The 56,184-nt window shown below is 70.5% G+C and carries 51 protein-coding genes and 1 pseudogene (2 of these 52 cut by a window edge); 27 read left to right on the top strand and 25 right to left on the bottom strand.

All coding sequences use genetic code 11. The features are described 5' to 3' along the window. From uvrB to P1Y20_RS13200, 6 genes and pseudogenes are all read left to right on the top strand, one after another. A protein-coding gene (uvrB, locus tag P1Y20_RS13225; protein WP_304449134.1) for an excinuclease ABC subunit UvrB crosses the window boundary here: on the top strand, positions 1-1,635 show its 3' portion. Its footprint begins 423 nt before the window's first position; 1,635 of the gene's 2,058 nt are visible here — the last part of the coding sequence; its start codon lies beyond the left edge, outside the window; its stop codon occupies positions 1,633-1,635. Positions 1,636-1,683: 48 nt separating this feature from the next. Beyond that, positions 1,684-2,242: pseudogene (locus P1Y20_RS13220) on the top strand (ribbon-helix-helix protein, CopG family). Between the two features lie 185 nt (positions 2,243-2,427). Beyond that, a complete protein-coding gene (locus P1Y20_RS13215) occupies positions 2,428-3,615 on the top strand; it encodes an Nramp family divalent metal transporter (RefSeq protein WP_379737817.1) in 1,188 nt (395 codons plus the stop codon). Further along, positions 3,616-5,628, top strand: a complete 2,013-nt coding sequence (locus tag P1Y20_RS13210; protein WP_304449132.1) for a hydantoinase/oxoprolinase family protein — start codon at positions 3,616-3,618, stop codon at positions 5,626-5,628. Beyond that, positions 5,625-7,265, top strand: a complete 1,641-nt coding sequence (locus tag P1Y20_RS13205; RefSeq protein WP_304449131.1) for a hydantoinase B/oxoprolinase family protein — start codon at positions 5,625-5,627, stop codon at positions 7,263-7,265. Before P1Y20_RS13210 ends, P1Y20_RS13205 begins: the two co-directional genes overlap by 4 nt. Next, positions 7,262-8,002 carry a maleate cis-trans isomerase family protein gene (locus P1Y20_RS13200; RefSeq protein ID WP_304449130.1) on the top strand — a complete coding sequence of 247 codons (741 nt, stop codon included), beginning with the start codon at positions 7,262-7,264 and terminating at the stop codon, positions 8,000-8,002. The genes P1Y20_RS13205 and P1Y20_RS13200 overlap by 4 nt, the downstream gene beginning before the upstream one ends. Positions 8,003-8,052: 50 nt before the next feature. Here the strand turns inward: P1Y20_RS13200 and P1Y20_RS13195 are convergent, their stop codons facing one another. Beyond that, complete coding sequence (locus P1Y20_RS13195) at positions 8,053-9,243, bottom strand: SPFH domain-containing protein (protein WP_304449129.1); 1,191 nt, start codon at positions 9,241-9,243, stop codon at positions 8,053-8,055. A 352-nt stretch (positions 9,244-9,595) separates the two neighbouring features. On the opposite strand from P1Y20_RS13195, the gene P1Y20_RS13190 reads away from it, so the two are divergent. Beyond that, on the top strand, positions 9,596-9,934 hold the full coding sequence (locus P1Y20_RS13190; RefSeq protein ID WP_304449128.1) for a DsrE family protein: 339 nt from the start codon (positions 9,596-9,598) through the stop codon (positions 9,932-9,934). A 33-nt stretch (positions 9,935-9,967) separates the two neighbouring features. Continuing rightward, positions 9,968-10,933: a ring-cleaving dioxygenase gene (locus P1Y20_RS13185; protein WP_304449127.1), complete on the top strand. Its 966-nt coding sequence runs from the start codon at positions 9,968-9,970 to the stop codon at positions 10,931-10,933. A 3-nt stretch (positions 10,934-10,936) separates the two neighbouring features. Here the strand turns inward: P1Y20_RS13185 and P1Y20_RS13180 are convergent, their stop codons facing one another. Then, a complete protein-coding gene (locus P1Y20_RS13180; protein WP_304449126.1) occupies positions 10,937-12,715 on the bottom strand; it encodes an excinuclease ABC subunit C in 1,779 nt (592 codons plus the stop codon). Positions 12,716-12,822: 107 nt separating this feature from the next. On the opposite strand from P1Y20_RS13180, the gene P1Y20_RS13175 reads away from it, so the two are divergent. From P1Y20_RS13175 to P1Y20_RS13165, 3 genes are all read left to right on the top strand, one after another. Then, positions 12,823-13,104, top strand: coding sequence for a DUF7967 family protein (locus tag P1Y20_RS13175; protein WP_304449125.1), 282 nt, complete (start codon positions 12,823-12,825; stop codon positions 13,102-13,104). Between the two features lie 99 nt (positions 13,105-13,203). Then, the gene (locus P1Y20_RS13170; RefSeq protein WP_304449124.1) at positions 13,204-14,169 is read left to right on the top strand and encodes an ABC transporter ATP-binding protein; all 966 of its coding nucleotides are present in this window, start codon (positions 13,204-13,206) and stop codon (positions 14,167-14,169) included. After that, positions 14,166-15,002, top strand: a complete 837-nt coding sequence (locus P1Y20_RS13165; RefSeq protein WP_304449123.1) for an ABC transporter permease — start codon at positions 14,166-14,168, stop codon at positions 15,000-15,002. Before P1Y20_RS13170 ends, P1Y20_RS13165 begins: the two co-directional genes overlap by 4 nt. Before the next feature lie 192 nt (positions 15,003-15,194). On the opposite strand, the gene ligA is transcribed toward P1Y20_RS13165, so the two are convergent. After that, complete coding sequence (gene ligA / locus P1Y20_RS13160; protein WP_304449122.1) at positions 15,195-17,327, bottom strand: NAD-dependent DNA ligase LigA; 2,133 nt, start codon at positions 17,325-17,327, stop codon at positions 15,195-15,197. 99 nt (positions 17,328-17,426) lie between these two features. On the opposite strand from ligA, the gene P1Y20_RS13155 reads away from it, so the two are divergent. Together P1Y20_RS13155 and P1Y20_RS13150 are read left to right on the top strand one after the other, a co-directional pair. Further along, the gene (locus tag P1Y20_RS13155; RefSeq protein ID WP_304449121.1) at positions 17,427-18,596 is read left to right on the top strand and encodes a pyridoxal-phosphate-dependent aminotransferase family protein; all 1,170 of its coding nucleotides are present in this window, start codon (positions 17,427-17,429) and stop codon (positions 18,594-18,596) included. A 309-nt stretch (positions 18,597-18,905) separates the two neighbouring features. Further along, positions 18,906-21,380 (top strand): right-handed parallel beta-helix repeat-containing protein, encoded by a 2,475-nt coding sequence (locus P1Y20_RS13150; protein ID WP_304449120.1) that lies wholly within the window; start codon positions 18,906-18,908, stop codon positions 21,378-21,380. Positions 21,381-21,402: 22 nt separating this feature from the next. Here the strand turns inward: P1Y20_RS13150 and P1Y20_RS13145 are convergent, their stop codons facing one another. Next, positions 21,403-22,629 (bottom strand): MFS transporter, encoded by a 1,227-nt coding sequence (locus P1Y20_RS13145; protein WP_304449119.1) that lies wholly within the window; start codon positions 22,627-22,629, stop codon positions 21,403-21,405. A gap of 149 nt (positions 22,630-22,778) precedes the next feature. On the opposite strand from P1Y20_RS13145, the gene P1Y20_RS13140 reads away from it, so the two are divergent. The 5 genes from P1Y20_RS13140 (at position 22,779) to metX (ending at position 29,805) form a co-directional block, all read left to right on the top strand. Further along, positions 22,779-23,876, top strand: a complete 1,098-nt coding sequence (locus P1Y20_RS13140) for a TAXI family TRAP transporter solute-binding subunit (RefSeq protein ID WP_304449118.1) — start codon at positions 22,779-22,781, stop codon at positions 23,874-23,876. A 55-nt stretch (positions 23,877-23,931) separates the two neighbouring features. Continuing rightward, positions 23,932-24,423, top strand: coding sequence for a DUF1850 domain-containing protein (locus tag P1Y20_RS13135; RefSeq protein WP_304449117.1), 492 nt, complete (start codon positions 23,932-23,934; stop codon positions 24,421-24,423). After that, positions 24,420-27,206, top strand: a complete 2,787-nt coding sequence (locus P1Y20_RS13130) for a TRAP transporter permease (protein ID WP_304449116.1) — start codon at positions 24,420-24,422, stop codon at positions 27,204-27,206. The genes P1Y20_RS13135 and P1Y20_RS13130 overlap by 4 nt, the downstream gene beginning before the upstream one ends. A gap of 110 nt (positions 27,207-27,316) precedes the next feature. Then, positions 27,317-28,603, top strand: coding sequence for an O-acetylhomoserine aminocarboxypropyltransferase/cysteine synthase family protein (locus P1Y20_RS13125; RefSeq protein ID WP_304449115.1), 1,287 nt, complete (start codon positions 27,317-27,319; stop codon positions 28,601-28,603). Then, entirely contained in the window at positions 28,600-29,805 is a 1,206-nt protein-coding gene (gene metX, locus P1Y20_RS13120) for a homoserine O-acetyltransferase MetX (RefSeq protein WP_304449114.1), read from the top strand. The genes P1Y20_RS13125 and metX overlap by 4 nt, the downstream gene beginning before the upstream one ends. Positions 29,806-29,810: 5 nt before the next feature. On the opposite strand, the gene P1Y20_RS13115 is transcribed toward metX, so the two are convergent. Further along, positions 29,811-30,083 carry a hypothetical protein gene (locus P1Y20_RS13115; protein WP_304449113.1) on the bottom strand — a complete coding sequence of 91 codons (273 nt, stop codon included), beginning with the start codon at positions 30,081-30,083 and terminating at the stop codon, positions 29,811-29,813. Between the two features lie 60 nt (positions 30,084-30,143). Further along, the gene (gene serB / locus P1Y20_RS13110; RefSeq protein WP_304449112.1) at positions 30,144-30,779 is read right to left on the bottom strand and encodes a phosphoserine phosphatase SerB; all 636 of its coding nucleotides are present in this window, start codon (positions 30,777-30,779) and stop codon (positions 30,144-30,146) included. 106 nt (positions 30,780-30,885) lie between these two features. On the opposite strand from serB, the gene serA reads away from it, so the two are divergent. Then, the gene (gene serA, locus P1Y20_RS13105; protein ID WP_304449111.1) at positions 30,886-32,481 is read left to right on the top strand and encodes a phosphoglycerate dehydrogenase; all 1,596 of its coding nucleotides are present in this window, start codon (positions 30,886-30,888) and stop codon (positions 32,479-32,481) included. Positions 32,482-32,490: 9 nt separating this feature from the next. On the opposite strand, the gene P1Y20_RS13100 is transcribed toward serA, so the two are convergent. Next, a complete protein-coding gene (locus P1Y20_RS13100) occupies positions 32,491-32,745 on the bottom strand; it encodes a hypothetical protein (protein WP_304449110.1) in 255 nt (84 codons plus the stop codon). A gap of 74 nt (positions 32,746-32,819) precedes the next feature. Further along, positions 32,820-34,127: a threonine synthase gene (gene thrC / locus P1Y20_RS13095; protein ID WP_304449109.1), complete on the bottom strand. Its 1,308-nt coding sequence runs from the start codon at positions 34,125-34,127 to the stop codon at positions 32,820-32,822. 172 nt (positions 34,128-34,299) lie between these two features. On the opposite strand from thrC, the gene P1Y20_RS13090 reads away from it, so the two are divergent. Further along, on the top strand, positions 34,300-35,316 hold the full coding sequence (locus tag P1Y20_RS13090) for a glycerophosphodiester phosphodiesterase (protein ID WP_304449108.1): 1,017 nt from the start codon (positions 34,300-34,302) through the stop codon (positions 35,314-35,316). A 6-nt stretch (positions 35,317-35,322) separates the two neighbouring features. Here P1Y20_RS13090 and P1Y20_RS13085 read toward each other — a convergent pair whose 3' ends face one another. Next, entirely contained in the window at positions 35,323-35,712 is a 390-nt protein-coding gene (locus P1Y20_RS13085) for a helix-turn-helix domain-containing protein (RefSeq protein ID WP_304449107.1), read from the bottom strand. A gap of 36 nt (positions 35,713-35,748) precedes the next feature. After that, positions 35,749-36,027, bottom strand: a complete 279-nt coding sequence (locus P1Y20_RS13080; RefSeq protein ID WP_368662153.1) for a DUF8001 family protein — start codon at positions 36,025-36,027, stop codon at positions 35,749-35,751. 79 nt (positions 36,028-36,106) lie between these two features. Between P1Y20_RS13080 and P1Y20_RS13075 the strand changes: the two genes are divergently transcribed. Beyond that, positions 36,107-36,571: a histidine kinase gene (locus tag P1Y20_RS13075; protein WP_304449105.1), complete on the top strand. Its 465-nt coding sequence runs from the start codon at positions 36,107-36,109 to the stop codon at positions 36,569-36,571. A gap of 4 nt (positions 36,572-36,575) precedes the next feature. Here P1Y20_RS13075 and P1Y20_RS13070 read toward each other — a convergent pair whose 3' ends face one another. From P1Y20_RS13070 to P1Y20_RS13025, 10 genes are all read right to left on the bottom strand, one after another. Further along, positions 36,576-37,652 carry a dipeptidase gene (locus P1Y20_RS13070; protein WP_304449104.1) on the bottom strand — a complete coding sequence of 359 codons (1,077 nt, stop codon included), beginning with the start codon at positions 37,650-37,652 and terminating at the stop codon, positions 36,576-36,578. A gap of 45 nt (positions 37,653-37,697) precedes the next feature. After that, positions 37,698-38,597 (bottom strand): ornithine carbamoyltransferase, encoded by a 900-nt coding sequence (gene argF / locus P1Y20_RS13065; protein WP_304449103.1) that lies wholly within the window; start codon positions 38,595-38,597, stop codon positions 37,698-37,700. Then, complete coding sequence (locus tag P1Y20_RS13060; protein ID WP_304449102.1) at positions 38,597-39,664, bottom strand: [LysW]-lysine hydrolase; 1,068 nt, start codon at positions 39,662-39,664, stop codon at positions 38,597-38,599. The genes argF and P1Y20_RS13060 overlap by 1 nt, the downstream gene beginning before the upstream one ends. Continuing rightward, positions 39,661-40,788, bottom strand: coding sequence for an aspartate aminotransferase family protein (locus tag P1Y20_RS13055; protein WP_304449101.1), 1,128 nt, complete (start codon positions 40,786-40,788; stop codon positions 39,661-39,663). The genes P1Y20_RS13060 and P1Y20_RS13055 overlap by 4 nt, the downstream gene beginning before the upstream one ends. Continuing rightward, a complete protein-coding gene (locus P1Y20_RS13050) occupies positions 40,785-41,612 on the bottom strand; it encodes an acetylglutamate/acetylaminoadipate kinase (RefSeq protein ID WP_304449100.1) in 828 nt (275 codons plus the stop codon). The genes P1Y20_RS13055 and P1Y20_RS13050 overlap by 4 nt, the downstream gene beginning before the upstream one ends. Next, entirely contained in the window at positions 41,609-42,646 is a 1,038-nt protein-coding gene (gene argC / locus P1Y20_RS13045; protein ID WP_304449099.1) for an N-acetyl-gamma-glutamyl-phosphate reductase, read from the bottom strand. The genes P1Y20_RS13050 and argC overlap by 4 nt, the downstream gene beginning before the upstream one ends. Then, positions 42,643-43,521, bottom strand: coding sequence for a lysine biosynthesis protein LysX (gene lysX / locus P1Y20_RS13040; RefSeq protein WP_304449098.1), 879 nt, complete (start codon positions 43,519-43,521; stop codon positions 42,643-42,645). Before lysX ends, argC begins: the two co-directional genes overlap by 4 nt. A gap of 52 nt (positions 43,522-43,573) precedes the next feature. Then, positions 43,574-43,738 carry a lysine biosynthesis protein LysW gene (lysW, locus tag P1Y20_RS13035; RefSeq protein ID WP_304449097.1) on the bottom strand — a complete coding sequence of 55 codons (165 nt, stop codon included), beginning with the start codon at positions 43,736-43,738 and terminating at the stop codon, positions 43,574-43,576. Between the two features lie 210 nt (positions 43,739-43,948). Next, positions 43,949-45,403, bottom strand: a complete 1,455-nt coding sequence (argH, locus tag P1Y20_RS13030; protein WP_304449096.1) for an argininosuccinate lyase — start codon at positions 45,401-45,403, stop codon at positions 43,949-43,951. Then, positions 45,403-46,653, bottom strand: a complete 1,251-nt coding sequence (locus P1Y20_RS13025; RefSeq protein WP_304449095.1) for an argininosuccinate synthase — start codon at positions 46,651-46,653, stop codon at positions 45,403-45,405. Before P1Y20_RS13025 ends, argH begins: the two co-directional genes overlap by 1 nt. A gap of 285 nt (positions 46,654-46,938) precedes the next feature. On the opposite strand from P1Y20_RS13025, the gene P1Y20_RS13020 reads away from it, so the two are divergent. Then, complete coding sequence (locus tag P1Y20_RS13020; protein ID WP_304449094.1) at positions 46,939-47,424, top strand: 2'-5' RNA ligase family protein; 486 nt, start codon at positions 46,939-46,941, stop codon at positions 47,422-47,424. On the opposite strand, the gene P1Y20_RS13015 is transcribed toward P1Y20_RS13020, so the two are convergent. Both P1Y20_RS13015 and P1Y20_RS13010 read right to left on the bottom strand, forming a co-directional pair. Continuing rightward, entirely contained in the window at positions 47,421-49,601 is a 2,181-nt protein-coding gene (locus P1Y20_RS13015; RefSeq protein ID WP_304449093.1) for an ATP-dependent DNA helicase, read from the bottom strand. The two genes, P1Y20_RS13020 and P1Y20_RS13015, sit on opposite strands and share 4 nt — an antisense overlap. Before the next feature lie 103 nt (positions 49,602-49,704). Continuing rightward, the gene (locus P1Y20_RS13010) at positions 49,705-50,652 is read right to left on the bottom strand and encodes a cation diffusion facilitator family transporter (RefSeq protein WP_304449092.1); all 948 of its coding nucleotides are present in this window, start codon (positions 50,650-50,652) and stop codon (positions 49,705-49,707) included. Positions 50,653-50,724: 72 nt separating this feature from the next. Between P1Y20_RS13010 and P1Y20_RS13005 the strand changes: the two genes are divergently transcribed. The 3 genes from P1Y20_RS13005 (at position 50,725) to P1Y20_RS12995 (ending at position 52,087) form a co-directional block, all read left to right on the top strand. After that, entirely contained in the window at positions 50,725-51,222 is a 498-nt protein-coding gene (locus tag P1Y20_RS13005) for a metallophosphoesterase (protein ID WP_304449091.1), read from the top strand. 63 nt (positions 51,223-51,285) lie between these two features. Then, positions 51,286-51,783, top strand: coding sequence for a hypothetical protein (locus P1Y20_RS13000; protein WP_304449090.1), 498 nt, complete (start codon positions 51,286-51,288; stop codon positions 51,781-51,783). Positions 51,784-51,955: 172 nt separating this feature from the next. Then, positions 51,956-52,087 (top strand): DUF7859 family protein, encoded by a 132-nt coding sequence (locus P1Y20_RS12995; protein WP_304449089.1) that lies wholly within the window; start codon positions 51,956-51,958, stop codon positions 52,085-52,087. A 25-nt stretch (positions 52,088-52,112) separates the two neighbouring features. Here the strand turns inward: P1Y20_RS12995 and P1Y20_RS12990 are convergent, their stop codons facing one another. After that, positions 52,113-53,120: a threonine aldolase family protein gene (locus P1Y20_RS12990; protein WP_304449088.1), complete on the bottom strand. Its 1,008-nt coding sequence runs from the start codon at positions 53,118-53,120 to the stop codon at positions 52,113-52,115. 62 nt (positions 53,121-53,182) lie between these two features. Then, on the bottom strand, positions 53,183-53,476 hold the full coding sequence (locus tag P1Y20_RS12985; RefSeq protein ID WP_304449087.1) for a GYD domain-containing protein: 294 nt from the start codon (positions 53,474-53,476) through the stop codon (positions 53,183-53,185). Between the two features lie 135 nt (positions 53,477-53,611). On the opposite strand from P1Y20_RS12985, the gene P1Y20_RS12980 reads away from it, so the two are divergent. Next, entirely contained in the window at positions 53,612-54,700 is a 1,089-nt protein-coding gene (locus P1Y20_RS12980) for an aminopeptidase (RefSeq protein ID WP_304449086.1), read from the top strand. A 64-nt stretch (positions 54,701-54,764) separates the two neighbouring features. Continuing rightward, the gene (locus tag P1Y20_RS12975; protein ID WP_304449085.1) at positions 54,765-55,856 is read left to right on the top strand and encodes an aminopeptidase; all 1,092 of its coding nucleotides are present in this window, start codon (positions 54,765-54,767) and stop codon (positions 55,854-55,856) included. Here P1Y20_RS12975 and P1Y20_RS12970 read toward each other — a convergent pair whose 3' ends face one another. Next, positions 55,857-56,184, bottom strand: the 3' portion of a protein-coding gene (locus P1Y20_RS12970; protein WP_304449084.1) for a hypothetical protein. It continues 77 nt past the right edge of the window; the window shows 328 of its 405 coding nt (coding positions 78-405); the start codon falls outside the window, past its right edge — the gene reads right to left on this strand; its stop codon occupies positions 55,857-55,859.

Below are 56,184 nucleotides of genomic sequence, written 5' to 3'. Positions count from 1 at the left end.
ACCCGGTCGCTGCTCACCCGCGACGACGTCATCGTCGTCGCCTCCGTCTCGGCCATCTACGGCCTCGGTGACCCCCGCGACTACGAGCGGATGGCCCTCCGACTGGAGGTCGGCCAGGAGATAGACCGCGACGAGTTGCTGAAGGGGCTGGTCGACCTGAACTACGAGCGCAACGACGTGGACTTCACGCAGGGTACCTTCCGCGTCCGGGGCGACACCGTCGAGGTGTTCCCGATGTACGGCCGCTACGCCGTCCGCGTCGAGTTCTGGGGCGACGAGATCGACCGGATGCAGAAGATAGACACCCTGGAGGGGGAGTCGAAGGGCGAACAGAAGGCGGTGCTCGTCCACCCGGCCGAACACTACTCCATCCCCGAGCAGCGCCTGGAGGGTGCCATCGAGGAGATAGAGGAGTTGATGCACGACCGCGTCCGGTACTTCGAGCGCCAGGGCGACCTGCTCGCCGCCCAGCGCATCGAGGAGCGCACCACCTTCGACATCGAGATGCTGCGCGAGACGGGCTACTGTTCCGGTATCGAGAACTACTCGGTCCACCTGAGCGACCGCGAGTCGGGCGAGGCGCCCTACACGCTCCTCGATTACTTCCCGGACGACTTCCTCACCGTCGTCGACGAGTCGCACGTCACGCTCCCGCAGGTGAAGGGGCAGTTCGCCGGCGACAAGTCGCGCAAGGACTCGCTGGTCGAGAACGGCTTCCGACTCCCGACGGCGTACGACAACCGGCCGCTCACGTTCGAGGAGTTCGAGGAGAAGACCGGCAGACTGCTGTTCGTGAGCGCGACGCCGGGCGACTACGAGCGCGAGCACAGCGAGCAGGTCGTCGAACAGATCGTCCGCCCGACGCACCTCGTCGACCCCGAGGTGACCGTCTCGCCCGCGCAGGGACAGGTCGAGGACCTGATGGAGCGCATCGACGACCGCGTCGCGAAGGACGAGCGGGTCCTCGTGACGACGCTCACCAAGCGGATGGCGGAGGACCTCACGGAGTACCTGGAGGAGGCGGGCGTCGCCGTCGAGTACATGCACGACGAGACGGACACCCTCGAACGCCACGAACTCGTCCGGGGACTCCGACTCGGCGAGTTCGACGTGCTCGTCGGCATCAACCTCCTCCGGGAGGGCCTCGACATCCCGGAGGTGAGCCTCGTGGGCATCCTCGACGCCGACCAGCAGGGGTTCCTCCGCTCGACGACGACGCTCATCCAGACGATGGGGCGGGCGGCGCGCAACGTCAACGGCGAGGTGGTGCTCTACGCCGACGAGACGACCGACGCGATGGCGGCGGCCATCGAGGAGACGAGTCGTCGCCGCGAGATCCAACGCGAGTTCAACGAGGAACACGGCTACACGCCGACGACCATCGAGAAGGCGGTCGCCGAGACGAACCTCCCGGGGAGCAAGACGGACACGAGTTCCGTCGCCGGCGTCGAACCCGACAGCCCCGAGGAGGCGGAGGCGTACGTCGCGGACCTCGACCGCCGGATGCGGGAGGCCGCGAGCAACCTGGAGTTCGAACTCGCCGCCGACATCCGCGACCGGATGCGCGAGGTGCGCGAGGCGTACGAACTGGACCACGACGAGGAGGGCGTCCCGGCGCCCGACGGCGAGTTCTGAGGCGGAGAGAGCGGTAACGCTATCCCCGCCCGTACCTCCCGTTCACGCATGCCGACCGAACGGGTGACCGTCTCCCTCGACGAGGACGCGGCGCGGGCGCTCGCCGACCTCACCGACCGGACCGACGAGGGCCAGAGCGAAGTCATCCGCCGGGCGCTGACGTTCTACGCGGCCAACTTCGACGCGGCGAGCGTCGACGCCGGCCCCAACCTCGCGGCCTACCACCGGATGCTCTCGGGGGGCGAACACGTCCTCCTCGACGTGGACTTCCTGCACTGCTTCCTGGACTACGTCGAGGACGAAGACGGGCGCGCCCGACCCGGCGTTCCTCGCGGCGGCCGACACCGTCTCCGACTACCACGCCCGCGAGTACGCCGGCCGGTTCGCCGACGCCGGCGACCTGCTGGAGTGGCTCTCGTTCTGTGGCTTCCTCTCGGTGCGCGCCACCGACGGCGACACCTACCACGTCGTCTTCCCCTCCGCCTCGCTGCGCTGGTTCATGACGCGCTTCATCGAGCGCAGCGTCCGCGACCTGCCGTTCGAACTCGACGTCGAGGAGAGCGTCTCGAAGGTGCTCGTCACGGAACGGCGACCGGACACGGAGTGACTGGACGGCGTCGAACGACGTTCGTCGTGCATACGGGTTCACATCCGTTCATACGTCTCGCAGTTTCGGTACTCACCGGTCATAACAACGTTTTTCCGTCCGATACCGGTTCGTGAGAACATGACACACGAGAGGTGGTCGCAGTGAGTCTCGTCGAACGGATACGGGCGGTCGGGCCGGGCGCGATGGTCGCGGCCGCGTTCATCGGGCCGGGGACGGTCACGACGGCCAGCGTCTCCGGTGCGCGGTTCGGCTACGCGCTCGTCTGGACCATCGTCTTCGCCATCGTGGCGACCGTCGTCCTGCAGGAGATGAGCGCGCGCCTCGGTCTCGTCTCGCGCGAGGGACTGGGCGAGGCGCTCCGGAACCGCTTCGACAACCCGGTGGCTCGCTACGCGAGCGTGGCGCTCGTCGTCAGCGCCATCGGCGTCGGGACGGCGGCCTACGAGACGGGGAACATCCTCGGCGGGGCGGCCGGTCTCGCGACCATCACCGGCATCAGTGCGTCCGTCTGGGGGCCGATAATGGGACTGTGTGGCGGGGTGCTCCTCTGGACGGGGCGGTACAAGCTCATCGAGCGGGTGCTGGTCGCCCTCGTCGCGGTCATGGGGGTCTCGTTCCTCATCGACGCGATACTCATCGGTCCCGACCTCGGGGCGCTCGCCGCCGGGTTCGTCCCGTCGGCCCCCGAGGGGTCGGTGTTCCCCATCATCGCGCTCGTCGGGACGACGGTCGTCGGCTACAACCTCTTCCTCCACGCGAGCAGCGTCCAGGAGCGGTGGGCCGGCCCCGACGAACTCGGGGAGTGCCGGACCGACACGGTCCTCTCCATCGTCGTCGGCGGCCTCATCACGCTCGCCATCCTCGTGACCGCCGCCGCCGTCTTCCCGACGGGGACCGAACTGGAGGACGTCGGCCAGATGGCCGACCAGCTCGAACCCGTCGCGGGCACCTACGCGAAACTGTTCTTCAGTATCGGGCTGTTCGCCGCGGGGTTCACCAGCGCGACCACCGCCCCCCTCGCGGGGGCGTACGCCACGGCGGGAGCGCTCGGCTGGGACGCCGACCTGAAGTCGACGCGGTTCCGGGCCGTCTGGGGGACCATCCTCGCCGTCGGCGTCGTCTTCTCGGCCGTCGGGTTCGACCCCGTCCCGGCCATCGTGTTCGCGCAGGTGGCCAACGGCATCCTCCTGCCCATCATCGCCGTCTTCCTCATCGTCGTCATGAACGACCGCACGACGCTCGGCGACTACGCCAACTCGACCGCACAGAACGTCCTCGGTGGGGTCGTCACGCTCGTCGTCGTCCTGCTCGGTCTCCGGAGCCTCTGGACGGCCATCCAGGACCTGCTCGGACTCGTGGGGGGGCTGTAGATGACCGACCGCACGGCCGTCGGCGTCGACGTCGGCGGGACGTTCACCGACGTCGTCCTCCTCCGAGGAGCCGACCTCGTCACCGCGAAGGTGCCGAGCACGGCCGACCAGAGCGTCGGCGTCATGGACGGCATCGAGAAGGCCTGCGAGCGCGCCGGCGTCGCCCCGGACGCGCTCGACGACTTCGCCCACGCGATGACCGTCTCCGTCAACGCCCTCCTCGAGGCCGACGGCGCGCGGACGGCGCTCGTCACCACCGAGGGGTTCCGCGACGTGCTCGAAATCGGGCGACAGGAGCGCCCCTCGCTGTACGACCTCGACGCGGAGAAACCCGAACCGCTGGTGCCGCGTCGGCGGCGGTTCACCGTCGACGAGCGGGCGACCGTCGACGGCGTCGAGCGACGCGTCGACCTCGAGGCGGTCCGGACCGTCGCCGAGGACGTCCGCGCGTCGGGCGCGGAGGCGGTCGCCGTCTGCCTGCTCCACGCCTACGCCCACCCGGAGAACGAGGCGGCCGTCGCCGAGGTGCTGGAGGCGGAACTCGACGTCCCCGTCTCCGTCTCCCACGAGGTACTCGCGGAGTTCCGCGAGTACGAGCGCACCTCGACGACCGTCGCGGACGCCTACGTCACGCCGGCCATCGACGCCTACGTCGGGAAACTGGTCGAGCGGGCGGCCGCGGCGGGCGTCCCCGAACCGAGCATCATGCAGGCCAACGGCGGCATCACCGACGCCGGGACGGTCCGCGAGCACGCGGTTCGGACCTGCATGTCGGGGCCGGCGGCGGGCGTCGTCGGGGCGCGCGCGAGCGTCGGCGCGCTGGCCGAGGGGCGCGACCTCGCCGGTCTCGTCACCTTCGACATGGGCGGCACGTCGAGCGACGTGAGCCTCGTGCGCGACGGCGAGGTCGAGCGCACCACCGACGCCAGCATCGGCGACCGACCCATCCGCACGCCGATGGTGGACGTCACCACCGTCGGTGCCGGCGGCGGGAGCGAGGCGTGGGTCGACGCCGGCGGCGCCCTCCGCGTCGGACCGGCCTCCGCCGGCGCCGACCCCGGCCCGGTCTGCTACGGGCGGGGCGGGACCGTCCCGACGGTCACCGACGCGAACGTCGTCCTCGGCTACATCGGGGCGTCCACGAGCCTCGGCGGCGAACTCTCCGTCGACGTCGAGGCGGCGCGCGACGCGCTGGCCGACCTCGCGGACGAGGCGGGGCTCGACGGCCCGCTCGCGGCCGCCCGGGGGACCTACCGGGTCGCCAACGCGACGATGACGCGGGCCATCCGGGCGGTCACGCTCGAACGCGGCCACGACCCGCGGAACTTCGGCCTCGTCGCCTTCGGCGGCGCGGGGCCGATGCACGCTGCGGCGCTCGCCGCCGACCTCGGCGTCGGGACCGTCGTCGTTCCCCGCGCCTGCGGGGTGCTCTCGGCGTACGGGTTGCTCGTCGCCGACGAGAAACACGACGCCGTGCGGACCCGCCGCGAGGCGCTGGCGACGGTCGACCCGGCGGCCGTCGAGTCGGCCTTCGACGACCTCGAGAGCGGCGTCCGCGGGGAGTGCAGCGACCCGGAGCGCGCCGTCGTGACCCGCCGAGCGGACCTCCGCTACGCGGGCCAGAGCTTCGAGCTGACGGTCCCCGTCGACCGGCCGTTCGACGCCGACGCCGTGGCGGAGCGCTTCCACGCAGCCCACGAGACGACCTACGGCTACCGGATGGACGAGGCCGTCGACCTCGTCAACCTCCGGGCGGAGGCGACCGTCGACCGTCCGGACGTCGAGGTGGCGTACGACGCGCCCGGCGACGCCCGCGTGGGCGAGCGCGAGGCGCACTTCGGCGGCGAGGCCCACGAGACCCCCGTCTACGACCGCGAGCGACTCGCGCCCGGGTCGGCGGTGGCGGGACCGGCCGTCCTCGAACAGGACGAGAGCACCGTCGTCGTCCCGCCGGCGTGGACCGCGAGCGTCGAACCCGACGGCACCGTCGTGCTCACGGAGGGGTCGCGATGAGCGACCACGGGCTCGACGCCGTCACGCTCGAGATACTCCGCAACCAGCTGGAGAGCGTCGCCGAGGAGATGGGACAGGTGCTCATCACGGGGTCGTACTCCCCGAACATCAAGGAGCGCCAGGACTGCTCGACGGCGCTGTTCGACGCCGACGGCCGGATGGTCGCACAGGCCGAACACATCCCCGTCCACCTCGGGGCGATGCCCGAGGCGGTGAGCGCGGTTAGGGAACGCGACCCCCGGCCGGGCGACGTCTTCGTCGTCAACGACCCGTTCGACGGCGGGACCCACCTGCCGGACGTGACGCTCGTCTCGCCGCTCGCCCCGCGCGGCGAGATACTCGGCTACGCCGTCTCGCGCGCGCACCACGCCGACGTCGGCGGGATGTCCCCCGGAAGCATGCCCGCCGGGTCGCGCGAGATATACCAGGAGGGACTGCGCCTGCCGCCGGTCAGACTCGTGGACGGGGGCGAGGTGAACGAGGACGTCCAGTCGGTGCTGCTCGCGAACGTCCGCACGCCCGACGAGCGCCGCGCGGACCTGCAGGCGCAGATAGCGGCCAACGAGCGCGCCGAGGCGCGCCTCGACGACCTGCTCTCCGAACACGGCGACCGGGTGCGGGCGGCGTTCGACGCCGTCATCGACTACTCGCGACAGCGCATCGAGGCCGAAATCGAGGCCCTGCCGGACGGGACGTACCGCGCCCGCGACGTCATGGAGGGCGACGGCGTCCTCGAACACGCCTCCGGCGTCGACCCGGCGGCCGTCGAGATACCGGTCGAGGTGGCCGTCACCGTCGACGGCCGACGGCTCACCGTCGACTTCGACGGGACCGCCGACCAGGTGCCGGGCAACGTCAACGCGCCGCTCGCCGTCGCGAAGAGCGCCGCCTACTTCGTCGTCCGCTGCGTCACCGACCCCGAGATACCCCCCAATCAGGGCTGTTACGACCCGGTCACGGTCGAGGCGCCCGAGGGGTCGCTGGTCGACCCGCGGCCGCCGGCGGCCGTCGTCGGCGGGAACGTCGAGACGAGCCAGCGCCTGACGGACGTCGTCCTCGCGGCGTTCGCCGAGGCGGTCCCCGACCGCGTCCCCGCCGGGGGGCAGGGGACGATGAACAACCTCGTCGTCGGCAGTCGGACGGGGTCGTTCACCTACTACGAGACCATCGCCGGCGGCTTCGGCGCCCGCCCGACGCGCGACGGCATGGACGGCGTGCAGGTCGGCATGACCAACACGCTCAACACGCCGGTCGAGGCTCTCGAAGTCGCGTACCCGCTGCGCGTCGAACGCTACGGCTTCCGTCCCGACAGCGGCGGCGACGGCCGCCACCGCGGCGGCCTCGGCCTCGAACGGACCGTCACCGTCGAGGCGGACGCGACCGTCTCGCTGCTCACCGAACGTCGCCGGATTCCCCCCGCGGGTCTCGCTGGCGGCGATTCGGGGGCGCGTGGCGAGAACCGCGTCGACGGCGAGTCGGTCGCCGCGAAGACGTCCCTCGACGTGACCGCCGGGACGACGGTCACCGTCCTGACGCCGGGCGGCGGCGGCCACGGCGACCCGGCCGAGCGCGACCCGGAGGCGCGAGCGCGCGACCGGGCCGACGGCAAAGTCACCGACGGGGGCGAGGGAGCGTGACCGGGCGGACGGACCCGACGGCTCGGGGGGAGCGACCCCGCCTCGGGGCGGTCGTCCCCTCCTCGAACACGACGGTCGAACCGGAGTTCGCGGCCTGGGCGCCGGCGGGCGCCTCGGTCCACGCCGCGCGGGTCCCGCTGGTGGACGTCACCGCCGAGGCGCTGGACGCGATGGCCGAGGGAACCGTCGCGGCCGGCGAGCGTCTGGGCCACGCCGGCGTGGACGCCGTCGCCTACGCCTGCACTACCGGCAGCCTCGTCCACGGCCACGGCTTCGACGTCGACCTCGAGGCCCGGTTGAGCGACGCCGCGGACGCCCCGGCGGTCGCCACGGCGCTGTCGGTCCGCCGACTCCTCTCGGCACTGGGGGCCCGGACCGTCGCCGTCGCGACCCCCTACACCGACGACCTGAACGAGCGCGAACGCGACTACCTCGCGGACGCGGGGTTCGACGTCGTGCGACTCGACGGTCGCGGCATCGAGCGCAACACCGCCATCGGCCGGCTCACCCCGGGAGACGCCCGGGAACAGGCCCGCCGCGTCCTCGACCGCGCCCCCGACGCCGACGCGCTGTTCGTCTCCTGTACGAACTACCCGACGCTCGGCGCGGTCGGCGACCTGTGGGGAACCCTCCCGACGGTGACGAGCAACCTCGCCACGCTGTGGGACCTCTGTCGCGTGGGCGGCCTCGACGCCGACGGCCTGCCGGGCGACCTCCCGGACCCGGGAGAACACTGACGCGGTCGCTCGGGCCGGTCGATTCGGTTCGCACGCGCGGCGAGGTCGACCTACCGTTCGAGCGCCTCCTCGGGTTCCTCGGGTTCCTCGGACGACTCGATTTCGATGGGGACGCCCGCGTCGGTCACCTCGGCGACGTCGAAGTCGGCCGCGAAGGTGTCGAGGCCGAGCAGGCGGCGCGTCTCGGCGTCGAACGCGCCGGGTTCGAGCGGGGGGACCGCCTCGCGCGCGTCGCTCCCCGAGAGATGCCGGCCGTAGCGTCCGAGCAGCGAGGTGAGTTCCTGCGGGAGGACGAGCGTCGTCGAGGGCGAGCGCCCGATGCTCGCGAGCGTCTCCATGCCCTTCTCGAGTATCGCGCGCTCGCCCATCGACTCGGCCGCCCGGGCGCGCAGCACCGTCGAGACGGCGTCACCCTGCGCTTCGAGGACTCGAGAGCGCTTCTCGCCCTGTGCGCGGATGATGTTGGCGCGTTTCTCGCCCTCGGCGCGCTCGACGGCGCTGACGCGCTCGCCCTGTGCTTCGAGGATCATCGCACGGCGGCGGCGCTCGGCGGCGCTCTGTTGCTCCATCGCGTCGACGACGCCCGCGCTGGGTTTCACCTCGCGCACCTCGACGGCCTCGACGCGGACGCCCCACGCGTCGGTCGGTTCGTCGAGTTGCTCGCGGATGCGCGCGTTGATGACCTCGCGCCGCGACAGCGTCTCGTCGAGGGCCATGTCGCCGAGGACGGCCCGGAGCGACGTCTGGGCGAGGTAGAGCGTCGCGCGGCGGTAGTCGTCGACGCCGAGGAACGCCTTCTCCGCGTCGACGACGCGGATGTAGAGGACGGCGTCGGCCCTGACGGGGGAGTTGTCGCGCGTGATGGCCTCCTGAGTGGGGACGTCGAGGGCCGCCGTCCGGACGTCGAAGCGGTAGGTCCGCGAGACGAACGGCGGGACGAAGTGCAGGCCCGGTTCGAGCAGGCCGCGGTTCGCGCCGAAGACGGTGAGCGCTCGCCGCTCGTACGCCTGGACGAGTTCGACGCTGCTGACGAGGGTGGCGACGAGGAGCACGAGGAACAGCGCAGCGCCGAACACGGCGAGACTGACGACGCCGGCGAGGTACGCCGCCCCCAGCGCGGCAGCGAGGACGACGCCCACGACGGGGCGCCCGGCGCCGCTGGGTCGCGGGCGCTCGACGCCCGCCGACTCCACCCGGGCGGCCGCCTTCCCGAGTTCGTAGAACACCCCACGTTCGCTCATAGTGAACAGTTCGCAGACACGAGCGTAAACGTTTCGACGGGGGCCCCGGTCCCGTCCGGGGGCACAGGACCGACTTGCCGTCGAGTTCGGGTCGAGAGTCGAACGAACGGCGAACCGACAGGTACGGGCGAGGGCTCTCGTGTCGGCCGTCACCACCGTCCGTTCGCTGACCTATCGCCCGGGCGAACGGCCACACCGTTCACACGAGGGCGTCACGGTCGGCCGGTTTTCGGCCCGCAGCCGGGCGGTCCGACCTGTCGTCCGACGGCCGACAGGTCCTCGCACGTGTCGTGTCCCCACGGCGGCGACGGAACACCTAACTTATGGGCCGTGACAGCATACCTACGCGCGGATGAACGTCGTCCTGCACTGTTCGAGTGGGTCCGAGGCCGACCAGCGGCACGCGCTGGCGAACGCCCGGAACCTCCTCGCAGACGACACCCTCGACCTGGAGTCGGTCGCGTTCGTCGCCAACGGCGACGCGGTCTGGCTGCTCGTCGACGGCTCGACGCACGCGGACGAGGTGGCGGACCTCGCCGCCGACGTCGCGTTTCAGGCGTGTCGCAACTCGCTTCGAACGCGGGAGATACCGACCGACGACTTGCTCTCGGGGGTCGACCCCGCGAGTTCCGGCGTCGGAACCGTCTCGAAGCTCCAGGACACGGGTTATCACTACGTCAAGGTCCCCTGAGGCTGGCACCCCACCGGACCGAGCACACACACGATGACGATACGCGGACTCCACCACGTGACGGCCTTCACCGAGTCGCTCGACCGGAACCTCTCGTTCTACCGGGAGCTCCTCGGGCTCAGACTCGTGAAGCGGACCGTCGCCTACGACGACCCCTACACGCACCACCTCTACTACGGCGACGCGACGGGCGCGCCCGGCACCGTCGTCACCTTCTCGCCCTGGTCCGACGACGAGGACGTCGAACAACCCGTCGGCGGCACGGTGACGACGCTCTCGTTCGCCGTCCCCCCCACGTCGCTCGGGTACTGGACCGACCGACTCGCGGCACACGGCGTCGAGACCGAGCGCACGGAGCGCTTCGACCGGTCGGTCCTCTCGTTCACCGACCCCGACGGCCTCCCGCTGGAACTCGTCGCCGCCGACGTCCCCGGCGACCCCTGGGACGGCGAGGGCGTCCCCACGAAGTACGCCGTCCGTGGGCTCTTCGGCGTCACGCTCGCCGTCCCGGACGCCGAGGAGACCGGGACCTTCCTGGAGGACTCCTTCGGCTACGTCCTCGTCGGCGAGGACGACGAGCGCCTGCGCTACCGCAGCGAGGCGCGCGTCGGCGCCGTCATCGACGTCCTGCGCGCGCCCCCCGAGGAGGCCGTCCCCGTCGGCCCGGGGCACGTCCACCACGCCGCCTTCCGGGTCGAGTCGGCGGCCGACCAGACGAACGCCAGCGACGCCATCTCCGCGCTCGGGATGAACGTCTCGCCCGTCCTGAACCGGCAGTACTTCCGCTCGATGTACTTCCGCGAACCGGGCGGGACCGTCTTCGAACTCGCCACCGACACCCCCGGGTTCGACGTCGACGAGGACCCCGAGGCGCTCGGGACGGAGCTCATGCTCCCCGAGTGGCTGGAGGACCGCCGCGACGACATCGAGGCGCACCTGCCGCCGCTGCTCGCGGCCGACGAGGGCGACGGCGAGGGCGAGAGCGCGGGCGCCGACTGACGACTACAGCCGTCGCTTGAGCGTCTCGGCCGTCTTCGCGCCGACGCCGGCGACGCTCGTCAGGTCCTCGACGCTCGCCCCGCGGACGTTCTCGACGCTCCCGAAGCGCCTGAGCAGGCGCTTTCGCGTCTGCGGGCCGACGCCGGGGACGTCGTCGAGGACGGTCCGGACCTCGTCGCGGAGCGTCTGGTGGTACTGTACCGCGAAGCGGTGGGCCTCGTCCCGGACGCGCTGGAGCAGGTGGAGGTGCGGGGCGTCGCCGGGCCAGTCGAAACGCCCCGCCGGCGTGACGACCACCTCCTCGCGCTTGGCGAGGCCGACCGCCGGCACGTCCCACCCTGCGTCGGCGAGCGCCTCGCGCGCCGCGGCCAGCTGCCCCTCGCCGCCGTCGACGAGCAGGAGGTCCGGGTCGGGGCGGTCGTCGCGGCCGGCGACGGCGCGGTCGGCCCGCCAGCGCAGCAGGTCGTACATGTTCCCGTAGTCGTCGTTCCGGTCGTCGAGTTTCTTGCGTCGGTAGTCGCCCTTCTCGGCCGACCCGTCGACGAAGGTGACGTTCGACCCGACGGCCGACCGCCCCTGGGCGTGGCTCACGTCGAACCCCTCGATGCGCTCGATACGGGCGGGGAGCGAGGGGACGGCGCCGGCCAGCGCCTCGGCGAGCGCGCCCCCCTCGTCGCTCCGACCGACCCGCCGGCGGGCGTTCTTCAGCGCGAGGTCGACGAGCGTCGCCTCGCGGCCGGCGCCGGGGACGCGAAGCGAGACGCCCTCGCGCTCCAGCCACGCCGCCACCTCCCCGTCGTCGGGGCGCTCGGGGACCAGCAGGGCGTCCGGGAGGGGCCGCTCGGCGTAGTACTGCGGGACGAACGCCGCGAGGACGCCCGCGACGCCGTCTTCCTCCCGCCCGTCCCCGGCCTCGCCGTCGGCGGGGTCGGGCGTCGAGAGGACGTGTCGCTCCCGGTCGACGAGTTTCCCGTTCTCGCTGCGCAGGCGGGCGACGGTGGCGCGGTCGCCCTCGATGGCGACGCCGAGGACGTCCACGGTCCGGCCGTCGCGGGCGACGACGGCGTCGCCGCCGCCCTCGTGGAACGCCTCGACGGCCGACAGGCGGTCCCGGAGGTGGGCGGCGCGCTCGAACTGGCGCTCCTGGCTGGCCGACTCCATCGCCCGGCGGACCGGGTCGGCGAGGACGCCCGTCTCGCCCTCGAAGAACCGCTCGACTGACGTCACGTCGGTCAGGTACCCCTCTCGGGATATCTCGCCGGTACAGGGGGCCGTACAGAGGCCGATGTCGTAGTCGAGACAGGGGCGGTCGCGGCCGGCGAACTTGTGGTCCGAACACCCCCGGACGCCGTACGTCTCTCGCAGCGCCTTCACGACCGTCTCGACGCGGCCCACGTCGGTGTAGGGGCCGTAGACGGTCGCGGAGTCGTCGGGGTCGCGCGTCACCTCGATGCGGGGGAACTCGTGGTCGGTCAGTTGCACGAGGGGGTAGGACTTGTCGTCCTTCAGTCGGACGTTGTACGTCGGCTGGTGGCGCTTGATGAGGTTCGCCTCCAGCAACAGCGCCTGCGTCTCCGTGTCCGTGACGGCGACGTCGATGGTCCGCGCGCGCTCCACCATCCGCCGGATGCGCGCCGAGCGGGGGTCGGCGTACGAGCGCACCCGGTCGCGCAGGTCGACCGCCTTCCCGACGTAGAGGACGGCCTCGCCGTCCTGAAACAGGTAGACGCCGGGGGAGCGGGGGAACTCGCCCGCGCGGGTGCGCACTGCCGCCGAATCCATTCACCGAACCGAGGGGCGCAGGGGGTAAGAGGGTGACGCGTTCGCTCGCCGGGAGCGGTGCTCGGCCGACCACCACGTACAAGCGGGCGACGGGCGAATCGCCGACCATGAGCGACGACCCGGAGGGCGAGCGCCTCCGCCTCTGGCTGGTCGAACGGAGCTACGACGACCGGAACCTCATCACGCTGGTGTACGCGACGACCGACGGGGAGCGCTACCACCAGCGCGAGCGCTCGGCGAACCTCGTGATGGGGTCGGGCGACGTGACGGCGGCGATGGACGCCGACCCGGACGAGCTCGCGGCCGTCGAGGACGAGGAGAGGCGAGAGCGCTACGCGTCGGAAGCGGAGCGCATGGCGGCCGACCACGACCCGGACGACGTCATCTGAGGCCGGGAGACCCCGCGGAACGGGGGACCCGCAGACGTGACAGACGACGTATGAAAGAGGAGCAAAGACTTTCAGGGCGTACACGCAACTCGCGGCCGTATGCCCGCTATCGAAGTGAACGACGTCACCAAACGGTTCGGTGGCGACGTCGTCGCCCTCCGCGACCTCGACCTCACGGTCAGAGACGGTGAAATATACGGTTTCCTCGGCCCGAACGGCGCGGGGAAGTCGACGACCATCAACGCCCTGCTGGACTTCATCCGCCCCACCGAGGGGAGCATAACAGTCCTCGGGATGGACGCCCAGCGCGAGTCGAAGGCGGTTCGCCAGCGCGTCGGCGTCCTCCCCGACGGCTACCACGTCTACGACCGACTGACGGGTCGCCAGCACGTCGAGTTCGCCATCGAATCGAAGGGGACCGACGACGACCCCATGGCGCTGCTCGACCGCGTCGGCATCCCCGACGCCGCCGACCGCAAGGCCGGCGGCTACTCGAAGGGGATGGCCCAGCGTCTCGTGCTCGCGATGGCGCTCGTCGGCGAACCCGACCTGCTCGTCCTCGACGAACCCTCGACGGGCCTCGACCCGAACGGCGCCCGCGAGATGCGCGACATCATCCGCGAGGAGAACCGCCGCGGCGCGACCGTCTTCTTCTCGAGTCACATCCTCGAACAGGTCGAGGCGGTCTGCGACCGCGTCGGCATCCTCCGCGAGGGCGAACTCGTCGCCGAGGACAGCATCGAGGGTCTGCGCGAGTCGATGGGGAGCGGGTCGACGCTCACTATCCGGACGACCCACGCCCCCGACGCGGCCGTCGAGGCCGCCCGGGACGTCCCCGGGGTCTCGGGTGTCGCCGTCGACGGCGACACCATCGTCGTGACGATTCAGGACGCGTCGAAGACCGCCGTGCTGACGGCGGTCGAGGACGCCGGCGCCGACGTCCAGGACTTCTCGACGGAGAAGGCGTCGCTCGAAGAGCTGTTCATGAGCTACACGAACGACGCGCCCCAGGAGACCGCCGAAGCCGAAACCGAGACCGAATCGGAGTCGGAGGTCCAGGCGTGAGCTGGACCGCCGTCGCGAAGAAGGACTTCCAGGACGCGGCGCGCTCGCGCTGGCTCTGGGGACTCTCCGTCCTGTTCGTACTGTTCGCGGCCGGTGCGGCGTACCTCTACACGGTCATCCCGACGTTCTCGGGCGGGGGGGAGGCCCAGACCATCGGACTGCTGGTGTTCCTCCTGACTCCGGCGGGGCTGCTCGTCCCCATCATCGGGTTGATGATCAGCTACAAGGCCGTCGTCGGTGAGCGCGAGTCGGGGAGTATGAAGCTCATGCTCTCGCTTCCACACAGCCGCGGTGAGATGGTACTCGGCAAGCTCGTCGGGCGGACGCTCTCGACGCTCATCGCCATCGTCGTCGGCTTCGCCGTCGCGCTCGTCATCGTCGCGACGCAGTACGGCGAGTTCGACCCCGCCTCGTACGCCGTGTTCGTCTTGGTGACGATGCTATTCGCGCTCGTCTACATCAGCATCGGCATCGCGTTCTCGTCGCTGTTCGCCTCGACGTCGAAGGCGCTCGCGGGAGCCGTCGGACTCTACGCTCTGTTCGAGTTCCTGTGGGGAACGGTTCCGCTGGTGCTCTACTACTTCGTCAACGGGAGTTCTCTCCAGGGATACCCCACCGACTGGACGCGACTCATCACGAACCTCGCGCCGGGGGCCGCCTACAGCAACTCCGTCTTCGCGCTCCTGCCGAACGACGACATCACGGCGATGATGGGTGCCTCCGCATCCGACCCGTTCTACCTGCAGAGCTGGTTCGGGCTCGTCATCCTCCTGTTCTGGCTCGTCGTTCCCCTCGCCATCGGGTACGCACGGTTCAACTCCAGCGACCTGTAAGGTCGGAGCCGCGACCCCTTCTTTCGACGCCACCCCCGAACAACCGGGAGACCACACCCGGGACGAACGTTTACCTACGAGCGCGCGGCCAGCGTCGCCGTGTCCTGACCGTCGCCGGACGGCGTCCCGCGGGAGCGCGACGCAGCGCCGTCCGACCGCTCGCGTCGCCTGTCCGCCTCCTCCGGCGTCCGCCTACTCCACCTCGATGTCGTGGTCCGCGAGGAGCGCCTCGAACGCCTCCTGGTCGAGCACCGGCACCTCCTCGCTCTCGGCGTCGGTGAGTTTGCTCCCCCCCGGGCTCTCGCCGGCGACGAGGTAGTCGGTGTTGCCCGAGACGCTCCCGGTAGCGTTCGCGCCGTGGCGCTCGACGAGGGCCTGGGCCTCCTCGCGGGTGTAGCCGTCGAGCGCCCCCGTGAAGACGAAGGTGAGGCCCGAGAGCGCGTCGCCCGTCTCCACCTCGACGGACCGCGGTTCGACGCCGTGCTCGCGCAGGTCGGCGATGACCTCGCGGTTGCGCTCGCTCCCGAAGAACTCGCGTATCTCGTGGGCGACGGTCGGGCCCACGTCGTCGACCGCCTGGAGTTCGTCCTCGTCGGCGTCCATCACGGCGTCCAGCGAGCCGAAGGCTCGCGCCAGCGAGGTGGCCGTGGTGGGGCCGACCTCCGGGACGCCGAGGGCCGCGAGGAAGTCGTCGAGCGACGGCTCCGTCTTCGCCTCCAGCTCGCGTGCCAGGTTCTCGGCGCTCGTCTCTCCCCAGCCGTCGAGGCGGGCGAGGTCGGCGACCCGGAGGTCGTAGAGGTCCGGGATGGACTCGACGAGGCCCGCCTCGATGAGCTGGTCGAGTTTCTGCTCGCCGAGCCCATCGATGTCGAGGCCGCCGCGGCTCACGTAGTGCTCGATGGCGCGTTTGAGCTGTGCCGGGCAGGCCAGCCCGCCGGTACAGAACGCGAGCGGGCCGTCGAACTCGACGGCGCTCTCGCAGACCGGACAGTGGTCGGGGAACGCGAAGTGACCCTCGCTGTTGTCCTCGACGACTTCGTCCACGTAGGGGATGACGTCGCCGGCGCGCTGTATCTTCACGCGGTCGCCGACGGCGACGCCGAGGTCCGCTATCTGGTCCGGGTTGTGGAGGCTCGCCCGCGAGACGGTGACGCCGGCGACGTCGACCGGGTCGAGCAGCGCGACCGGCGTGAGCCGTCCCGTCCGCCCCACCTGGACGACGATGTCGCGGACCGTCGTCTCCTCGGTCCGGGCGGGGAGTTTGTAGGCGTACGCCCACCGGGGCGCTCGCGAGGTGGACCCGAGCCGCTCGCACTGCTCGAGGTCGTTCACCTTGATGACCGCGCCGTCGACCTCGTAGTCGAGGTCGTCGCGGTCCTCGACGAGGTCGTCGCGGTAGTCGACGGCCGCCTCGATGTCGTCGACGAGCGTCGAGCGGTCGTTGACCTTCAGTCCCCACTCGGGGAGCGTCTCCTGGCGCTCTCGCTGGGTCGAGAAGCGTCGCGAGGCGTCGAGGACGTCGAAGAAGAAACAGTCGAGGGGTCGTTCGGCGGTCACCGACGGGTCGAGTTGCCTGAGCGTCCCGGCGGCGGCGTTCCGGGGGTTGGCGAAGGGGTCGTCGCCGCGCTCGACGCGCTCGCGGTTGTACGCCTGGAAGGCGTCACGGGGGATGTACACCTCCCCGCGGACGGCGAGGTAGTCCGGGAAGTCCCCCGACAGGCGGAGCGGAATCGACCTGATGGTCCGGACGTTCGCCGTGACGTCGTCGCCGGTCTCGCCGTTCCCGCGGGTGGCGGCGCGCTCGTAGCGACCGTCCTCGTAGACGACTTCGACGGAGAGGCCGTCGAACTTCGGCTCGCAGAAGTACTCGACCGCGCCGTCGGCGTAGGCGTCCAGCGACGCCTGACCCGCCGAATCGCCCTCGGTCTGGGAGAGGCCGAGTCGGTCGTGGACCCGACGGTCGAAGTCGTAGACGTCCTCGACGTCGCCGCTGGAGTCGATAGAGCGCATGGGGGCGACGTGCTCGACGGTGTCGAAGGCGTCGAGCGGTTCCCCGCCGACCTGCCGGGTCGGGCTGTCCTCGGTCTGGAGGTCGAAGGCCGATTCGAGGGCCGAGAGCCGCGCGAACAGCGCGTCGTACGCTCGGTCCGGGATGCGCGGGTCGGTCTCGACGTAGTAGCGCCGGTCGTGGTAGCGAAGCGCCTCGCGCAACTGTTCGGCCTGGCGGCGCGCTGCCTCCTCCGTGAGGTCGTCGACGTCGTCGAAGTCGGTCGGGGGGTCCTCGATGAAGGGGTTGTCGGGGGCCTCCCGAGCGTCCGTGCTCATTACCCGAGCGTTGGCCAGAGAGGGTAAAAAGCGGGCCGTTCCGTCGGCGAAGCTTGCGACGACGGGGACGCTTATCCCCGCGCGGGCGGAGGGTGAGGTATGTCGGAGGAGTTCCTCCTGTTGAATCCCGGTCCGGTCCCCCTCTCGGACCGCGTCCGACGCGCGATGGACGAGCCGATGGTGTCGCACCGCTCGGCCGAGTTCGAGGCGACGTACGAGCGCGCCCAGGACGGACTGGAGTACGTCTTCACGCAGTCCACACCCGACGAGCGGACGACGGGCGAGGGAACGGCGCTCGTCCTCAACGGGACGGCGACGATGGGGATGGAGATGGCCGTCGCGAACCTGACCGACGCCGACAGCGAGGTCGTCACGCTCGTCAACGGGAAGTTCGGCCGGCGGTTCAAGCGCATCGCCGAGCGCCACGCGCAGGTGCGTCCCGTCGAGGTCGACTGGGGCGAATCGTTCGACCTCGACGCCGTCGAGGCCGCCGTCGGCGACGAGACGGCCGTGGTGACGATGGTCCACAACGAGACGTCGACGGGTCTGCTCAACCCCGTCGCCGAGGTGGGCGAACTCGCCCGCGCGCACGACGCGCTGTTCGTCGTCGACGGCGTCACGAGCATCGGCGGCGACGAGTTCCGCATCGACGACTGGCACGTCGACCTCGCCATCACCGACTCCCAGAAGGCGCTCGCGGCGCCCCCCGGCGTGAGCGCGGTGTTCGTCACCGAGCGGGCCGCCGAGCGGGCCGACGGCGAGTCCGCGCCGTTCTACGAGGACCTGGACTGGCACCTCCGGAAGGCCGACCAGCACCAGACGCCCTTCACGAGCGCGGTGCCGCTGTTCCGCGCGCTCGCCGAGGCCGTCGGAGAGATCGAGTCGGAGGGGATGCCCGGACGCATCGAACGCCACCGCCGGCAGTCGCGGGCGTTCCGCACCGGCTTCGAGGCCCTCGGTCTCGACCCCTTCCCGACGCTGTCGGGACCGACCGAGTACTCGAACACCCTCACGGCGATGTCGCTGCCGGCCGACCTGCGCGGCGACGACGCCGGGCGGTTCTTCGACGCCGTCGCCGAGCGGAACGTGAGCATCTCCGGGGGGCAGGCCCACCTCGGCGGCGACATCTTCCGTGTGAGCAACATGGGACACCTCTCGTCGGCGCAGGTCCTCCGAGGCGTCAGGACCGTCGGCGAGGCCCTGAACGACGCCGGCGTCGCCGCGGACGTCGAAGTGGCCGTCTCGGACGCTAGGGACGTCCTCGACTGACCGCTATCCGTCGAATCCTCGCCAGACGTACCATCTCGCATACCTGACTGTCCTGGAAGTAGTTTGCGCGCTTGATAGGTTGCCGACGGCGGCGAGTAACACTCACTATCCTGAGTTAGTAAAAATTTCAGATATGTAGTCTCCGAAAAACACGACTGTTCACGAAGTTTCTTTCGTGAAACAGTAGAAACTGTTTGTTGCACGTTAAATTTTCGCCAGAACAATACCAGAATACAGATATTCTGTAGAGGAGAAAGCTCACGGAACACAAACTTGATATACGTCGTCTAAAGCCATCCCGACGAGTCAATGACCGAGAAGCACACTGGGACCAATCAGTCCGCAGACAACGAGAAGGGTACACACGACGGGTCGGGCCTCTCGCTCGACCGGCGGTCGTATCTCCGGATGGGGGCGGCGGCAACCGCATCGTTCGGGTTGCTCGGCACCGCGACGAACAGTGCGACCGGCGCGGTTTCGCGCCACGGCATCAACTTCTCCCGGGTCGTCGACGCCGTCGACGACCTCGGGATGGACCCGAACGGGAACGAGGCCATCGACGGCCAGCTCCAGGACGCGGCGAACGACGGGACGCTCATCGAGTTCCCGCCGGGCGACTACCTCGTCACGAGCGAGCAGGTACTGCTCAACCTCGTGAACTTCGGCATCCGGGGGACCGGCAGTAGTCGTCAGGACACGCAGTTCGTCTTCCCCGACGGGTTCAACGACCGCTTCCTCGTGCTGCGCTACGGCGAGAACCACCTCATCGAGAACGTCACGCTCCAGCAGTACGACGACGGCGACACGTCCGTCGGCTGCGTCTTCGCACCCGACGACAACCTCCAGATACACGACTTCGAGATCGCCGGTTACAACGCTCGCTACGGCCAGCGCGGTATCGCAGCGTACATCTACGACAGCGACGGGGAGGGCGTCATCGACGGCTACGTCCGCCGTGGCGGCGGCGCCGTCGGGAACTACCCCACGGGGACGCAGGCGCTGTTCGTCGGCGACCCACACGAGGGGACGCTCTACGTCCGAAACGCCCACATCGAGGAGTCCGGCGAGAACGGTATCTACGCCAGTCGGACGAACGGGGACGTCCGCATCGAGAACTCCTACTTCAAGAACAACGACATCGCATCGGTTCGCGTGGCCGGCGAGGGGTCGTACGTGAAGGGGTCGACGTTCGTCGTCGACACCGACACGGCCGACAACTCGCCCTCCGCGTTCGACAACGTCCGCGGCCTCTGGTGGGAGTCCGGGAGCTACGGGAAGGTCGGCGGCCTCGTCGAGGACTGTGACTTCATCCTCGAGTCCGCCGACACGAGCGGCGGCCTGCTCCGCATCTCCGGCACCGCCGGGGCGGTGACGGTCCGGAACTGCCGCTTCCGCAACGAGACGACGCACCCCTCGCTGTTCGCCCGCGACCCCTCGGGAATCAGCGGTGCGACGGACGTCACCGTCGAGGGCGTCAACATCACCGACACGGCCGGCGACCCGCGACGGGGCGGCATCGAGATCGTCGGGCGCTCCGGGTCGAGCGTCACCGACTCCTGCATCGACCGCGACGGCGGCGACGGCGTCGTCCTGACGCAGTCGAGCGGTTGCACGGTCAAGAACAGCACCATCGACGTGCCCGGCGAGACCGTCGTCGAGAACGGCTCCGGCGCCGCCACCTCGGGCATCGAGACCAGCGGGTCGTGCCCGCTGCCGAGCGCCTCCGGGAGCGACGGCGGGTCCTCCGGGTCGACCGACCGCCCCGAGGAGTCCGAGGAACCCGACGACACCGAGGAGTCCGACGACGAAGAAGAATCCGAGGAGAACGACACCGAGGAGTCCGAGGAGGAATCCGACGACGAAGAATCCGACGAGGAAGAAGAGTCCGAGGACGGAGACTCCGACGACGAGGAAGCCAACGAGGGCGGCGAACCGAGCGACGAGGAGTCCGAAGAGGCGGAGTCGGACGAGAGCGAGTCGGAGAACGCGTCGAATGAGTCGGAGAACGACACCGCCGGAAACGCGACCGCCGGCGGGTCGGTCGACGCTGATGCGTCCGCCGAGAGTGACGAGGACACGTCCGACGACTCCGACGACTCCGACGACTCCGACGACTCCGACGACAGCGAGACGGACACCTCGGACGACACCTCGTCCGAGGACGACGAGTCGAGCGACTCGGGGTCGGAGAGCGGTTCCGAGGAGGAGACCGAGGACGAGGGGTCGGACGACTCGGCTTCCGACGCGGAGACGTCGGGGGCGCTCTCGAACACCCTGTACATCACCTCCGAGGAGGTCTCGCCGTACACCTTCACCGTCACCGGTGAACTCGAACTGGACCCCGACTGGGGCACCGAGGACAGCGTCAGCGGCAACACCGCCAACGGCGTCCTCGCCGGCGGCGCCGACCAGTACCGGTTCTCCGGCGACATCGCGACGTTCGACATCGACGGCCCCGCCGACATCGAACTCAACGGCGAGTCCGTCGACGCCGACGACCTCGGCACCGAAGAGGAGGTCGAGGACGACGGCGAACTGAACAAGACCATCTCCATCAACGGGGAGGCCGGCGCGCTGCTGCCGTACCACATCGAGGTCAGCGGCGACATCGAGTTCGACCCGGACTGGGGCACCGAGGACCGCCTCGGCGAGGGGACGGCGGACGGCGTCATCGCCGGCGGCCGCGACGTCTACCGCTACTCGGGTGAGATCGTCACCTTCGACATCGAGGGCGACGCCGACATCCAGAAGGACGGCGAGTCCGTCGACGCCGAAGACGTCTGAGCGGCGCGTCTCGGTTCGGCCATCAGACGCTCTCGCTCTCGCCGGACTCGAAGAGGGCGACGCGGGTCGCCTCGACGCGTGACAGGGCGGGGACGGCGAGCGCGGCGAGGCAGATCTCGGAGAGGCCGACGACGACGAAGGCGACGGTGAACCCGAAGGCGCTCGCCAGCGCCCCGCCGCCGACGATGCCGACGAGGAAGCCGAACGAGCCGACGATGTTGTAGCCGCCCATGGCGACGCCGCGCTCCTCGTCCGCCGCGAGGTCGCTGACGAGCGCCATCGTCGCCGGGGACATGAACGCGCCCGTCACGCCCGTCAGCACCAGCAGGAGCGCGACGAGCGGGACGGTCGGCGCGAACGCGACGCTCACGACGACGACGCCGTAGAGCGTCGACCCGAGCGCGATGGGGATTCGCCGGCCGATGCGGTCGGAGACGATGCCCATCGGGTACTGGAGCAGGGCGAACGGGGCGAAGAACGCGCCGAGCAACAGCCCCGTCTCGCCGGCGTCGAGGCCGAACGCGCTGCGGAAGTAGACGGTGCCGACGAGCGCGAAGAAACCCGCGGTGAGGCGGTCGATGAAGCCGAACGCGTAGGGTAGCGAGAGCGCCGGACGGTCCCGAAGCCGGGAGAGCGCGGCGAGTGCCCCCTCTCTCCCCCTCGGCGCGCGGTCGGGGACCGTGAGGACGAGGAGGCCGGGGACGACGAGCAGGACGCTCGCCGCGACGACGGGCGCGAGCGGGTCGGCGTCGGATAGCTGTCCCCCCACCGGCGCGCCGAGGGCCGTCCCGAGGCCGATGGCGATGCCGGCCGCACCCATGTTCCGACCGTGGCCGCCCGAGAGGTCCATCAGCATCGTCATCGCGAGCGAGAACGCGCCGATGGTGAGCGCGCCCTGGAGGAACCGGACGACGAGGACGACCTCGAAGGGGGCCTCCGCGAGCGCCAGGCCCGCCAGCGCCGCGTAGCCGACGGCACCGCCGAGCGCGCCGGCGGTGATGAGCGCGACGCGACGGCCGAGCGCGTCGCTCAGCGCACCCCACAGGCCGGCGACGAGGACGAACCCGACGAACTCGGCGGCGAGGAACCAGCGGCCCGCGTCGAGGCCGGTCGCCGCGAGGTTCTCCGCGGCGGGCGTGCCGGTCCACAGCGCGACGAGGTCGGTGATGCCCGGGTACAGTAGCACCTGCGCGAACAGGACGGCGAAGACGGTCGCCGCGAGCGTCGTGCGAGCGCGTCGAACGGTCACTCACGACGGTACGTACGCCACCGTAGTAACGCCGTCGGGGCGATACGTTCGGCTCCCGGGAGTATCGCTCATCGGATATATACTACGCAGTATGACATAACATATCGACAGCGGTGTGGTTATAAGTCTCGATGGAAATACAGTACTCCATGGCATCACACACGAGTCGACGGAAGTTCCTGGTCGCGACCGGTGTCACCGGCGCAACGCTGCTCGCCGGCTGTACGGGTGGCGGTGGAAACGGTGGCGACGGTAACGACAGCGGCAACGAAAGCAACGGCGGCGGCGGCAGTGGCAGCATCTCGTGGCACGCCGGCGGCACCAGCGGGACGTACTACCCCCTGTCGAACGACTTCAAGACGATAATCGAGGAGAACACCGACCTGTCGGTCAACGTCCAGTCGACCGGCGCCAGCGTCGAGAACGTCGGCAGCCTCTCGCAGGAGGACGCCGACTTCGCGCTCATCCAGAACGACGTCGCCTCCTTCGCGTACAACGGGACGGGTATCGACGCGTTCGAGGACAACGCCATCGACACCATCCGCGGTGTCGCGACGCTCTACCCCGAGACGATACACATCGTCACGCTGGCGGACGCGGGCATCGAGTCCCCCGCCGACCTCGAGGGGGCGACCATCAACACGGGCGACACCGGGAGCGGAACGCAGGTCGACGCGCTGCAGATCCTGGAGGCGCTCGGTATCGAGGAGTTCGACGAGCAGAACACGGGCTTCTCCCAGGCCGCAGAGCAGTTGAGCAACGGCGACATCGACGCGGCGTTCGTCGTCGGCGGCTACCCCGTCGGCGCCATCGAGGAACTCGCCCAGACCGAGGACGTCGTCATCCTCCCCCTCGAGGGCGAGGACCGGCAGGCCGTCCTCGACGCCGAGGACTTCTTCGCCGAGGACGAGGTCCCCGAGGGGACCTACGGGCTGGACGAGGCCGCACCGACCGTCGCCGTCCAGGCGATGATCGCGACCCACGAGGGGGTGTCCGAGGACGTCGTCGAGCAGGTGCTGACGTCCATCTTCGACAACACCGACCAGATCAACAGCAAGCAGGAGTTCATCACCGTGGAGAGCGCACAGGACGGCATGTCCATCCCGCTCCACCCCGGCGCGGAGGCCTACTTCGAGAGCGCCGGCGGGAGCGGCAACGAGACCGCGGGCGGTAACGAGACCGAAAACGAGACGGAGGACGCGACTGCGAACGAGACGGGCAACGCGACCAACGAGAGCAGCGAGTGATGGGCCGAGGTGATGTCGTAAGACGTATTCCACGCGGCATCACCACTCGCTAGCGATGCGGACCGCTCTCGGCGTCGGCGCGGCAGCCCTCGTCTGCCTCCTCGTGGTCGGCGGCGCGGCCGCCGTCCCGGCCGACAGGGCGCTCGTCGTCTCCGACACCGAAACCGGCGAGCGACTGCTCGTCACGCCCGTCGAGGAGAACACGACCGTCGCGCTGGAGTACACCCACAGCGTCGAGAAGACGCGCGTGCTCGACGTCTACGAGGTCCGCGGCGACCGGCTCGTGACGACGCGGATGGAGTTCGAATCGTACGGCTGGGGGCTCCCGGCCGACGCGAACGTGACGATGACCGAGAACGATACGTTCGCCTACAACCCTGGGGGGTCCTTCGAGGAGCTCTACGTCAAACCGGGCCGCATCGCCGGTCACCGGCTCCACGTCGGCGACCGGACGTACGACCTCGTCGAACGCTCCGACGCGCGCTCGGTCCACCTGACCGTCGAGCGGCGCTCCGCACTCGACGTCGCCCTCTCACACCTACCATGACAGACGATACATCGACACGGACGGACGGACCACCCACCGACGGCGAGGGGCCGCCGGTGCGGACGGACGGGGGACCGCCGCTCGACGAGAACGACGACGACGTCCTCACCGCGGAAGAACAGGAGGAACTCCGCCAGGAGGTCGAGCGCAAACGGAGCCTGACGGGGCCGACGGCGGTGCTCCTCTCGCTCGTCGGCATCCTCTTCTCGGCGTTCCAGATGTGGCTCGCCGCGCGGGGACAGGACTTCGAACTGCAACTGCCACTGGGGCTGGGCATCGACCTCGGTCAGCTCCAGCTCCTGCAGGTCAACGCCATCCACGTCACCTTCGCGCTGGTACTCGCGTTCCTCGTGTTCCCGCCGTCGACCGGCGACGGCGGCGTCAGCCAGCGGCTCGCAGCCGTCGGGACGGCGACCCGGGAACGCTTCGGGGACGACAGCCCCCTCACGCGGGGCGTGGCGGGCGTCGGTCGCGGACTGCGCTGGTTCATGGTCGACCGCGAGTTCGGCCGGGTGACGCCGCTCGACTACGTCTTCATCCTGTTCTCGCTGATGGCGGGGGGGTACGTCGCGACCGAGTTCGACGAGATACAGAACCTCCGGGTGTTCGGCCTCGCCAACGGCGACCCGATGCAGGAGGTGTACCCGTTCCTCGAACTACCGGTCCAGCTGATCTCCGCGCTCGGTATCCCCCTCGACACCGTCTCCTACGCCTACCTCGTCGGTGCCCTCGGCGTCCTGATGGTGCTGGAGGCGACCCGACGGAGCCTCGGTATCTACCTCGTGTTCATCGTCTCCGCGTTCATCCTCTACGCGCACTACGGGACCCTCCTCCCCTCGAACGCCCCGTTCATCCAGCCGCTCGTCCTCGACGAGGCGTTCTCGTGGCCGCGCATCATCGCCTTCCTCTGGTACGACGTCAACAACGGGGTGTTCGGCATCCCGGTGACGGTGAGCGTCCAGTTCATCTACATCTTCATCCTGTTCGGCGCGTTCCTCGAGACCTCGGGGGCGGGCCAGTGGTTCATCGACCTCGCCTACGCCGCGACGGGGACCCGGAAGGGCGGGCCCGCGAAGGCGTCCATCCTCGCGTCGGGGTTCATGGGCACCATCTCGGGGTCGTCCATCGCCAACACGGTGACGACCGGCGCGTTCACCATCCCGCTGATGAAGCGCTCCGGGTACCGGCCCGAGTTCGCGGGGGCCGTCGAGTCCTCGGCGTCTTCGGGCGGGCAAATCCTCCCGCCGGTCATGGGCGCGGCGGCGTTCCTGATGATCGAGTTGACGGGGACGCCGTTCCGTGAGATCATCACCGCCGCGGCCATCCCCGCCATCGTGTTCTTCTTCGGCGTCTGGGTGATGGTCCACCTGGAGGCCTCGCGGGTCGGTATCGGCGGCCTCTCCCGGGACGACGTCGTCGACCCGCGCACCCACCTCAAGCAGGGCTGGTTCTACCTCGTCCCCATCGTCCTCCTGCTCTACTACCTCCTGATCGTGAACCTCTCGGTCTCGCGGTCGGCGTGGTTCACGCTCGTCGCCATCATGGCGCTCATCGCGGTGGTGGCGGCGTACAACGAGCGGACGCGGGTTCCCCTGGTGGGGACCATCGCGCTCGTCACCGTCGCGGAGTTCGTCTCCTTCCTCGTCGCCGGCACCGACCTCGCCGGCCTGGTGACGGGCGGCGGCGGGGCGAGCCTCGACGTCTACACCGCCGCGTTCTACGCCCTCGGCGGGGTGGGGACGACGGCCATCGTCGTGAGCCTCGTCGTCATGCTCGCGCGCCCGCACCTCGACGCCCCGTTGCTCGACTACGACGAACAGGTCGACGAGGCGGTCGAGGGGACGGCGGACCGGCTCGACCGGCCGCAACTGGCCGACAACGCCCCGTTCAAGTTCGGCGGGTTCATCCTGCAGTCGATGGACGCCGGGGCGCGGACGGCCGTCGAGGTCGTCATCGCCGTCGCGGCCGCCGGCATCATCCCCGGCGTGGTCGCGGTGACCGGTCTCGGCCCGAACCTCATCTCGTTCATCGGGAACGTCGCGGGGAGTTCCATCGTCCTCTTGCTCGTCGTGACGGCCATCTCCGCCATCATCCTCGGGATGGGGATGCCGACGACGGTGACGTACATCATCCTCGCGTCGCTGCTCGCGCCCGCCATCACCGAACTGAGCGCCATCCCCATCCTCGCGGCGCACCTGTTCATCCTCTACTTCGGCGTCATCGCCGACATCACGCCGCCGGTGGCCGTCGCCGCCTACGCGGCCAGCGGTATCGCGAAGTCCGACCCCTTCCGGACGGGCGTCGAGGCGTTCTCGCTGTCGCTGAACAAGGCCATCGTGCCGTTCGCGTTCGTGCTCACCCCCGGTATCCTCCTCATGGACGGGACCGGCGAGGGGGCGGAGGTGGTCGGCCTCGGCGTCGTCGCGGACCCGACGTACGCCCTCCTCGAGGTGTTCGTCCCCGTCGCGGGCGTGTTCGTCGGCGTCGTCGCCCTCGGTGCGACCGTCATCGGGTTCTTCTACGCGAAGGTCGGCCGGGGCGAGCGCGCGCTGTTCGCGCTCTCGGCGCTGTTGCTCATGGCGCCGATGCTCCTGTTGAACGCGGTGCTCGACGTGCTCAGGGCGGTCGGCGTCGGCGGTGGCGTGGGGGACGCCCTGGTCATCGACCTCGCGCTGCGCGCCCTCGGACTGCTCATCTTCGGCGCGCTCGTCGTGCTGAACAAGCGCGGGGCGACGAAACAGGAGACCGGCGACGTCTCCGAGCCGACGGCGACGACGGACTGACGCCCCCCGCTCGCTCCTTCCCGCGTGACGGGCGAACACACCGGGGCGTCACGGGCAACACTTGCCGTAACTCGCAGTTATAGATTCGTTCAGCTATATGCGTAGCATACATGAGCGACGACACGCCGCTTGGCTTCGGGACGCGCTGCGTTCACGCCGGACAGCGCGCGGACCCCGCGACCGGGGCGGCGGCCCCGCCGCTGTACCAGACCTCCTCCTACGAGTTCCCGGACGCGGACGTCGCCGCGGCCCGGTACGCCCTGGAGGACGACGACCACGTCTACTCGCGCATCAGCAACCCGACCGTGAGCCTCCTCGAGGACCGCCTCGCCGACCTCGAGGGCGGGACGGGCGCGCTCTGCACCGCCTCCGGGATGGCCGCGCTCGACGCCGCGACGCTCGTCCTCGCGGACGTGGGCGACAACGTCGTCTCGGCCTCCTCCATCTACGGTGGCACCCACGCCTACCTCTCGCACACGGCCCGCCGGCGGGGCATCGAGGCGCGCTTCGTCGACACCCTCGACGTGGCCGCCTACGCCGACGCCATCGACGAGGACACCGCCTACGTCCACCTCGAGACCATCGGCAACCCCTCGCTCGTCACGCCCGACATCGAGGCGGTCGCCGACGTCGCCCACGAGGCGGGCGTCCCGCTGTTCGTCGACAACACGTTCGCGACGCCGGCGCTCTGTCGCCCGCTCGACCACGGCGCGGACCTCGTCTGGGAGTCGACCACCAAGTGGATTCACGGCTCCGGGACGACCGTGGGCGGCGTCCTCGTCGACGGCGGCACCTTCCCGTGGGCCGAGTACCCCGAGCGATTCCCGGAGGTGGGCGGCGAGAACCCCGCCTTCCACGGCACGAACTTCGCCGAACGCTACGGCGACCGGGCGTTCACCGAGGCGGCCCGCCAGCGCGCGCTGCGCTCGCTCGGCGACGGCCAGTCGCCCTTCGACGCCTGGGTCACCCTCCAGGGGCTGGAGACGCTCTCGCTCCGGATGGAGCGCCACTGTTCGAACGCCCAGACCGTCGCGGAGTTCTTGGAGAGCCACCCCGACGTGGCGTGGGTCACCTACCCCGGCCTCCCGGACCACGAGACCCACGAGACGGCGCGTGCGTACCTCGACGGCGGCTACGGGGGCGTCATCGCGTTCGGCCTCGAAGCCGGCTACGAGGGCGGCAAGCGCCTCTGTGAGGACGTGGAGCTGGCGCGCTTCCTCGCGAACATCGGCGACGCGAAGACGCTCGTCATCCACCCGGCGAGCACGACCCACGCCCAGCTGGACGAGGAAGCCCAGCGCGCCAGCGGCGTCACGCCGGACCTCGTGCGCCTGTCGGTCGGCATCGAGGACCCCGAGGACATCGTCGCGGACCTGGAGCGGGCGATAGCCGGATGACCGAGTTCGCCTCGCTCGGCCGCTTCGAGTTCGCCTGCGGGGAGTCGATTGCCGACCTCGTCCTCGCCTACGAGGCCTACGGAGAGTACGAAGGCGACAACGCGGTGCTCGTCTGTCACGCCCTGACGGGGAGCGCGAACGTGGCGAACGTCGGCAGCCCCGGCCGACGCGAGGGGAACGAGGACGGCCAGGCCCGCGCCTGGTGGGACGCGGTCGTCGGCCCGGCCAAACCCATCGACACGACCGAGTACTTCGTCGTCTGCGCGAACGTCCCCGGGTCGTGTTACGGCTCCTCGGGTCCGCCGGCGACCGACCCGGAGACGGGCGCCCCCTACGGCGCGGACTTCCCGCCGGTCACCGTCGGGGACTGGACGCGGGCGCAGGCGCGCCTGCTCGAGCACCTCGGCGTCGACGACGTCCACGCCGTCGTCGGCGGGAGCGTCGGCGGCATGAACGCCCTCGACTGGGCGAAGCGCTATCCCGAGCGCGTCGACCGCATCGCCGCCATCGCGGCCGCCGCCCGCCTCGACCCGCAGTGTCTCGCGCTCGACGCCGTCGCCCGTCGCGCCATCACGAGCGACCCGAAGTGGGAGGGCGGCGACTACTACCCCGGCCACGGCCCGACCGACGGCCTCGGCCTCGCGCGCCAACTGGGGCACGTCATGTACCTCTCGAAGGCGTCGATGGACGAGAAGTTCGGCCGCCGGGAGGCGGGGCGGGAGGCCCCCGACACCTTCCCGGCCGACCCCGGGTCGCTCTTCTTCGCCTACCGGGACGTGGAGTCGTACCTCGACTACCAGGCCGAGCGCTTCGTCGAGCGCTTCGACGCGAACAGCTACCTCTACCTGACGCGGGCGATGGACGACTACGACCTCGCCGACGGCTACACCTCCGACGTGGACGCGCTGGCCGCCTTCGACGGTCAGGCGCTCTGCCTCTCCTACACCGGCGACTGGCACTTCACCGTCGAGCAGTCGGAACGGGTCGCGGAGGCGTTCCGCGAGACGGGGACGGCCACCGCCCACCACGTCGTCGACTCCGACCACGGCCACGACGCCTTCCTCGCGGAACCGGAGACGCTCGCCGCCCCCCTCCGCGGGTTCCTCGCCAGCGGCGTCCGCGCGGGGTCGGTCTCCGACACCGCCACCGCCACCGACCGTTCCTCCCAGTTCGCGCCGGTCCACACGAGTCTGTTCAGCTAGCCGAGTCAGGACCGAGAGCGGACGAGGGCGACCGTCCCGAGCGCCACCGCGAGGACGTACGCCGGGTAGGTCCGGGCGACGTCGAGCGCCAGCACGGGGAGCGAGACGCTCGCCGCGACCACCGGGTCCGCGAGCGTCGCGCTGACGGCATCGTAGAGGTAGCCGGCGGCGAGCAGCGCGGCCACCCCGCCCGAGAACCGGAGCGGGTTGGCGCTCACCCAGCCGAGTATCCGAGCGACGACACGACGCGGAATCCCCCAGAGCAACGACGAGACCATCGCGGAGGGAGACGGCGGCCGCACCGATAAACGTTCGTCAGACGCTCGACAGTACGGGCGTCAGGCGAGCGAGCGGTCCGCGAGCAGGTCGCCGAGTTCGTCCATCGACGTGACGATGACGTCGCAGACGGGCGCGACGGCCGGTTTGGGGGCGAAGCCGACGGCCAGCCCCGCCACCTCCAGCATCGGGAGGTCGTTCGCGCCGTCGCCCACGGCGACGCAGTCGTCGAGGTCGACGCCGAGGTCGGCGGCGAGCGAGGCGAGCGCGTCGTCCTTCGTCCCCTCGACGAGCGGCCCCTCCACGTCGCCGGTGAGTGCGCCGTCCGCGACGGGGAGGCGGTTGGCGACGACGGTGTCCACCGCGACGCCCTCGCTCGCGAGCGCCGCCTCGACGCCGCGCTCGAACCCGCCGGTGAGGACGGCGACGTGGACGCCCGCCGCCCGCAGGTCGCGGATGACGTCGGCCGCGCCGGGGCGGAGGGTGACGTCGCCGTAGGCACGCTCCGCGGCCGTCTCGGGGAGGCCGTCGAGGAGGGCCGCCCGCTGGCGCAGGCTCGTCGCGTAGTCTATCTCGTCGTTCATCGCCCGCTCGGTGATGGCCGCCATCTCGTCGGCGACCGCACGCTGGCGGCCGAGCAGTACCGTCATCTCCGAGTCGGAGAGCGTCCCGTCGAAGTCGAACGCGACGAGGTCCATGCCGAGCGGTCGGTCCCGACCGGTATGAAACCCGCAGAAACGCCGCGCGCCAGCAAGCTTAGCCGCTGTCGGAAAGGGTTATCCTCGGCGGCTAACAGAGGTACGCATGAAGGTACTCGTCACGGACCCCATCGCGGACGCGGGTCTGGAGCGACTCCGTGAAGCGGGCCACGACGTGGTCACCGCCTACGACGTCGAGGGCGCCGAACTGCGCGAGGAGATACGCGACGCCGCCGGCCTCGTCGTCCGGTCGGGAACCGAGGTCACCGAGGAGTTGCTGGCCGCCGCGCCGAACCTCGTCATCGTCGGGCGCGCCGGCATCGGCGTCGACAACATCGACATCGACGCCGCCACCGACCACGGCGTCATCGTCGCCAACGCCCCCGAGGGGAACGTCCGGGCCGCAGCGGAGCACACCGTCGCCATGGCGTTCGCCGCCGCGCGCTCCATCCCGCAGGCACACGCCCGCCTCAAGGACGGCGAGTGGGCGAAGGGCGACTACCTCGGCACCGAGGTGAACAACAAGACCCTCGGCATCGTCGGCCTCGGGCGCGTCGGCCAGGAGGTGGCCAAGCGCCTGAACGCCCTCGGGATGGACCTCCTCGCGTTCGACCCCTACATCAGCCAGGAGCGCGCCGACCAGCTGGGCGCCGACCTCGCCGACCTGGAGACGGTCCTCGACGAGGCCGACTTCCTCACCATCCACACGCCCCTGACACCGGAGACGGAGGACCTCATCGGGACCGCCGAACTCGAACGCCTCGGCGCCGGCGGCTACGTCATCAACTGCGCCCGCGGCGGCATCATCGACGAGGCGGCGCTCGCGGCCGCCGTCGAGGACGGCACCATCGCCGGCGCCGCGCTCGACGTCTTCGCCGTCGAGCCGCTCCCCGACGACAGCCCGCTGCTCGGCGTCGAGGACGTCGTCGTCACCCCGCACCTCGGCGCGAGCACCGAGGCCGCCCAGGAGAACGTCGCCACCAGCACCGCGGAACAGGTCATCGCGGCGCTGAACGAGGAACCCGTGCTGAACGCGCTCAACGCCCCCTCGGTCGACAAGAGCGCCTTCCCCCGGGTCCGTCCGTACATCGAACTCGCCGAGACCGCGGGCCGCATCGCGGTCCAGCTGTTCGAGGGGCGCGTCAACGCCGTCGAGGTGGAGTACGCCGGCACCATCGCCGACGAGGAGGTCGAGATCGTCACCGCGAGCGCGCTGAAGGGCGTCTTCCGTCCCCTCGAGGTCCACGTCAACACCGTCAACGCCCCCCGGGTGGCGGAGGAACGCGGCATCGACGTGACGGAGTCGAAGACCAGCCAGTCGGACGTCTTCCAGTCGCGGGTGAGCGTCGTCGTCACCGACGGCGAGGACGACATCCGCGTCTGCGGGACGCTGTTCGCCGGCGACGACCCACGCATCGTCCAGATAGACGGCTACCGCGTCGACGCCATCCCCCACGGCCACATGCTCGTCGCGCGCAACTACGACAAACCGGGCGTCATCGGCCTCATCGGGACCGTCCTCGGGGACAACGAGGTCAACATCGCGGGGATGTTCAACGCCCGCGAGACCATCGGCGGGGAGGCGCTCACCGTCTACTCCCTCGACAGCGAGGTACCCGACGCCGTCATCGACCGGCTGGAGGACGACGAGCGCATCATGCGCGCGCAGTACCTCGCGCTGAACAACCACACGAACCCGTAGCGCCGTCGACTACGACTCCCAGACCAGTTCCAGCGAGAGTTCCGCCGTGCAGTCGGGCGCACGGTCGGTGTCCTCGCGGCCCTCGTTCTCCAGATAGCCCCGGCAGCGCCCGTGCTCGACGATGTCGATAAGGCTCGCCGGCGACCCGCACTCCGGGCAGTCGAGGGAGTACCCCTCGTCGCTCTCGTGGAGCGCGTCCGGACCGAGTTCCATGCGCGCCGACTCCGCGTCGTGCTCGTCGGTTCCGCTGGTCTCGTCGCTCATATCCCATGAAAAACGGTCCGGACCGAAGTGGTTACCGGGCGCGTGTGCAAGCGTCGACGGCGGGCACCGAGGAATCAGCCGAGACGGCGCCTGACGCGCCCCAACAGGCCACCGGAGCCGGACCTCCGGCGTCCCTCGATGTGGTCGAGGACGGCGTCCGCGTCGTTCGGGACGCTCTCCGGGGCGGTGCCGGCGGCCGCGGCCGCGTCGGGGTCCTTCAGCAGGTGCCCGGTCGTGAGGCAGACCACGTCCTCGCCCTCGTTCACGACGCCCGACTCGCGGAGTTTCCGGAGACCGGCGACGCTGGCGGCGGAGGCGGGTTCGACGCCGACGCCCTCCTCGGCGAGCGCGCGCTGGGCCTCGGTGATGGCCTCGTCGCTCACCGCCACCGCGGTGCCGCCCGTCGCGTGGATGCCCGGCAGGGCCTTTCGGGCGTTCACGGGGTAGCCGATGCGGATGGCCGTCGCGCGCGTCTCCACGTCCGACCACCGCTCGACGTCGTCGTTGCCCTCCTCGACCGCTTCCACCAGCGGGGCCGACCCCTCGGCCTGGACGGCCGTTATCTTCGGGACGTCGCCCGGCGCCAGCGCGCCGGCGTGGACGAGTTCGCGCAGCGCCTTGTACAGCGCGGCGGTGTTGCCCGCGTTGCCCGCGGGGAGGACGACCCGGTCGGGGTAGCGCCCCTCGTCGGCGTGGAACTGTTCGAGCAGTTCGAAGAAGATAGTCTTCTGGCCCTCCAGGCGGAAGGGGTTGAGCGAGTTGAGCAGGTACACCTCGCCGCGCTCCGCGAGCGCCTGGACGATGTCGAGACAGTCGTCGAAGTTGCCGTCGACCTCGAGGATGCGCGCGCCGTGGAGGCCGGCCTGCGCCAGTTTGCCGGCCGCGACCTTCCCGGACGGGAGGAGGACGAGCGTCTCCAGGTCCGCCCGGGCACCGTAGGCCGCGAGGGCGGCGCTCGTGTTCCCCGTCGAGGCACAGGCGAGGCGCTCGACGCCCAGTTCCTGGGCGACGCGGACGCCGACGGTCATCCCGCGGTCCTTGAAGCTCCCCGTCGGGTTCATCCCCTCGTGTTTGATGCGGAGGGTCCGCACGCCGACGTCCGCTTCCAGTCGCGGGACGCTGTGCAGCGGGGTGTCGCCCTCGGGGAGCGAGACGCCCTCCTCGAAGGGGAGGGCGGCGGCGTAGCGCCAGACGCCCCGTCCCTCGAACGCCTCGAAGGTGGGGTAGCTGTCGTAGCGCGCCTCGAGCAACCCGTCGCAGTCCTCACAGGTGTAGATGACGCCCTCGAAGGGGGCGTAGGTCGCGCCGCACTCGATACACGCGAGCCACACGCCGTCGTCCGCCGCCTCGGGGACGCTCGTCGAGAGTTCCAACTCGGCCATTGGGGGAGGGTCGGAGCAGACGATGAAACGTGTGGCGGTCCGCGCGGCATCTGCCGACGTCCCGAGGGGTCCCCTGACGTACCGATGCGAACGAGTTGATGTCAGTAAATATAATTTCTAAATAGTTAGAATACAAATAATTAATACGCCGCACGGAGCGCCTTCGGTCGCAATGGGACCAGACATCGACCGGCGGACGTTCGTGAAAGGAATCGGAACGACGGCGGCGACGGCGACCCTCGGCGCGGGGAGCGCCGTGGCGCGCGGTGGCTACGGAGGGAAAGAAGAGGACGGTCACGACGACCGGGGCGACACGGATCGCGACTGGTACGGTGACGCCCCGGCGCTCATCGCCCACCGGGGCTTCGCGGGGCAGTACCCCGAGAACACCGTCGGCGCCGTCGAGCTCGCCGCCCGCGGCGGCCACGGCCCCGGTGCCACCCGGCGCGGCGCAGACATGATAGAGATAGACATCGTCCCGACGGCGGACGGCGACGTCGTCGTCTTCCACGACGACGGTCTCGCCGAGCGCGACGGAGGGGAGCGCGGCCTCACCGACGTCGAGGGCCTGGTCTGGGAGACGCCGACGGAGACCGTCCTCGACGCGGAGGTTCTGGGGAGCGGCGAGACGGTACCGCTGCTCTCGACGGTCCTCGACGCCATCCCGCCGCACGTCGCGGTGAACGTCGAGTTCAAGAACCCCGGGTCGCTCGACCTCCGCTTCGCCGAGAGCCTCGATTCGGATGCGCTCGCCGCCCAGAAGGGGCTGTGGCGTCCGTTCACCGAGCGAGCGCTCGACGCCATCGAGGCGTGTCGAAACGACGTGCTCGTCTCCTCGTTCTACGAGGCCGCCCTGGCGACCGTCCGCGACCTCGCGCCCGACCTGCCGGTCGCGCCGCTGCTCTGGGACTCCATCGAGGACGGCCTGGCGATCGCCCGCCGCTACGACGCCGAGGCGGTCCACCCGCCGTACAACATGGTCCGCGGGACGCCGTTCTACGGCGACCCGTACTACACCGAGGGACCGTGGTCCGAGACCGACCTGCTGGCCGTCGCCCACGAGGAGGGACGGGCCGTGAACGTCTACACCGTCGCGACGTGGTACCAGGCGCAAGAACTCGTCGACGCGGGGGTCGACGGCATCATCGGGGACTACTCGAACCTGCTCGCGTTCGGCGAGCGCAGCTGAGGGCCCTCAACCCTCCATCGCGTCGCCGAACTCGTCGATGCGCTCGTGGACGTAGGCGGCCCACTCGTCGAGCGTCTCGTGGAGCAGGCGCTTGGCGTCGGGGAGCGGCGTGGCGGTGTACTGGTAGACGTGGCCGCCGCCGTCGAGCAGGCGCCGTCGGCGCTCGGCGAGTTCCTTCTCCCGGAGCGTGGCGAGCGACCGGTTGACGTTCGACCGGTCGCGGTCGACCACCTCGGCCAGTTCGGTGACGGTGCTCCCGGGGTTGTCCAGCAGTGCGAGGTAGGTGGTGCTCTCGTGGCGCTGGATGCCGAAGACACACGAGAGGACGTCCGCGAACGCTGGTTCCTCGTCGAGCATCAGCTCACGAAACCGTTCAGGACTCGGCTCGGCGTCCATGCACGCACTACGCCCGAACGACCGATAAACCCCGCCCTACGTGTCGGCGGCGTAGCCCATCTTCCGGATGCAGACGCGCATCTCCTCCTCGGTCGCGTGCTTGTGCAGTCGCGTCGGCGTGTCGCAGTAGTACGTCTCTCCGTCCCAGCGCAGCGTCACCTCGTGTTGCTCGCCGAGGAACTCCGTCTCGACGACGACCCGCTGGCCGTCGGCGAGCGCCCGCAGTACCTCGTCGCTCGTCCACTCGCCCGCCGAAATCCTGACCGTGCTCACCGGGTGTTCACCGGGCGTGAGTAAACGCCCCCGTATAATCATAGCTCGGATGTGCGTGTGTGAGACACGGACACGCATCCGAGGGTGCGCTTTGCCCCTCGTTACCGAATCGACAGGCGCGATGAGCCAACAGGTACGCACCGAAACCCCGGTACAGCAGCCGACCAACGACGCGTGGCGCGCGGGCGTCCTCGCCGGCATCCTCGCGGGTGCCGTCATGGGCGTCCTCCTCACCGTCCAGATGACGCCCGTCATCGAGGTGGCGATTCCCTCGCTGTACGGCCTGGAGGGCGGCCTCGCGGGCTGGGTCGTCCACGTCGCCCACGGCGCGGTCCTGGGGGTGGGGTTCGCGGCGCTCGTCCGCGCGGCCGGCGTCGAGACGACCGTCGCCCGGTCGCTCGCCCTCGGCCTCGCCTACGGCGTCGTCCTGTGGGTCGTCCTCGCGGTGCTGGTGATGCCCGTCTGGCTGGGCGCCGTCGGCGCGCCGATGGTCCCGCCGCTCCCGAACGTCGACCCGATGAGCCTCGTCGGCCACCTCGTCTACGGGGCGGTCCTGGGCGCGAGCTACCCGCTGTTCGCGCGGTAGGTCCTCACTCGACCCTCCTCGTTCGGCCGCCCTCCCCTTCACGCCACACCTCGTCGAGGACGCGCCGCCAGTTCCCCGCGGCGACCCGCTCGACGTCGCGCTCGGAGAGCCCCCGCTCGCGCAGGTGGTCGAGCAACCGGGGGAGGCCCGACACGTCCCCCACCTCGCTCGGGACGCTCGCCCCGTCGAAGTCCGAACCGAGCGCGACGTGCTCGACCCCCACGCGTTCGGCGACGTAGAGGACGTGGTCGGCGAGCGTGTCGAGGGGAACGTCGTGGCCGAACCGCCCCTCCGGGTCGAGCGCCCCCACGCCGAAGGTGATACCCACCAGCCCGCCGCTCTCGGCGACGGCGTCGAGTTGCTCGTCGGTCAGGTTGCGCGAGGCGGGACAGAGGGCGTGGACGCCCGCGTGCGAGACGACGAGCGGCGCCTCGGTGCAGTCGGCGACGTCCCAGAACCCCGCCGCGTTGAGGTGCGCGCAGTCGACGAGGACGCCCCGCTCCTCGCAGGCGCGCACGAGCGCCCGCCCCGCGTCGGTGAGCCCCGGGCCGACGTCCGGCGAGGCGGGGAACTCGAAGGGGACGCCGTGGGCGAAGTGGTTGGGACGGCTCCAGACCGGCCCGACGGACCGGACGCCGGCCCCGACGAGGGCGTCGAGGTTCGAGAGGTCGGGCGCGATACCGCCGGCGCCCTCGACGTGGGCGACGGCACCGACGGCCTCCCCCGCGAGGCAGGCGTCGAGGTCCGCCGCCGTCCGGACGAGGCGGAGCCCCTCGCACCCCTCGACGAGCCGGTGGAGCAGGGCGAGCTGTTCGTCGGTGATTCGCCGGGCGCGCCCGGGGTCGAGGGGGTCCGAGAGCGGGATGGAGTAGCCCCCGCCCGTCCCCGAGGGCGGGTCCAGCCGCCGCGCGTCGGGAACGTAGACGGCGAAGAGGCCGGCGCGGAACCCTCCCGCCTCCATCCGCGGCAGGTCGAGGTGGCCCTCGCGCCCGCCCGCGACGGCCGCGACGGGGTCGGCGTCGTCGCTCCAGAGGCGAAACAGGAGGTCGTTGTGACCGTCGAGGACGGGGACTGTGGACACGCTCGTACGAGCCTCGGGTCGGAAAAAAGCGTTCGCGTCGGCGGGTCAGGCGTCGAGGAGCCACGCGAGCAGCGCCTTCTGGGCGTGCAGGCGGTTCTCCGCCTGCCGCCAGACGACCGCGCGCTCGCTCTCGATGACGTCGGCGCTCACCTCCTCGCCGCGGTGGGCGGGGAGACAGTGCATGACGAGCGCGTCGGTGCCGGCGAGGAGGTCGGCGTTCACCTGGAACCCCTCGAACGCGGCCAGTTTCTCCTCGCGCTCGGCCTCCTGTCCCATGCTCACCCAGACGTCGGTGTAGACGGCGTCCGCCCCCTCGACGGCCGCCGCGGGGTCGTCGGTGACCGTCGGCGCCTCGCCGAGGTCGGCCGCCCGGTCGAGGACGGCGTCGTCGATGCCGTAGCCGGACGGCGTGGCGACGGTGAGCGACTGGCCGGCCATCGCACAGCCGAGGACGAACGACTGGGCGACGTTGTTGCCGTCGCCGACCCACGCCACCTCGCCGTCGAACCCGCCGAGGGTCTCGCGTATCGTCAGCAGGTCCGCGAGCGTCTGGCAGGGGTGGGCGTCGTCGGTGAGACCGTTGACGACGGGCACCGTCGCGTACTCGGCCAGTTCCTCGATGTGGGCGTGGTCGAACAGCCGCGCCATGACGACGTCGACGTAACACGACAGCGTCCGGGCGATGTCCGCGACCGGTTCGCGCCCGCCGATACCGATGTCGTCCGGGCCGAGGAAGACGGCGTGGCCGCCGAGTTGCGTCATCCCCGTCTCGAAGGAGACGCGGGTGCGCGTGCTCGGCTTCTCGAAGACCATGGCGAGCGTCCGGTCGGCGAGCGGTCTCCCCCCCTCGCCGGCTTTCATGCTCGCCGCGCGGTCGAGCACCGTGCGGAGTTCCTCGGCCGAGAGGTCGTCCACGTCCCGGACCGACCGGGCGGCCGTCGCCATCAGGCCTCCCCCTTGAGGGTGGCCGCGACGTCCGAGAGGACGGCGACCGCGCGGTCGTACTCCGACAGCGGGAGGTGCTCGTTGGGTGCGTGGTCGAGGTCCGAGTCGCCCGGGCCGTAGGTGACCATCGGGCAGTCCCACTCCTGGGCGAAGAGGTTCATGTCGCTCGTACCGGTCTTGCGCAGCATCCGGGGGTCGGCGTCCTGCTGGCGGATGGCGACGCGGAAGGCGCGGGCCACCTCGGTGCGCGCGCTCGTCATCACCGGCGGGACGAAGTCGTGCCAGCGGACGGTGCCGCCGTTCAACTCGCCGTCGGCCCGCTCGCGCACCTCCTCGACGGAGTACGCCGGGGGAACGCGGAACTGCACCTCCATCGTCGTCTCGACGGAGAGGCCGTCGTCGCTCGTCCCGCCCTCGATGGCGACGGGTTTGGGCGTGACGCGCTCGAAGACGGGCGTCCACTCGTCCTCCTCGAACGCCTCGGTGACGCGGTCCCACCACGCGACGGCGTCCTGGATGGCGTTGTTCTCCGGGCGCGAGGAGTGGCCCGACTCGCTCGTGGCGACGTACGTCCCCGAGAGCAGGCCGCGGTAGCCGAGCGTGATGCCGTTCGACCCCGAGGGCTCGCCGTTGACGAGCGCGTCGGGTTCGGGCCGCCCGGAGTCGATGACGTGACGCGCGCCCGTCGAGGTGCGCTCCTCCTCGACGACGCCGATGAAGCTCACCTCCTCGCGGACGGCCGCGACGGCCATCGAGGCGAGCGGCCCCTTGGCGTCGACGCTCCCGCGCCCCCAGAGGGCGGGTTCGTCGCTCCCCTCCGCGGGGGCGATTTCCACGGGGATGTCCCCCGGGACGGTGTCGATGTGGGAGGTGAGCAGCACGCTGTCGTCGGCGGGCGCGTGGACGTTGCCCACCTCGTCGGTCCACGCCTCGCGGCCGTGGCGCTCGAAGAACGCGACCAGGTGGTCCGCGCAGGCGCGCTCGTTCCCGCTGACAGAGGGCGTCGTCACGAGCGTCCGCAGCAGGTCGCGCGCCTCCTGTTCGCCGACGGTGGCGAGAACGCTCATCCCATCACCTCCGCGACGGCCTCGACGACGGCGTCGCAGTGCTCGCGCTCGACGACCAGCGGCGGGAGCAGCCTGAGGACCGTCCGCCCCGCCGGCAGCGCCAGTATCTGGTGGTTCATCGCCAGTTTCGGGAGGAGGCGATTGGCCCCGCGGCGCACCTCGACGCCGAGCATCAGTCCCTCGCCGCGGACGTCGCGGACGTCCTCGCCGACGGCCGCGTCGAGTTCGCTCACGAGGTAGTCGCCCATCGAGGCGGCCCGCCCCGCGAGGTCCTCGCGCTCGATGACGTCGAGTGTGGCGGCGGCCGCCGCGCTGACGACCGGCCCGCCGCTGAACGTCGAGCCGTGGTTGCCGGCGTCCTCGGCGACCCACTCCCGACAGAGCGTGGCGCCGACGGGCAGGCCGCTCGCCAGCCCCTTCGCCGTGGTGAGGACGTCGGGGACCACGTCGTGGGACTCGCAGGCCCACATGGTGCCGGTCCGGCCGAGGCCGGTCTGTATCTCGTCGAGTATCAGCGCGGCGCCGTGGTCGTCGCAGGCCTCCCGGACGGCGGCGAGGTAGCCGTCGGGCGCGGGGTTGATGCCCCCCTCGCCCTGCATGGGTTCGAGCAGGACCGCGGCGGTGTCGTCGTCGACGGCGGCCGCCATCGCCTCGGCGTCGCCGTACTCGACGAACTCGAAGCCGCCCGCGAGCGGTTCGAACCCCTGCTTGTACTTCCCCTTCCAGGTCGCCGCGAGCGACCCCATCGTCCGGCCGTGGAAGCTCTGGGTCGCGGCGACGACCTTCGAGTCGCCCGTCGCGTGGCGGGCGAACTTCAGCGCCGCCTCGTTGGCCTCCGTCCCGGAGTTACAGAGCCAGGTGTAGTCGAGGTCGCCCGGCGCGCACGCCGCGAGACGGTCGTAGAGGTCGTCGCGGGCGTCGACCGGGTACGACCCCTGGACGTACATGAGCCGTTCCAGCTGGTCGGTGGCCGCCGCCACCACGTCGGGGTGGCAGTGGCCGGTCGGCGTCACGGCGTAGGAGGCCCCGAAGTCGAGGTACTCCGTCCCCGACTCGTCGTAGAGGTGGGGACCGGCGCCGCGGGCGATACGGATGGGTTTCTCGGAGAAGACGAATCCGGTCATAGTGCGTCGGGTGTAATGGTGGTGCCCGCGCCGCCGAGGGCGGCGGAGACGGGCGCGTCGGCGTTCGCGTCGGCGATGACGGCGCTGCTCGCGCCGCCCTCCAGCCCTTCGGTGGCGGCCATCACCTTCCGGGTCATGAACCCCTCGGCGGCCTCGGTCAGCGCCTCGTAGGCCGCCGGCGAGTCCACGCGGTCGATGACCGACTCTGGGTCCTCCAGGTCCGCGAGGACGCCCGGCACGTCCGTCAGGAGGACGAGGTCGGCGCCGAGGGCGCCCGCGACGGCGGCGGCCGCCCGGTCGGCGTCGGAGTTGACCGCGAGCCACTCCTCGCCGTCTTTCGCGAGCATCGGCACGGTCGCGACGGGGGTGTAGCCGCCGTCGAGGAGCGTCTCCAGCAGGTCGCCGTCGACCTCGGCGATGCGTCCGGAGTGGTCGCCCCGGCGTATCTTGCGCTTGCCGTCCTCGACGACGCGGACCGCCCCCTTCCGGGGGCCCGTCAGCAGGCCGCCGTCGACGCCGGAGAGGCCGACGGCGTTCACGCCCGCGTTCTGCAGGCCGACGACGAGCGCCGTGTTCAGCTTCCCGGGGAGGACCATCGAGAACACGTCCATCGTGCGCTCGTCGGTGAACCGGCCGACGACGCCGCCGGGTGTCTCGACGTACTCGGGCGTCTCGCCCATCGCTTCGAGCGTGTCGTCGACCGCGGTCGACCCGCCGTGGACGACGACGACGCGCTCGCCCGACTCGACGAGCGAGGCGATATCGGCGAGCGCTCCCTTCGGGTCGACGGCACGCGCGCCGCCGATCTTCACGACGACGGTCATGGGGTACCAACGGGGTGGAGCCCCGTGAACGCCAGGCCGGCGGTCTCCTCGAAGCCGAGGGCGACGTTGGCGGCGTGGACCGCCTGGCCCGCCGACCCCTTCATCATGTTGTCGATGGCCGAGAAGACGACCACGCGCCCGTTGCGCGGGTCGAGTTCGAAGCCGACCTCGGCGTGGTTCGACCCCGCGACCGCCTTCGGTTCGGGGTAGCGATACACCCCGCCGCCGCCCGCGACGGTCCGGACGAACGGTTCGTCACCGTAGGTCTCGCGGTACGCCCCCCAGAGGTCGCCCTTCGTGACGGGTTCGTCGGGGAAGACGTGACAGGTCGCGCTCGCGCCGCGGACCATCTCGACGGCGTGGACGGTGAAGGCGACGCGCGTCCCGAGGTACGTCTCTATCTCCGCCTCGTGGCGGTGACTCGTCGGCGCGTAGGGCCGGACGACGCCCGAGCGCTCGGGGTGACTGGAGGCGGCGCCGCCGCCGGCACCCCCCTCCGAGGACCCGACCTTCACGTCGACGACGACGCGCTGGTCGCCGTCTACGATGCCGGCGTCGACCAGCGGGAGCAGTCCCAGAATCGTCGCGGTGGCGTTACAGCCGCCGGCGGCGATGAGGTCGGCGCCGGGGAGGTCCTCGCGAGTGAGTTCGGGCAGCGCGTAGGTCGCCTCCGACAGCAGTTCCGGGCGGTCGTGCCCATCGTACCAGTCGTCGTACAGCGCCGCCTCGGGGAGACGGAAGTCGGCCGAGAGGTCGACGACGGTGTCGGCAGCGTCGCGGAACGCGTCGATGTGCTCCATGGAGACGCCGTGGGGCGTCGCCGCGAACAGCACGTCCACCGACTCGAGGTCCGCCGGGTCCGAGAAGCGCAGGTCGAGGTGCCGGAGGTTGGGGTGGGCGTAGCCCACCGTCTTGCGCGTGTACTGCCGGCTGGTCGCCTGCGTCACCTCGAACTCGGGGTGGCCCGAGAGCAGGCGGAGCAGTTCCCCGCCCGTGAACCCGGAGGCGCCGACGACGGCGGCCGTCGTCGTCACGCCGACACCTCCGTCGCCCGCGCGGCCTTCGTTTCGAGCCAGTCGACGACCCGCGCGGGCACGTCGACGTCGACGGTACCGTCGAGCGCCTTGAACTCGACCGTGTGGTTCACCTCGTGGACGGTGTACTCGCCGGAGCCCTCGCCGCCGACCTCCATCAGGTCGACGCCGAGCAGACCGCCGCCGACCGCGTCGGCGGCCGTCCCGACGAGGTCACGGACCGTCTCGTCCACCTCGAAGGCGGTCACCTCGCCGCCCTTCGCGGCGTTGGTGAGCCAGTGGTCCGACGAGCGGGTCATCGCCGCGACCGGGTCGCCGTCGACGGCGACGACGCGGATGTCACGGCCGGGCTTGTCGACGAACTCCTGGACGTAGAACACCTTGTGCTCGTAGTGGCCGAGCGTCTCCTTGTGTTCGAGGACTGCCTCGGCCGCGCTCCGGGAGTCTATCTTCGCCATCAGCCGGCCCCACGACCCGACGACGGGCTTGAGGACGCAGGGGTAGCCGAACGACTCGATGGCCTCGAGGGCGGCGTCGCTCGTGAACGCCACCTCCGTCTCGGGCGTCGGGACGCCCGCGTTCGCCAGCGCGAGGCTGTTACGCACCTTGTCGGCACAGATAGCCGCCGTCTCCGGGCCGTTGACCACCGGGATGCCGTAGCTCTCGACGAACCGCGTCGCGTAGACGCTCCGGCTGGTCGCGAGACACCGGTCGAGGACGACGTCGCAGTCGGCGAGCGCCGCCGGCGGCTCGTGGAGCCCGAAGCGCTGGGCGCGCACGTCCACCTTCTCCACGTCGTGGCCGCGCTCGCGGAGTTCGTTCAGCAGGAGCTTCTCGTCCCGCCGAATCCGCGAGTAGAGGACGCCGACTCTCATCGGCGGCCCCGCGTGTCGCGGCCGAGGGTCACTGTGCCGACACCGTGCATCCTCACTCCCCCCAGTCTTCTTCGAGTTCGGGCGCGGTCTCGAGCGTCACGGGGTCCACCTCGATGACCTCCAGTTCCGCACCGCAGGTGTCACAGTCGATTATCTCTCCGACCTCGATGTCGTCGTAGAGGGACACGTCGGCCCCACACTCGGTACAGGTTGCCATTGTACCTCCATATCCCACACACGTACACTTAAACCCGTCGAACTTATCAGAAAATCTACAAACGGGCACTACCCTCTGCGCGTGTGTCAGGCGTTCGGGCCGTGTTCACGAACGTTTCGTGAATTCGATATGTGTGCTCGTCCCCGGGGGGACGGCGGGCGCGGTCGTGGGCGCGGTCGCGGGACCGGCGGTCGAGCCGGGAACGCGCGCTCAGACATACGCGGTCACCTCGTCGGTGAGCAGTTCCGTCGCCTCGGCGAGCGCGTCCCGGCGCGACTCGTAGGTCGCCTCGGCGGCCGCGAGCGCCTCCTCGGCGCTCGCGAGCTGCGAGTCGACGGCCGCCCGCGCGGGGCCACCGGCCGAGTCGCGGCTCTCGACGCTCGCCCCGGGGTCGAGCGCCGCCGCGACGGCGTCGGCGTCGACGTACTCCGTGAGGGGGGCGTCGAGCACCTCGGCGGCGGCCGCCTCGACGGCGGCGGCGTCGGACCCGCCCTCCGCCGCGAGCGCCACCACCTCGTGGGCCGTCCGGAACGGGACGCCGTGCTGGGCGAGCAGGTCGGCGACGCCGGTCGCCGTCGAGAACCCCTCGCCTGCCGCGGCCGCGAGCGCCTCCTCGGGCCACGTCGCGGTGGCAACGGCGCCGGCGGCCACCTCCGTCGCCTCGGTGACGGCGTCGACCGTCCGCCAGGCGTGGGGCGTCGCGCGCTGGAGGTCGCGGTTGTACGCACGGGGGAGGCCCTTCAGCGTCGTGAGCAGGCCGTTGAGCCCCGCGCTCGCGTCGCCGGCGCACGCCCGCACGAGTTCGAGCGTGTCGGGGTTCTTCTTCTGGGGCATGATGGAGGAGGTCGAGGAGTAGTCGTCCGAGAGGTCGACGTACCCCTTGTTCGCGAAGACGACGAGGTCCTCCGCGAGGCCCGAGAGCGTCGTCGCCAGCCCCGCGAGCGCGGCGACCGACTCCACGAGGAAGTCACGGGCCGCGCTCGCGTCCATCGCGTTCTCCACGACGCCGTCGAAGCCGAGCAACTCGGCGGTGCGCTCGCGGTCGACGTCGAAGGTCGTGCCGGCGAACGCCGCCGCGCCCAGCGGCGAGCGGTTCGTCCGACCGTAGGCGTCGAACAGCCGCGCCGTGTCGCGGCGCAGCGCCTGTTCGTAGGAGAGCGCCCAGTGCGCCACCGTCGTCGGCTGGGCCGGCTGGAGGTGGGTGAAGCCGGGCATGACCGTCCCAACCTGTGCGGCCGCCACCTCCGCGAGCGCCGAGCGCAGCGCGAGCGTCGCCTCGACGGCCGCGAGGAGGTCCTCGCGCAGGCGATAGCGGATGCACGCCGCCACCTCGTCGTTGCGCGAGCGGGCGGTGTGCATCTTCCCGCCGACGGGGCCGATTTCGCCGATGACGGCCGTCTCGATGGCCGCGTGGACGTCCTCGCCGTCGGGGAGCGAACCGTGGCCGTTCACCTCGACGATGTTGAGCGCGGTGAGGACGTCGGCCGCCTCGTCGGCCTCGATGATGCCCTGTTCGGCGAGCATGACGACGTGGGCGCGGTCGACCGCGAGGTCGGCCGCGAAGATGCGCTCGTCGGCCGCGAGCGAGGAGAGGAACCCCCGCGCGGGGCCGCCGCTGAAGCGCTCGCGGCGGACCACGTCGCCCGCGCCCTCGCCGTCGTTCATCACTGCTCCGTGTCGTCGTCGCCGCCGTCGGTCACGAGCGCCTCGGTGGCGTCGTCGGCCCCCGCCTTCGCGAGGACGGCGTTCGCGAGACGCGACTGGAAGCCGTGGTACTTCGCCACGCCCGTCGCGTCGGCCTGTGCGATGCCGTCGACCGTCTCCGTGTTGAACGAGGCGGCCGACTCCGAGTAGACGGCGTAGTCGCTCTCGCGTCCGACGGCGCGACACTGCCCGCCCTCGAGTTTGAGCGTGACCGTCCCGGTGACGCGCGACTGGGTGGCGTCGATGAACCCCTCCAGTGCGGTGACGAGCGGCGCGGCGATGAGCCCCTCGTAGGCCTTCTCGCCCCACTGGCGGTCGACCTGCGACTTGAACGAGCGCTCCTCCTGCGTGAGGACGAGCCCTTCGAGCGCCTCGTGGGCGGTGAGCAGCGCCGTCGCGGCGGGGTGCTCGTAGTTCTCGCGGACCTTCAGCCCGAGCATGCGGTCTTCCATCATGTCGGTGCGGCCGACGCCGTGGGCGCCCGCCACCTCGTTCAGTTGCTCGATGAGGTCGGTCGCGTCGAGCGTCTCGCCGTCCAGCCCCACGGCGTAGCCGTCCTCGAACTCGACCTCGACGAGTTCGGCGTCGCGGCTCCCCGGCGTCTCCGTCCACTCGTAGATGTCCTCCGGCGGGACGTAGCCCGGGTCCTCCAGGTCGTCGCCCTCGACCGAGCGACTCCAGAGGTTCGTGTCGATGCTCCAGGCGCCCTCGTTCCCCCCCTCGACGGGGAGGTCCTTCTCCGCGGCGTACTCCATCTCCCACTCGCGGGTGAGGCCGAGTTCGCGCACCGGCGCGATGACCTCGAGGTCGGAGTCGCGCCAGACCGCCTCGAAGCGCAACTGGTCGTTGCCCTTGCCCGTACAGCCGTGGGCGATGGCGGCGCAGCCCTGTTCCTCCGCGACGTCGAGGATGGCCTGGGCGATGACCGGGCGCGCGAGGGCGGTGCCGAGCGGGTAGCCCTGGTAGTCGGCGTTCGCGCGGACCGACTGGAGACAGAGGTCGGCGAACGCCTCCGTCGCGTCGACGACGTAGTGCTCCAGGTCGAGGGCCTCGGCGGTCTCCTCGGCCTCGTCGAACTCGGCTTCGGGCTGACCGACGTCGACGGTGACGCCGACGACGTCGTCGTAGCCGTACTCCTCTTTCAGCAGCGGTACGCAGACCGTGGTGTCGAGCCCGCCGGAGAAGGCGAGCGCGACGGTCGATTCGGACATTGTGGTGTGGTGTTCTCGTGGGTGGTGTGGTCGAAAGCGGTGCGAACCGGGACGGGGGGATGAAGAGAGATGGGCCTAACGGCCCGGTCGCGGTCGCACGAGAACGAGGCGGCACCCGTCGCTTTCGGCGGCAGGGCCGGCAGCGCGCTGGGTCCGTGTCATTACCCACACCGTACGACCGTATCGACTTAAGCCTGACTCGGACGGCAAGTGCCGCCGATATGACTCTGCGACACAGGGACACGGAGCCGCGACGGTTATCCCCCTCTCCGTCCCACCGCCACCGTGTACAGCCTCAACGCGCCGCTCCCGTCTCGAGTGACGGAGGTTGCCGCCGACCTGCGCGACGACCTGCCCTCGGGCGTCCGTCCGCGTCGACGACCGACGCTCGTCGTCAAACGCCTCGGCGAGGGCGACCACCGCGACCTGACCACGCGCTGTCGCACCCTGCTCGCGGACGCCCCCGCCTGCGCCGCACGGCTCGCCGGACTGGACGCCTTCGACGCCCCGACCGGGCCCGTCACCCACCTCGTCGTCGAGAGCCCCGGCCTCCGTCGCCTCCACGACCGCCTCTGCGAGTCGTTCGACCCTATCGAGGGCATCGAGGGGACAGACTACGTCCCGCACGTCACGCTCGGGCGGGGCGGCGATTCGCGCGAGGTGCGGCGGTTCTGCGAGTGGCCGGTCGAGGGCGTCGAGTGGCGTATCGACGACCTGTGGCTGTGGCACGCCGACTACCGCGAGCGGGTCTCCGTGATTCCGCTCGGCTAGGGCGCGGGCGGGGCGTCGGCCCAGGCGTCCATGTCCGAGTAGAAGTTGAGCATGGCGAAGCGGAGCTTCTCGGACTGGACGTCGATGGTCTCCGCGCGCTCCTCCGGGGGGAAGGAGTCGGCGACGCTGTACTTGCGCATCTCGCGGCGCGCACGGCGCGTGTAGCGCTCGTCGAGGAGGACGCGCACCCCGAAGTCGGTCGGCGAGCGGACGACCCGGCCGAGCGCCTGGCGGGTCTTTCGTACCGTGGGGACCTCGACGGCGTACTCCCAGCCGGGGTCGTCGCCGGCGTCCGCGAACGCCGTCGCGTAGGCGTCCTGGACGGCGTCCATCCGGTCGTCGAGGTGGGGGTAGGGGACGCCCACGACGACGACGGTGCGGGCGTCGTCGTCGTCGAAGCTCACCCCCTCGGCGAGCGTCCCCCACAGCGAGGTGAACAGGACGCCGTCGTCGTCCGCGACGAACCGCCGGCGGAGGTCCTCGACGCGCGTCCCCGGCCGGTCGAGGTAGCGCGTGGCGTCGACCGCGAGGCGGTCGTGGTAGCGCTCGGCCTCCCGGTAGCTCGGGAAGAAGACGAGCGTGTTGCCGGGCGTGAACCTGATGGCGTCCTCCAGTGCGCTCTGGACCGCACGCTGGGTGGCGGGGTCGTCCCGGCGGCTGGCGAACAGCGCCGGCACGTCCACGGCGTAGGTCCGGCGGCGCTCCTCGGGGAACTGCTGGCCGTAGGCCATGGTCAGCGGCCCCTCCTCCTCGTCGGTGAGACCGAGTACGTCGCCGAGCACGTCGAACGGCCGGAGCGTCGCGCTCATCAGGACGCTCGCCGAGAGCTCCTCTAACAGCGGTTCGGTCACCTGCCGGGGGATGCAGGTGTACAGTTCCGCGCGGCCGTACACGTCGTCGCTCGTGCCGTCGCGGCGCACCGACACCACCGGGTACTGGCCCTCCTGGTTCGAGTCGCGCAGCCAGTCGTCGACGAACGTCGCCGCCTGCAGGACGCGACACTCCTTTCGCGTGCGCGTCTCCCCCTCCTTGTACGCCTCGTGGTACCGCCGGTCGAGCGCCGCGCCGAGTTCCAGTGCTTCGTCCAGGTCCTCGTGGATACCCCGGCCGGTGTAGGCGTCGAGGAAGGCGAGCGTCAGGTCGTCGCGGCCGCGCTCGTTCGTGATGGCGAGGTCGTACCAGTCCTCGTCGACGCCCGCTCGCTCGCCGAACGCCAGCGCGTCGTCGTAGGTGGCGACGAGCGCCGTCCGGAACGCGCTCACGACGTTGCGGGTCGCCTCACACCGCGGGTCGGTCACCTCCTCCAGTTCCGCGAGGGCGCCGTCGAGCGTCGGTTCGGCGAGGGTGCGGGTGGCGTGGTCGCGGGCCGTCTCCTCGACGTTGTGCGCCTCGTCGAAGACGGCGACGACGTCCTCCGGGTCGCGGCCGATCCAGCGGAAGAACTGCTCGCGTATCATCGGGTCGAGGAGGTGGTGGTAGTTGCAGACGACGAGGTCGACCCCCTCCATCCCCTCCTTCAGCAACTCGTAGCCGCAGAAACCGAGGTCGTTGGCGTGTTCGTATATCTCGTCGGGGGTGCGGACGTCCTCGAACAGCCACTCGTAGAACTCGTCGGTGTCGCCGACGAGGTTGTTGTAGTAGTACTCGCAGGTGGCCGCCTCCTGCAACTCGTCGAGTTCGTCGTCGAGGGCGGCCAGTTCGTCCATCACGGCCTCGCGGCCCTCGGCGGCGCCGTCCGCCCCGCGCTGGGCCTCCTCCAGCAACTCGTCCTCGCGGTCGCCGAGGTCGCGGCGGTCGCGCTCGGCCTCCACCAGCGAGCGCGTCGTGTCCCGGAGCGCCTGGCACTCCTCGTAGCCGACGTCGATGTGGCACATCGAACCCTTCCCCCGGAAGACGACCGCCCGAATCGGCTCCTCGCGCGTGATGGCGCGGGCCTCCTCGATGAACTGGCGGGTCTGCTGGTGGACGTTCGTGGTGATGACGACCGTCTTCCCGGTCCGACGGGCGTGGTCGAGCGCCGGCGCGAGCGCCGCGAGGGTCTTGCCCGTCCCGCAGGCACCCTCGAACAGCACGTCGCGCCCCGCGTCGAGCGCCTCCGCGATGTTCGCCATCGCCTCGCGCTGGTGGTCGTACGGCTCTCCGTACGGGAAGAATCGCAAGTGGGCCGGCGCGGTCACTACGGACGATTCGCTCCCGACGACGTAAAAGTCTACGCACGGGTACGGTCGCCCGGCGGGCGGCGCGTCGCACGTGTCCGCCGTCTCGTCTCGGAACGCTGCGTCAGAGTTCGGGTTCGAGGTACACCTTCCGTATCTGGGGTTCCGCGTCCTTCAGCGCCCGCTCGATGGCGGTGATGCGCTCGTCGATGGTCTCCGTCCCGAGGTCGGGGTCGAAGCTGACGTCCGCGGTGAGGAGCAACTGTTCGGGACCGAAGTAGACCGTTCGGAAGCCGTCGATGTGGGTGACGCCCTCGGCGTCACGGATGATGGTGCGCAGGCGTTCGTCCTCGTCCCCGGCGACCGACTCGCCGAGCAGGAGGCGCTTGTTCTCCCAGGCGAGTGCGAGCGCGAACCCCATCAGCATCAGGCCGATGACCACCGACCCGACGGCGTCGTATATCGGGTTACCGGTCACCTGCGAGAGGTAGACGCCGACCAGGGCGATGGCTGCACCGCCGAGCGCGATGGAGTCCTCCGTGAACGCCGTCAGCGTGGTGACGTCGCTCGTCTTGCGGAACGCCTCCCGGAGGGTCGCCCACTCGTGTTCGACCATCTGCGCCGAGAGTCCCTGGTAGGCCTTCCAGAGCGCCCACGTCTCGAAGAGGATGGCGAAGAGGAGGACGGCGTAGTTCACCCAGACGCTCGGTATCTCGGTCCCGACGACGGGGAGCGTCACCAGGTTCGTCGAGACGGCGTGTGGGTCGACGATGGCCTCGTACCCGTGTCGCAGCGACTCCCAGCCCGCGATGCCGAACAGGAGGACGGCGACCAGGAACGCGTAGAAGAACTGCGCCTTCCCGTAGCCGAAGGGGTGGTCGCGGTCGGCCTCGCGGCCGCTGTAGCGGATGCCGACCAGCAGGAACACCTGGTTGCCCGTGTCGGAGATGGAGTGATACGTCTCCGAGAGCATCGAGGGGCTCCCCGTGAGGAGGTAGCCGAGGAACTTCATGACCGCGATGGACCCGTTGGCGATGAGGGCGGCGATGACGACCGACTTGCTGCTTGCCATTACTGTCCGCAGTCGAGGGAGTGGCAAAGAGCTACCGCCAGAGCCACGGTCCACCCGGCCCACACGACGAGCGTGATTACCGTCGTCTCCGACACGCACGGCCGGACGGGCCACCGACTGGCGGGACGGACGCTCGACGCCGTCCGCGAGGCCGCCCTCGTGGTCCACGCGGGCGACTTCTGCACCGAGGCCGTCCTCGACGCCTTCGAGGCCGAGAGCGCCGCCTTCGCGGGCGTCGTCGGGAACAACGACACCCCCGGCGTGCGCGAACGCCTCCCCGAGACGCGGGTGGTCGAGCACGGGGGCGTCCGCCTCGCGGTCGCCCACGGGCACGAACACACCGACACCAGCCTCGCGCTGTTCGGCCGCCAGTCGAACGCCGACCTCGTCGTCGTCGGCCACTCCCACCGCCCCGGCTTCGACTACCTCGGGGAGGTGCCGGTGCTGAACCCCGGCAGCCACGCCGACCCGCGCTGGTACGAACCCGCCCACGCCGAACTGCACACCGACCCCCTGCGTGGGGAACTCGTCCGTCCGGACGGGAGCGTCGTCGAGTCGTTCGCGGTGTAGCGTGATTCGAGCGCGAACAGTCGGGGGAATATATATATATAAACTAACATACAAGAAACGGCTATGCGCCGTCGGACCCTCCTCGTCGGAACCCTCCCGTTGCTCGCCGGGTGTCTGACCAGCGTCTCGGGCGAATCCTCTGACGACCCGCGGACGACGGACGAACCGTTCGGCACCGTCACGTTCGAGCGCCGCGACCCGGGGAGCGTTCGGACCGGGCCGGTCTCCGAAGTGGAGTCGGGCGTCTCCGAAGACGCACCCGTCATCGCGGTCGACGGCGAGTCGGTCCGCGTGCAGGGCGCGCTCGCCGTCGGGTCGAGCGAGTGCAAGGAGGTCGCGCTGGGCGACGTGACCTACGAATCCGGCGTCCTGACGGTCGAAATCGTGGACGGAAAGAGCGCGAACCACCCGGACAACCGGCTGTTCGGCGGGGGGTGCTCGGACGACATGAGCGTCGACGGCTACGAGGTCGGGGTGCGGTTCGACGAGGCTCCGCCGACTCGGGTCGTGGCGGCAGAACTGAACGTCGACGGGACGCGGGCGACGGCGGAGTACCCGTGAGTCGGGCGTCGAACGACAGTGGAGAGAGTGAAGGAGGGCACGTCGAACGGGGAGGGCCGAAGCGACGACTACCCCGAAGCGCGGTGGAGGTATATACTCGCTGGAGGCTCAAATCACGGTTTGACCGTTACATCCCCGAAACGTCTTTCCTCGGCGGGGCGTCACCTCCGGTATGATATTCGGCCTCGACATCGTCACGCTGGTGGTCATCGGCGCCATCGCCGTCTTCCTCCTCGCTATCTATCTGATGTTCCGGCGGACGGCGCTCGCCTTCCGCGAGGGCTTCGACGGCGACCGGCGGTGACCGTCGGTAGGGACGTCGAGCGACGCTAGCGGACGGACTCGACACGCTCGACGGCCGTCTCGACGTCCTCGCGCGAGACGTCGAGGTGGGTGACGAACCGGACCGTGTGTTCGCCGAACTCCGAGGCGGCCACGTCGACCTCGGCGATGCGGTCGATGAACGCGCTCGCCGGTTCTTCGGTCCGGACGAGGACGATGTTCGTCTCCGGCGACTGCACGGAGAGACCGGAGAGGTCGCGGAGGCCGTCGGCCAGCACGCGGGCGTTCTCGTGGTCCTGTGCGAGTCGGTCGACGTTCTCCAGGGCGAGGAGACCGGGGGCGGCGATGACGCCGGCCTGGCGCATCCCGCCGCCGAGGAGTTTGCGGACCCGGCGCGCGCGCTCGACGAACTCGGCGTCGCCGGCGAGCATCGACCCGACGGGCGCGCCCAGCCCCTTCGAGAGACAGGCCATCACGGAGTCCATCTCGCGGACCATGCGGTCGAGGGGGACGTCGTGGGCGACGGCGGCGTTGGCGACGCGCGCGCCGTCGAGGTGGACCGGGACGCCCAGGTCGTGGGCCGCCTCGGCGGCGGCGTCGAGTTCCCCGGGCGCGAGCGCGACGCCGCCCCTGCTGTTGTGGGTGTTCTCCAGCGCGACGAGGCCGGTACCGGGGCGGTGACTGCTGGGCGCGACGTACGCCTCGCGGACCGCCCCGGGCGTGAGGGCGCCGCGCGCGCCGCCGTCGACGGTCCGGGGCTGGACGCCCGAGAGCTGTGCGGCGCCGGCGAGTTCCCACTTGTAGATGTGGCACTCGCGCTCGCAGACGAGTTCCTCGCCGCGGTCGGCGTGGACGCGGACGGCTATCTGGTTGCCCATCGTCCCGCTCGGCACGTAGAGGGCGGCCTCCTTGCCCAGGAGGTCCGCGACGCGCGTCTCGAGTTCCGCCACCGTCGGGTCGCCGCGGTGGACGTCGTCGCCGACGGCGGCGTCGCGGGCCGCCTCTCGCATCGCGTCGCTCGGGCGCGTGACCGTGTCGCTCCGGAGGTCTATCATGCGCAGTGATGCGGGGGACGAGCCCAAATAGGGTGCGGTCGGGGCCGGCCGGGGTCGTGACCCTACGGGAGCTGGTCGACGACGTCGCGGTACTCGTCCTCGGTGAACGCCCGCAGCGTCTCCGTCCTGACGGCCCCCTCGCCCGCGATGGTGATGGCGGCCCGCGCGGCCGCCTCCGCGTCGGGGTACTCCCCGACGGCCACGGCGTCGTAGCCGCCCAGCGTGAGGAAGAACTGCGAGAGGTCGCCGCCGACCGAGTCGGCCACCTCCCGCGCCGCCTCCAGGCGCTCGGGGCTCTCGTTCATGTGTTCGATACCCTCAGAGGTGTACGAGACCAGGTGGATGAACGTCGGCATGCTACCACGCCCGGGCGGACCCGGGCGTACGAGGCGACGACGTGACAGTAGATAGATATATCTCACGGGATGCGTGAGGTCACGGTGGGAGGACCGTGCGAAAGCGGTATCACCGGAACGGGAGAGTACCGAGGCATGGACCCGCGAATCCGCGACCACGCGCGCATCATCGCCGACCACTCGACGGACATCGGGGAGGGTGACAACGTCGTCATCAGCGCCCCCGCCGACGCCGAGGACCTCGTCGTCGCGCTCCACGAGGAGGTGGCGGACCGCGGCGCGACCCCCGTCTACACGAACAGCAGCGAGCGGGCCGCCCGGGCGTACCTCCGCAACCACGACGGGGAGTTCGAGACGCCCTCGCACCTCCTCGCGCTCTACGAGGAGATGGACGTCTACGTCGCCGTCCGCGGCGGCGAGAACGCGAGCGAGACGGGCGACGTCGACCCCGAGACCACCGCCGCCCACCGGCGGGCGATGCAGCCAGTCCTCACCGAGCGCCTCTCGAAGCGCTGGTGCGGCACCCAGTTCCCGACCGCCGGCTTCGCCCAGCTCGCGGGCATGAGCACCGAGGGCTACGAGAACTTCGTCTGGGACGCCGTCTCGCTCGACTGGGACGCACAGGGCGAGTTCCAGCAGGGGATGGTCGACGTCCTGAACGAGGGCGAGTCGGTCCGCATCCGGTCGGGCGAGCGGACCGACCTCACGATGTCCATCGCGGGCAACGTCGCCATCAACGACACGGGGAAGAAGAACCTCCCCGGCGGCGAGGTGTTCACCGCGCCGGTGCGCGAGAGCGTCGAGGGGACGGTCCACTTCGACCTCCCGCTCTACCGGCAGGGCCGCGAGATAGAGGACGTCCACGTCACCTTCGACGAGGGGCGCGTCGTCGAGTACAGCGCCGAACGCAACGAATCCGTCCTCGACGGAATCTTCGAGACGGACGAGGGCGCGCGCTACCTCGGCGAACTCGGCATCGGCATGAACCGGGCCATCGACCGCTTCACCTACAACATGCTGTTCGACGAGAAGATGGGCGACACCGTCCACATGGCCGTCGGGTCCGCTTACGCCGAGTGCGTCGGCGAGGACAACGAGGTGAACCGCAGCGCCGAACACGTCGACATGATCGTGGACATGAGCGAGGACTCCATCATCGAGGTCGACGGTGAAGTCGTCCAGCGCGACGGTACCTTCCGTTTCGAGGACGGCTTCGAGGCGTAGTCACGCGAGCCGACAGAAGGTTCGTTCTGGGAAGGGTTTAGTGGCCGTGTCCGTACCTCGGGGTATGGACCCCCGAATCGAGCGGCACGCGGAGGTGCTCGTCGACCAGTGTACCGGCGTCACGGCCGAGGACGACGTGGTCGTCGTCGCGCCGCCGGTCGCGGAGGACCTCGTCGTCGCGCTCTACCGCCGTCTCGGTGAGATCGGTGCCCAGCCGACGCTCCACTGGAGCAGCGCCCGCGCCGAACGGGAGTACGGCCGCGCGATGGACGAGGAGGCCTTCCGGACGCCCGAGCACCGCCTCGCCGAGATGGAGGCGACGGACGTCGTCATCGCCATCGGTGGGGGGACGAACCTCGCCGAGACGAGCGACGTGGCCCCCGAGAAGAACGCCGCCCGGGGACGGGCGCACGAACCCGTGTTCAAGGAACGGCTGGAGACGCGCTGGGTCATCACCCAGTACCCCGCTCCCGGGAGCGCACAGAAGGCGGAGATGTCGACGGCCGCCTACGAGGAGTTCGTGTGGAACGCCGTCGACCGGGACTGGGAGGCCCAGCGCGACTTCCAGCAGGAGATGGCGGACGTCCTCACCGAGGGCGAGGAGGTCCGGATTCGCTCGGGCGACACCACCGACGTCACGATGTCCATCGAGGGGATGCGAGGTTGTAACGACTGGGGGACCCACAACATGCCAGCCGGCGAGGTGTTCACCGCGCCGGTACGCGAGAGCGTCGAGGGGGAGGTACTGTTCGACAAACCCGTGATGCGTAACGGCCGGGAACTCACCGACGTCTTCCTCCGCTTCGAGGAGGGTCGCGTCGTCGACTTCGACGCCGCCGGACACGTCGACGTCCTGGAAGCCACCCTCGACACCGACGAAGGGGCGCGCTACCTCGGCGAACTGGGTATCGGCATGAACCGGGCCATCGACCGCTTCACCTACAACATGCTCTTCGACGAGAAGATGGGCGACACCGTCCACATGGCCGTCGGCGACGCCATCGACGAGTGCGTCCCCGAGGGCGTGGAGGCCAACGAGTCGGCCGCCCACGTCGACATGATCGTGGACATGAGCGAGGACTCCACCATCGAGGTCGACGGCGAGGTCGTCCAGCGCGACGGCACCTTCCGTTTCGAGGACGGCTTCGAGGCGTAGTCAGACGAGTTCGTTGTCCCGCAGCAGGTCGCAGAGGACGTGGGTGTAGAGGACGACGGCGGTGAAGACCGCCAGCGGGGCCGAGACGAGCGCGAGGCCGCCCACCAGCACCCCCCCGAGGGCGTGGTGCGAGAGGTGCCTGCGGCGCTCCATCTCGAGGCCACGGAAGGTACCGGCCTGGTCGACGAACGCCCCCCGGCCCCGTCGCAGCGTCGAGCGCAGGTGCGACCAGTCGCCGGAGAGCAGGCGCGCCAGGAGGAAGTGGTCGAGGTCGACGAAGACGCTCAGCGCCACGCCGTACCCCCAGAGGACGGCGAGCGCGGGGGGC

It is taken from the genome of Halomarina ordinaria (assembly GCF_030553305.1).
Taxonomy (GTDB): Archaea; Halobacteriota; Halobacteria; order Halobacteriales; family Haloarculaceae; genus Halomarina; species Halomarina ordinaria.
This window is presented reverse-complemented; position numbering and strand designations above follow the sequence as displayed.

Excerpts from the sequence above, each read along its gene's own strand:
- P1Y20_RS13215 (WP_379737817.1), top strand. The coding sequence starts at position 2,428 with ATGGTCGCGGCCGCGTTCATCGGGCCGGGGACGGTCACGACGGCCAGC.
- P1Y20_RS13210 (WP_304449132.1), top strand. The coding sequence starts at position 3,616 with ATGACCGACCGCACGGCCGTCGGCGTCGACGTCGGCGGGACGTTCACC.
- P1Y20_RS13205 (WP_304449131.1), top strand. The coding sequence starts at position 5,625 with ATGAGCGACCACGGGCTCGACGCCGTCACGCTCGAGATACTCCGCAAC.
- P1Y20_RS13195 (WP_304449129.1), bottom strand. The coding sequence starts at position 9,243 with ATGAGCGAACGTGGGGTGTTCTACGAACTCGGGAAGGCGGCCGCCCGG.
- P1Y20_RS13190 (WP_304449128.1), top strand. The coding sequence starts at position 9,596 with ATGAACGTCGTCCTGCACTGTTCGAGTGGGTCCGAGGCCGACCAGCGG.
- P1Y20_RS13185 (WP_304449127.1), top strand. The coding sequence starts at position 9,968 with ATGACGATACGCGGACTCCACCACGTGACGGCCTTCACCGAGTCGCTC.
- P1Y20_RS13180 (WP_304449126.1), bottom strand. The coding sequence starts at position 12,715 with ATGGATTCGGCGGCAGTGCGCACCCGCGCGGGCGAGTTCCCCCGCTCC.
- P1Y20_RS13175 (WP_304449125.1), top strand. The coding sequence starts at position 12,823 with ATGAGCGACGACCCGGAGGGCGAGCGCCTCCGCCTCTGGCTGGTCGAA.
- P1Y20_RS13170 (WP_304449124.1), top strand. The coding sequence starts at position 13,204 with ATGCCCGCTATCGAAGTGAACGACGTCACCAAACGGTTCGGTGGCGAC.
- ligA (WP_304449122.1), bottom strand. The coding sequence starts at position 17,327 with ATGAGCACGGACGCTCGGGAGGCCCCCGACAACCCCTTCATCGAGGAC.
- P1Y20_RS13155 (WP_304449121.1), top strand. The coding sequence starts at position 17,427 with ATGTCGGAGGAGTTCCTCCTGTTGAATCCCGGTCCGGTCCCCCTCTCG.
- P1Y20_RS13150 (WP_304449120.1), top strand. The coding sequence starts at position 18,906 with ATGACCGAGAAGCACACTGGGACCAATCAGTCCGCAGACAACGAGAAG.
- P1Y20_RS13140 (WP_304449118.1), top strand. The coding sequence starts at position 22,779 with ATGGCATCACACACGAGTCGACGGAAGTTCCTGGTCGCGACCGGTGTC.
- P1Y20_RS13135 (WP_304449117.1), top strand. The coding sequence starts at position 23,932 with ATGCGGACCGCTCTCGGCGTCGGCGCGGCAGCCCTCGTCTGCCTCCTC.
- P1Y20_RS13130 (WP_304449116.1), top strand. The coding sequence starts at position 24,420 with ATGACAGACGATACATCGACACGGACGGACGGACCACCCACCGACGGC.
- P1Y20_RS13125 (WP_304449115.1), top strand. The coding sequence starts at position 27,317 with ATGAGCGACGACACGCCGCTTGGCTTCGGGACGCGCTGCGTTCACGCC.
- metX (WP_304449114.1), top strand. The coding sequence starts at position 28,600 with ATGACCGAGTTCGCCTCGCTCGGCCGCTTCGAGTTCGCCTGCGGGGAG.
- P1Y20_RS13115 (WP_304449113.1), bottom strand. The coding sequence starts at position 30,083 with ATGGTCTCGTCGTTGCTCTGGGGGATTCCGCGTCGTGTCGTCGCTCGG.
- serB (WP_304449112.1), bottom strand. The coding sequence starts at position 30,779 with ATGGACCTCGTCGCGTTCGACTTCGACGGGACGCTCTCCGACTCGGAG.
- serA (WP_304449111.1), top strand. The coding sequence starts at position 30,886 with ATGAAGGTACTCGTCACGGACCCCATCGCGGACGCGGGTCTGGAGCGA.
- P1Y20_RS13100 (WP_304449110.1), bottom strand. The coding sequence starts at position 32,745 with ATGAGCGACGAGACCAGCGGAACCGACGAGCACGACGCGGAGTCGGCG.
- thrC (WP_304449109.1), bottom strand. The coding sequence starts at position 34,127 with ATGGCCGAGTTGGAACTCTCGACGAGCGTCCCCGAGGCGGCGGACGAC.
- P1Y20_RS13090 (WP_304449108.1), top strand. The coding sequence starts at position 34,300 with ATGGGACCAGACATCGACCGGCGGACGTTCGTGAAAGGAATCGGAACG.
- P1Y20_RS13085 (WP_304449107.1), bottom strand. The coding sequence starts at position 35,712 with ATGGACGCCGAGCCGAGTCCTGAACGGTTTCGTGAGCTGATGCTCGAC.
- P1Y20_RS13080 (WP_368662153.1), bottom strand. The coding sequence starts at position 36,027 with ATGATTATACGGGGGCGTTTACTCACGCCCGGTGAACACCCGGTGAGC.
- P1Y20_RS13075 (WP_304449105.1), top strand. The coding sequence starts at position 36,107 with ATGAGCCAACAGGTACGCACCGAAACCCCGGTACAGCAGCCGACCAAC.
- argF (WP_304449103.1), bottom strand. The coding sequence starts at position 38,597 with ATGGCGACGGCCGCCCGGTCGGTCCGGGACGTGGACGACCTCTCGGCC.
- P1Y20_RS13060 (WP_304449102.1), bottom strand. The coding sequence starts at position 39,664 with ATGAGCGTTCTCGCCACCGTCGGCGAACAGGAGGCGCGCGACCTGCTG.
- P1Y20_RS13055 (WP_304449101.1), bottom strand. The coding sequence starts at position 40,788 with ATGACCGGATTCGTCTTCTCCGAGAAACCCATCCGTATCGCCCGCGGC.
- P1Y20_RS13050 (WP_304449100.1), bottom strand. The coding sequence starts at position 41,612 with ATGACCGTCGTCGTGAAGATCGGCGGCGCGCGTGCCGTCGACCCGAAG.
- lysX (WP_304449098.1), bottom strand. The coding sequence starts at position 43,521 with ATGAGAGTCGGCGTCCTCTACTCGCGGATTCGGCGGGACGAGAAGCTC.
- lysW (WP_304449097.1), bottom strand. The coding sequence starts at position 43,738 with ATGGCAACCTGTACCGAGTGTGGGGCCGACGTGTCCCTCTACGACGAC.
- argH (WP_304449096.1), bottom strand. The coding sequence starts at position 45,403 with ATGAACGACGGCGAGGGCGCGGGCGACGTGGTCCGCCGCGAGCGCTTC.
- P1Y20_RS13025 (WP_304449095.1), bottom strand. The coding sequence starts at position 46,653 with ATGTCCGAATCGACCGTCGCGCTCGCCTTCTCCGGCGGGCTCGACACC.
- P1Y20_RS13010 (WP_304449092.1), bottom strand. The coding sequence starts at position 50,652 with ATGGCAAGCAGCAAGTCGGTCGTCATCGCCGCCCTCATCGCCAACGGG.
- P1Y20_RS13000 (WP_304449090.1), top strand. The coding sequence starts at position 51,286 with ATGCGCCGTCGGACCCTCCTCGTCGGAACCCTCCCGTTGCTCGCCGGG.
- P1Y20_RS12995 (WP_304449089.1), top strand. The coding sequence starts at position 51,956 with ATGATATTCGGCCTCGACATCGTCACGCTGGTGGTCATCGGCGCCATC.
- P1Y20_RS12990 (WP_304449088.1), bottom strand. The coding sequence starts at position 53,120 with ATGATAGACCTCCGGAGCGACACGGTCACGCGCCCGAGCGACGCGATG.
- P1Y20_RS12985 (WP_304449087.1), bottom strand. The coding sequence starts at position 53,476 with ATGCCGACGTTCATCCACCTGGTCTCGTACACCTCTGAGGGTATCGAA.
- P1Y20_RS12980 (WP_304449086.1), top strand. The coding sequence starts at position 53,612 with ATGGACCCGCGAATCCGCGACCACGCGCGCATCATCGCCGACCACTCG.
- P1Y20_RS12975 (WP_304449085.1), top strand. The coding sequence starts at position 54,765 with ATGGACCCCCGAATCGAGCGGCACGCGGAGGTGCTCGTCGACCAGTGT.